This is a genomic window from Sphingomonas colocasiae, from assembly GCF_019880585.1.
Lineage (GTDB): Bacteria > Pseudomonadota > Alphaproteobacteria > Sphingomonadales > Sphingomonadaceae > Sphingobium_A > Sphingobium_A colocasiae.
On record NZ_JAINVV010000018.1, the window covers coordinates 1 to 49,080 of the forward strand.

The 49,080-nt window shown below is 64.6% G+C and carries 46 protein-coding genes and 2 pseudogenes; 22 read left to right on the forward strand and 26 right to left on the reverse strand.

The window, feature by feature from the left end; all coding sequences use genetic code 11:
• Positions 1-287: 287 nt before the first annotated feature.
• From K7G82_RS29215 to K7G82_RS29230, 4 genes are all read right to left on the reverse strand, one after another.
• Positions 288-1,511, reverse strand: a complete 1,224-nt coding sequence (locus K7G82_RS29215; RefSeq protein ID WP_246623543.1) for an NAD(P)/FAD-dependent oxidoreductase — start codon at positions 1,509-1,511, stop codon at positions 288-290.
• A 223-nt stretch (positions 1,512-1,734) separates the two neighbouring features.
• Positions 1,735-1,980, reverse strand: coding sequence for a hypothetical protein (locus tag K7G82_RS29220; RefSeq protein WP_222990407.1), 246 nt, complete (start codon positions 1,978-1,980; stop codon positions 1,735-1,737).
• A 450-nt stretch (positions 1,981-2,430) separates the two neighbouring features.
• A complete protein-coding gene (locus tag K7G82_RS29225; RefSeq protein ID WP_222990408.1) occupies positions 2,431-3,444 on the reverse strand; it encodes a YihY/virulence factor BrkB family protein in 1,014 nt (337 codons plus the stop codon).
• A gap of 446 nt (positions 3,445-3,890) precedes the next feature.
• Positions 3,891-4,082 (reverse strand): hypothetical protein, encoded by a 192-nt coding sequence (locus K7G82_RS29230; protein ID WP_222990409.1) that lies wholly within the window; start codon positions 4,080-4,082, stop codon positions 3,891-3,893.
• 132 nt (positions 4,083-4,214) lie between these two features.
• Here K7G82_RS29230 and K7G82_RS29235 point away from each other — a divergent pair, with 132 nt between their 5' ends.
• Complete coding sequence (locus K7G82_RS29235; RefSeq protein ID WP_222990410.1) at positions 4,215-4,463, forward strand: hypothetical protein; 249 nt, start codon at positions 4,215-4,217, stop codon at positions 4,461-4,463.
• 17 nt (positions 4,464-4,480) lie between these two features.
• On the opposite strand, the gene K7G82_RS29240 is transcribed toward K7G82_RS29235, so the two are convergent.
• On the reverse strand, positions 4,481-4,684 hold the full coding sequence (locus tag K7G82_RS29240) for a hypothetical protein (RefSeq protein ID WP_222990411.1): 204 nt from the start codon (positions 4,682-4,684) through the stop codon (positions 4,481-4,483).
• Positions 4,685-4,876: 192 nt separating this feature from the next.
• Between K7G82_RS29240 and K7G82_RS29245 the strand changes: the two genes are divergently transcribed.
• Complete coding sequence (locus K7G82_RS29245; protein ID WP_222990412.1) at positions 4,877-5,134, forward strand: GlsB/YeaQ/YmgE family stress response membrane protein; 258 nt, start codon at positions 4,877-4,879, stop codon at positions 5,132-5,134.
• A 392-nt stretch (positions 5,135-5,526) separates the two neighbouring features.
• Positions 5,527-7,686 (forward strand): catalase, encoded by a 2,160-nt coding sequence (locus K7G82_RS29250; RefSeq protein WP_246623544.1) that lies wholly within the window; start codon positions 5,527-5,529, stop codon positions 7,684-7,686.
• Between the two features lie 252 nt (positions 7,687-7,938).
• On the opposite strand, the gene K7G82_RS29255 is transcribed toward K7G82_RS29250, so the two are convergent.
• Entirely contained in the window at positions 7,939-8,136 is a 198-nt protein-coding gene (locus K7G82_RS29255) for a hypothetical protein (RefSeq protein ID WP_222990413.1), read from the reverse strand.
• Between the two features lie 49 nt (positions 8,137-8,185).
• The gene (locus K7G82_RS29260) at positions 8,186-8,419 is read right to left on the reverse strand and encodes a hypothetical protein (RefSeq protein ID WP_222990414.1); all 234 of its coding nucleotides are present in this window, start codon (positions 8,417-8,419) and stop codon (positions 8,186-8,188) included.
• Between the two features lie 240 nt (positions 8,420-8,659).
• Here K7G82_RS29260 and K7G82_RS29265 point away from each other — a divergent pair, with 240 nt between their 5' ends.
• The 8 genes from K7G82_RS29265 to K7G82_RS29300 all read left to right on the forward strand — a co-directional run bounded on the left by K7G82_RS29265 (position 8,660) and on the right by K7G82_RS29300 (position 13,501).
• Complete coding sequence (locus K7G82_RS29265; protein WP_222990415.1) at positions 8,660-8,902, forward strand: hypothetical protein; 243 nt, start codon at positions 8,660-8,662, stop codon at positions 8,900-8,902.
• Positions 8,903-9,125: 223 nt separating this feature from the next.
• Positions 9,126-9,599 carry an Hsp20 family protein gene (locus tag K7G82_RS29270; RefSeq protein WP_222990416.1) on the forward strand — a complete coding sequence of 158 codons (474 nt, stop codon included), beginning with the start codon at positions 9,126-9,128 and terminating at the stop codon, positions 9,597-9,599.
• 141 nt (positions 9,600-9,740) lie between these two features.
• Entirely contained in the window at positions 9,741-9,896 is a 156-nt protein-coding gene (locus K7G82_RS29275) for an isopropylmalate isomerase (protein ID WP_222990417.1), read from the forward strand.
• Positions 9,897-10,120: 224 nt separating this feature from the next.
• The gene (locus K7G82_RS29280) at positions 10,121-10,303 is read left to right on the forward strand and encodes an HP1242/YdcH family protein (protein ID WP_222990418.1); all 183 of its coding nucleotides are present in this window, start codon (positions 10,121-10,123) and stop codon (positions 10,301-10,303) included.
• Between the two features lie 219 nt (positions 10,304-10,522).
• Positions 10,523-11,338, forward strand: a complete 816-nt coding sequence (locus K7G82_RS29285; protein ID WP_246623545.1) for a trypsin-like peptidase domain-containing protein — start codon at positions 10,523-10,525, stop codon at positions 11,336-11,338.
• 101 nt (positions 11,339-11,439) lie between these two features.
• Positions 11,440-12,279: a hypothetical protein gene (locus K7G82_RS29290; protein WP_222990419.1), complete on the forward strand. Its 840-nt coding sequence runs from the start codon at positions 11,440-11,442 to the stop codon at positions 12,277-12,279.
• Positions 12,276-13,067 carry a MipA/OmpV family protein gene (locus tag K7G82_RS29295; protein WP_222990420.1) on the forward strand — a complete coding sequence of 264 codons (792 nt, stop codon included), beginning with the start codon at positions 12,276-12,278 and terminating at the stop codon, positions 13,065-13,067. Before K7G82_RS29290 ends, K7G82_RS29295 begins: the two co-directional genes overlap by 4 nt.
• 176 nt (positions 13,068-13,243) lie before the next feature.
• Positions 13,244-13,501 carry a DUF6894 family protein gene (locus tag K7G82_RS29300; RefSeq protein ID WP_222990421.1) on the forward strand — a complete coding sequence of 86 codons (258 nt, stop codon included), beginning with the start codon at positions 13,244-13,246 and terminating at the stop codon, positions 13,499-13,501.
• A gap of 433 nt (positions 13,502-13,934) precedes the next feature.
• Here K7G82_RS29300 and K7G82_RS29305 read toward each other — a convergent pair whose 3' ends face one another.
• From K7G82_RS29305 to K7G82_RS29315, 3 genes are all read right to left on the reverse strand, one after another.
• Complete coding sequence (locus tag K7G82_RS29305; RefSeq protein WP_222990422.1) at positions 13,935-14,345, reverse strand: hypothetical protein; 411 nt, start codon at positions 14,343-14,345, stop codon at positions 13,935-13,937.
• Between the two features lie 726 nt (positions 14,346-15,071).
• The gene (locus K7G82_RS29310; RefSeq protein ID WP_222990423.1) at positions 15,072-15,290 is read right to left on the reverse strand and encodes a hypothetical protein; all 219 of its coding nucleotides are present in this window, start codon (positions 15,288-15,290) and stop codon (positions 15,072-15,074) included.
• Entirely contained in the window at positions 15,287-15,454 is a 168-nt protein-coding gene (locus K7G82_RS29315; RefSeq protein ID WP_222990424.1) for a hypothetical protein, read from the reverse strand. Before K7G82_RS29315 ends, K7G82_RS29310 begins: the two co-directional genes overlap by 4 nt.
• 223 nt (positions 15,455-15,677) lie before the next feature.
• Here K7G82_RS29315 and K7G82_RS29320 point away from each other — a divergent pair, with 223 nt between their 5' ends.
• Positions 15,678-15,995 carry a hypothetical protein gene (locus K7G82_RS29320; protein ID WP_222990425.1) on the forward strand — a complete coding sequence of 106 codons (318 nt, stop codon included), beginning with the start codon at positions 15,678-15,680 and terminating at the stop codon, positions 15,993-15,995.
• 58 nt (positions 15,996-16,053) lie between these two features.
• Here K7G82_RS29320 and K7G82_RS29325 read toward each other — a convergent pair whose 3' ends face one another.
• From K7G82_RS29325 to K7G82_RS29340, 4 genes and pseudogenes are all read right to left on the reverse strand, one after another.
• Positions 16,054-16,317: a DUF6894 family protein gene (locus tag K7G82_RS29325; RefSeq protein ID WP_222990426.1), complete on the reverse strand. Its 264-nt coding sequence runs from the start codon at positions 16,315-16,317 to the stop codon at positions 16,054-16,056.
• Positions 16,318-16,724: 407 nt separating this feature from the next.
• The gene (locus K7G82_RS29330) at positions 16,725-17,312 is read right to left on the reverse strand and encodes an ATPase (protein WP_246623546.1); all 588 of its coding nucleotides are present in this window, start codon (positions 17,310-17,312) and stop codon (positions 16,725-16,727) included.
• Positions 17,309-17,665, reverse strand: coding sequence for a ParD-like family protein (locus K7G82_RS29335; protein ID WP_222990427.1), 357 nt, complete (start codon positions 17,663-17,665; stop codon positions 17,309-17,311). The genes K7G82_RS29330 and K7G82_RS29335 overlap by 4 nt, the downstream gene beginning before the upstream one ends.
• Before the next feature lie 285 nt (positions 17,666-17,950).
• Positions 17,951-18,085: pseudogene (locus K7G82_RS29340) on the reverse strand (IS3 family transposase); the annotation flags it as partial.
• Positions 18,086-18,408: 323 nt separating this feature from the next.
• On the opposite strand from K7G82_RS29340, the gene K7G82_RS30270 reads away from it, so the two are divergent.
• Entirely contained in the window at positions 18,409-18,534 is a 126-nt protein-coding gene (locus K7G82_RS30270; RefSeq protein WP_343228578.1) for a hypothetical protein, read from the forward strand.
• 286 nt (positions 18,535-18,820) lie between these two features.
• On the opposite strand, the gene K7G82_RS29350 is transcribed toward K7G82_RS30270, so the two are convergent.
• Entirely contained in the window at positions 18,821-18,997 is a 177-nt protein-coding gene (locus tag K7G82_RS29350) for a hypothetical protein (protein ID WP_222990428.1), read from the reverse strand.
• A gap of 265 nt (positions 18,998-19,262) precedes the next feature.
• On the opposite strand from K7G82_RS29350, the gene K7G82_RS29355 reads away from it, so the two are divergent.
• From K7G82_RS29355 to K7G82_RS29380, 6 genes are all read left to right on the forward strand, one after another.
• On the forward strand, positions 19,263-19,460 hold the full coding sequence (locus K7G82_RS29355; protein ID WP_222990429.1) for a CsbD family protein: 198 nt from the start codon (positions 19,263-19,265) through the stop codon (positions 19,458-19,460).
• Positions 19,461-19,583: 123 nt separating this feature from the next.
• Positions 19,584-21,485 (forward strand): AsmA family protein, encoded by a 1,902-nt coding sequence (locus K7G82_RS29360; protein ID WP_222990430.1) that lies wholly within the window; start codon positions 19,584-19,586, stop codon positions 21,483-21,485.
• A 348-nt stretch (positions 21,486-21,833) separates the two neighbouring features.
• The gene (locus K7G82_RS29365) at positions 21,834-22,424 is read left to right on the forward strand and encodes an RNA polymerase sigma factor (protein WP_222990431.1); all 591 of its coding nucleotides are present in this window, start codon (positions 21,834-21,836) and stop codon (positions 22,422-22,424) included.
• The gene (locus K7G82_RS29370; protein ID WP_222990432.1) at positions 22,421-23,467 is read left to right on the forward strand and encodes a FecR family protein; all 1,047 of its coding nucleotides are present in this window, start codon (positions 22,421-22,423) and stop codon (positions 23,465-23,467) included. Before K7G82_RS29365 ends, K7G82_RS29370 begins: the two co-directional genes overlap by 4 nt.
• A 77-nt stretch (positions 23,468-23,544) precedes the next feature.
• Positions 23,545-26,166 (forward strand): TonB-dependent receptor domain-containing protein, encoded by a 2,622-nt coding sequence (locus K7G82_RS29375; protein ID WP_222990433.1) that lies wholly within the window; start codon positions 23,545-23,547, stop codon positions 26,164-26,166.
• The gene (locus tag K7G82_RS29380) at positions 26,163-28,403 is read left to right on the forward strand and encodes an Atxe2 family lasso peptide isopeptidase (protein ID WP_222990434.1); all 2,241 of its coding nucleotides are present in this window, start codon (positions 26,163-26,165) and stop codon (positions 28,401-28,403) included. Before K7G82_RS29375 ends, K7G82_RS29380 begins: the two co-directional genes overlap by 4 nt.
• A gap of 142 nt (positions 28,404-28,545) precedes the next feature.
• On the opposite strand, the gene K7G82_RS29385 is transcribed toward K7G82_RS29380, so the two are convergent.
• From K7G82_RS29385 to K7G82_RS29400, 4 genes are all read right to left on the reverse strand, one after another.
• A complete protein-coding gene (locus K7G82_RS29385) occupies positions 28,546-30,267 on the reverse strand; it encodes an asparagine synthase-related protein (RefSeq protein ID WP_222990435.1) in 1,722 nt (573 codons plus the stop codon).
• Positions 30,267-30,938, reverse strand: coding sequence for a lasso peptide biosynthesis B2 protein (locus tag K7G82_RS29390; RefSeq protein ID WP_222990436.1), 672 nt, complete (start codon positions 30,936-30,938; stop codon positions 30,267-30,269). The genes K7G82_RS29385 and K7G82_RS29390 overlap by 1 nt, the downstream gene beginning before the upstream one ends.
• Positions 30,939-30,998: 60 nt before the next feature.
• A complete protein-coding gene (locus K7G82_RS29395; protein ID WP_222990437.1) occupies positions 30,999-31,136 on the reverse strand; it encodes a benenodin family lasso peptide in 138 nt (45 codons plus the stop codon).
• A gap of 509 nt (positions 31,137-31,645) precedes the next feature.
• The gene (locus K7G82_RS29400) at positions 31,646-32,938 is read right to left on the reverse strand and encodes a YdcF family protein (protein ID WP_222990438.1); all 1,293 of its coding nucleotides are present in this window, start codon (positions 32,936-32,938) and stop codon (positions 31,646-31,648) included.
• Between the two features lie 157 nt (positions 32,939-33,095).
• Here K7G82_RS29400 and K7G82_RS29405 point away from each other — a divergent pair, with 157 nt between their 5' ends.
• Positions 33,096-33,383 (forward strand): type II toxin-antitoxin system ParD family antitoxin, encoded by a 288-nt coding sequence (locus tag K7G82_RS29405; RefSeq protein WP_222990439.1) that lies wholly within the window; start codon positions 33,096-33,098, stop codon positions 33,381-33,383.
• A gap of 212 nt (positions 33,384-33,595) precedes the next feature.
• On the opposite strand, the gene K7G82_RS29410 is transcribed toward K7G82_RS29405, so the two are convergent.
• From K7G82_RS29410 to K7G82_RS29430, 5 genes are all read right to left on the reverse strand, one after another.
• Positions 33,596-34,597, reverse strand: a complete 1,002-nt coding sequence (locus K7G82_RS29410) for a GSU2403 family nucleotidyltransferase fold protein (protein WP_222990440.1) — start codon at positions 34,595-34,597, stop codon at positions 33,596-33,598.
• Positions 34,598-34,702: 105 nt separating this feature from the next.
• Complete coding sequence (locus tag K7G82_RS29415; RefSeq protein WP_222990441.1) at positions 34,703-35,635, reverse strand: HEPN domain-containing protein; 933 nt, start codon at positions 35,633-35,635, stop codon at positions 34,703-34,705.
• Positions 35,636-35,834: 199 nt separating this feature from the next.
• Complete coding sequence (locus K7G82_RS29420) at positions 35,835-36,683, reverse strand: tetratricopeptide repeat protein (protein WP_222990442.1); 849 nt, start codon at positions 36,681-36,683, stop codon at positions 35,835-35,837.
• 31 nt (positions 36,684-36,714) lie between these two features.
• The gene (locus K7G82_RS29425; RefSeq protein ID WP_222990443.1) at positions 36,715-39,498 is read right to left on the reverse strand and encodes an insulinase family protein; all 2,784 of its coding nucleotides are present in this window, start codon (positions 39,496-39,498) and stop codon (positions 36,715-36,717) included.
• A 59-nt stretch (positions 39,499-39,557) separates the two neighbouring features.
• Positions 39,558-43,094, reverse strand: coding sequence for a TonB-dependent receptor domain-containing protein (locus K7G82_RS29430; protein ID WP_222990444.1), 3,537 nt, complete (start codon positions 43,092-43,094; stop codon positions 39,558-39,560).
• 338 nt (positions 43,095-43,432) lie between these two features.
• Between K7G82_RS29430 and K7G82_RS29435 the strand changes: the two genes are divergently transcribed.
• Together K7G82_RS29435 and K7G82_RS29440 are read left to right on the forward strand one after the other, a co-directional pair.
• Positions 43,433-44,029 (forward strand): hypothetical protein, encoded by a 597-nt coding sequence (locus tag K7G82_RS29435; RefSeq protein WP_222990445.1) that lies wholly within the window; start codon positions 43,433-43,435, stop codon positions 44,027-44,029.
• Positions 44,004-44,918, forward strand: a pseudogene (locus tag K7G82_RS29440) (nucleotidyl transferase AbiEii/AbiGii toxin family protein). Before K7G82_RS29435 ends, K7G82_RS29440 begins: the two are co-directional and overlap by 26 nt.
• A 108-nt stretch (positions 44,919-45,026) precedes the next feature.
• Here K7G82_RS29440 and K7G82_RS29445 read toward each other — a convergent pair.
• A complete protein-coding gene (locus K7G82_RS29445; protein WP_222990446.1) occupies positions 45,027-45,761 on the reverse strand; it encodes a hypothetical protein in 735 nt (244 codons plus the stop codon).
• 412 nt (positions 45,762-46,173) lie between these two features.
• Complete coding sequence (locus K7G82_RS29450; RefSeq protein WP_222990447.1) at positions 46,174-48,570, reverse strand: peptidase M16 family protein; 2,397 nt, start codon at positions 48,568-48,570, stop codon at positions 46,174-46,176.
• Positions 48,571-49,080: the final 510 nt, after the last annotated feature.

Consider the following 49,080-nt stretch of genomic DNA (forward strand, 5'->3'; position numbering starts at 1 on the left):
GGGCGGCTTGCCGTCCTCGATGCGGCCTTCGTTGCGAAGATCGCGACCTTCCTGCGCCTTGCGCTTCGATTCCGGGCTGTCGCCATTCTCGAAGGCTTCCTCCTTCACATAGCCGGCCGCTTCCTTGATCTGTCCCTTGACGCTCATGATCATCTCCTTTGCAGATGCAGGAGAAAACCGATCAAGGGGGGTGGAAGTTGCCCCGAGCCCCGACAGTTTATTTTTGCAGCCCCATGCAACCTTGGCTCCTCCGCAGAGTTTGGCAGCGCCGCGCACGCGCACCGCATCTAGAATTCGCGACTGAACCCGAACAGGTCGGCGTCCGCATCGCCTGCCCCGCAGATCTCGCTTCGCAATATCTGGGCCGCCATCATCGAGAAGGTGATGCCGTTGCCGCCATAGCCCATCGCGGCGAAGCAGTTCGGCATGCGCGGAACACGGCCGACGGTCGGAATGCCGAGCGGGTTGTTTCCGAAACTGCCGGCCCATGCGAAGGCCGGAGCCGGATCGATCGCAGGAAGCAGTGCGTGCAGCTTGCGCTCGAGGATAGCGGTCTTGGCGGCGATCCTGGCGTCGCGCTGGTCCGGGTCCGCGATATCCTCGTCCTCGCCCCCGCAGATGACCGCGCCGTCCGGCGTCGTGCGGATGTAGAGATAGGGATCCGACGCCTCCCAGATCATCGCGGCGCCCGGCCAGATGCGCCCGGGCTGGGGCCGCGTCGCGATCACCCAGGTCGACATGATGGAGTTGCCCTTGCGCGGCACGCCTTTCAGCATCTCATAGCCCGTCGCGAAAATGACGTTGCCCGCGCGGATCTCGCCGCCACCGCCGAGGCCAAGCGTGACGCCATGTCGCGAGGGCTCGACAGCGACCACGTCGGCAGGCGCGTAGAGGCGCGCGCGCCGCGACTGCGCGATCCGCAGATAGGCGACGGCCATCCGGCGCGGATCGGCGCTATAATTGCCGAAGCCGACAATCGCGTGGCGCCCGCGAATACCGTAATGCCGCTCGAGGTCCGCAGGGCCGAGCAGCTCGATCTCGAAGCCGGCGTCGCGACGCGCATCGGCTTCGGCTGCGAGCGCATCGGGACCGAGGATATTGCCGTCGAGATAAAGCGAAGGCCTGGTCGCCGCATCGACCTTCAGTCCGAGGCGCTGGCTGCGCGAGCGAAGCGCATCCACCGCGAGGCGCGAGCGTCGCCAGATGCGCGTCGCGCGCTCGCGCCCGATCCGGGCCGTCATGTGCGAGAGCGGCATGTCGAGTTCATATTGCAGCAGCGCGGTGGAGGCCGCCGTCGAGCCGACCGCAGGGCCGCGGCGATCGACGATGACGACGTCAAGTCCCGCCTCGCTCAGCATCTCGGCGATGAGAGCGCCCGAAATGCCCGCGCCGACAACGGCAACGTCGCACGTGATGGAGCGTGTGAAGGGACGCACATCGAGAGCGGGTCGCCGCCGCTCCATCCAGATCGGGCGCCCCGTCCTGAGGTCGCGATGGTGCGTTGCCGACATGTCATCTCCATCCATGCAAGTGCGGACGGCCAGGGAAAAGGCCGTTGCCGGGACACAACGCGCCAGCCGCCGATCGCTTCCATGCGATTGGCGCGATCGCGGCTCGGAATTTCCTGCGGCAGGGTCGCTGTCAAATCCCTTGAACCGAACCGGATCCCCCGGTTCCTCATCCGCATGGGCGTGCCCGGTCCCCGGGTGCAGCGTCCGACAGCAACGTCGCCCCTTATGGGACGATACGCCCGCTCATCGCCCTCGCCCGCTCACCGTCGAGCGTCAGCCGGTAGCGCCGTCGCCCCGCGCTGACCTCGCTCTCCACCAGACCTGCCGACAGCAAGGCGGCGGCGGTGCGCGGATTGATGTCGGGATGAACGCCGCGCCATTCACCCGGACGGAAACGCGCGAGCGCAGTTTGCTGCGATGTGGTGAGACGCAGGACGGCTACGGTTTCGTGGCGCAGTTCCGGCGTCATCGGCCGGCATCCGCCCACGGCGCCCGCCGCGCCGGGGGATCACGCATCGTCTCGCATATCATGGTGGCCGCGCTTCTCGGTCAGCAGGCCGGTTTTGACAAGCCTTCCATAAAACCATTCGTCGCGGCACGGCATCGCCCCCGCCAGCCGCCGGGACGCCGGGCGATGGATCGCGCTTGAGGAACGGGCCGGCGCCTTTAGCCTCAAGGACCTGGACATGCGCGCCGACCACCCGGCAGAGAACCGACGGCCCCCTTTTGCCCGTTCAACGAGCGGAAGACGGCTTCCCTCATGCCAGGGAGCGGCACCGAGCCGGTCAATCAGATCCGTTTTGGACGATATCGCCGCCGACGCCAGGACAGCGGCGGGGATCCGGCCAAGCCACCGCCGTGCGCAAGCCGTCATGATCTGCGCGGCCACGCAACGGGCATCATCGGCGGCCCCGGGGTATCAGGGCGCCACGGCGACCAGGTCGGAAACCCTCGCACCGCGGCTGCCGGCGGACCGGTCCGGCCCTATGGTGGTGTCGATCGCGGTCTGCTTCTCCAGTTCGGCGTTCAGCTCGGCGCCCACGCACAGCAGATAAGCAAGCAGATACAGCCAGAGCAGGAAAACCACCACGGCCCCCAGCGCGCCATATGTCGCGTTATAGCTGCCGAAATGGGCGACATAGGCGCTGAACCCCGTGGTCAGCAGCAGGCCGCCCAGGGTCATCAGCAGGGACCCCGGCGTGATCCAGACCCATTTGGCCCGCGCCCTGTCGGGGGCGTATCGAAAGGTGACCGCGACCATGAAGGACATGCCGGCGCCCGCCAGGAGCCAGACGGCGGCGCGGGCGATCCAGACCAGCAGGATCGGTTGCCCTTCGAGCAGCGCCTCCATCGCCACAAGCAGGGCCGAGACACAGATCAGCGCGACGCCCGAGGCGATGAAGCCGATCGTGAAGACCAGCGTGACGAGGTTCAGGTGGAAAAAGCCGCGCGTCTCGCGTTCCTCATAGGCGATGTTGAGCGCCATGATCAGGCCCGAGGACGCCCGCATCGCGCCGTAGACGGACGTGATGATGGCGAAGAGCAGCGCCCAGCCCTTCGTCGAGGAGGCGGTCGCCACCATGTCCTGCAGCTGCCGGGCGACGATGCTCGCGACATCGGCCGGCATCAGCGAGAACAGGTCGCTCATATATCCGGCGATCGATGCGGGATCGGCGGCAATGCCGTATATCAGGACCGCCGCGCCGATCAGCGGCACGAAGGAGAGAAAGGCGAAGAAAGCGACACCTGCGGACACGAGCGAGACATTGTCCTTGCCGGTCTCGAACCACACGCGCTTCAGAATCTGCCACCAGGCCGCCCTCGGCATCGCCCAGGGCGATCGCGCGTCCCGCCCCGGGGCGCCGTCATCGAGCGCCGTCACCATCATGCCGCCTTCGGGAAGGGACGGAGTCCCCGATATCATCTGGTCCATCCGCTCTCAACGAAAGGGCGATGGTCCGGTTCAATGCCGCCCTGCTCGCCCCCGGCCGTTCACGGATCGACCGCCGACATGTCCCCGGAAAAATGTCGCTTTCTAACAATATGTCGACGGCAAGCCCGGTTAGGCGCAATGCGCGACCCGAAGAGTCCTTGTAACAGGGGGTTCTTTTCCTGGCGACCCGGACGGCATGCCGTCCGGGTCTTCCTTTCCGGCGATCCGCCCCAGGATCGCCCCGGGTGGACAATGCCTTCATCATGGCCGGGCCGGACGCGACACCGGGGACGCTTGGCCGCGTTGACAAATTGCTTCCAGCTCCATGGGAACCAATGCTTGTCGCGCGGGTGTCATGGATCGCATCCATGGCCTGATCTTGACGGGCTGGAACGGCTCGCTGCCGATTGAGGGTGACAGGGACGGGTACGAACCTGCAGGCTCCGCTAATCGGGACGGCTCGCCCGTTCCGGATCCTCGTGCTTCAATTCGCGGTCCGCCTCGTCGATCGCGCGAAGCAATTGCGCGAAACACGGGGCGTCATCCACGGCATATGCGCGCCGGAACGCCGGCCCCAGCCGCCCCAGATCATCCGCCGTCAGAAGACCGATCGCTATGATCCGTTCGCCATCCGCCAAGCGCGCCTCCTTGCCTTGTCCAATCGCAAACCAAGCTCGACGCCATTGGTGCCCTTCGGAGCGAGAGCGAAACAATCATCGGCAATGGAACCTTGTGCCTCCACGATCGCTCTGATCTGAAAGGAGATTTCCATGAGCAACTGGATCGGCGCGCTGGTGGGCGCCGCCCTCGACCGCCGCGACGGCGACAGCGGCCTCAAGGGCGCCGCGATCGGCTATGCGGTACAGGGTGTGGCACGCGTCGCGGTTCCCCTGGCGGTGACGTTCGCGATCGGATGGGCGGTGCAGAAGGGCTTCAAGACCACGATCGACCGGTTGCGCAACGGAAAGCCGGAAGCCGGCGGCGGGACGACCGCGACGGCCACGCGGCAGGCCGGATAGAAGACTCGCCCGCGCGCTTATTCCGGTTCATCCGGAAGCTGGAATCCCCTGGCTTCCAGGGCGACCGCGACATCGGCCTTGCCGCTCTCCTGAAGCGTGTTGCAAACCGAGCAGCGCCAGCGAACGGTCTGGGCGACCCGGAATGTGAAGGGTTGCTGGCCACCGCAGCCCGGTGTCGAGCATGCCAGCTTGAGCGTGTTCCTGAGTGATGGATGGACCATGAAGCCATTTAACCGGCGCTCACCCCGGACGCCAATCCATTCCGCATTTCCGGAACGTCATCCGGCCCCGGCCCGTGCGTGAAGACTTCGCCAGACGCGCCTGAACCGGCGTCCCCGGGCGACGGAACAAATCGTCCCGGCCGTCCGTATCATGGCTGTCGAGCAAATTTTCGCACGAACGGGAGGATCATCATGAGTCTGATCATCTGGCTTGTCATCGGCGGCGTGATCGGCTGGCTCGCCAGCATCGTCATGCGTACCGATGCCCAGCAAGGCATTTTCCTCAACATCGTCGTCGGCATCGTCGGCGCCTTCCTTGCCGGCCTCGTCGTCAGCGGAGGGTCGATCAACAATTCGGGTTTCGACGCCCGGTCGCTGATCGCATCGTTCATCGGCGCGGTGGTGCTCCTGGGCATCGTCAACCTGGTCCGCCGCGGATCGGTACGCTGATCGCATGACAGGGCGGCAGGCGGCGGTTTCGGGCGCCCGCCGCGCCTGACACCATCAAGCCCCGCCGATCGCGACGATGCACGAGCATCCTCGCGCGGGCAGCGGTTCGAAACCCGGGAAACCACTTCGTCGGGCTTGCCGGAGCACGCTTGAAATCGGCGAGCTCCCATCGAACCGCCCCAGCCGGCGCACGGATCGGCGGGAGGCGCGATGCACGGGCTCATGCCGAGCGGGCGCCATCGGATCTCGTCGATCCGCGCATCCGGCGCGCCGGAACCCGCGCGGAGGCACCGACGTTCAGGAGGCTCGATCACCGATCGCCGACGAAATTGGTTCGAGGGCCCTCTTCGCCCGCGGACGACGTCCCCGATCGCCTGCAGGGAGGAAATGTCATGTCGAAGCGGCCAAAGAGCACCATGAGCCCGGCGAGCGACAACGCACTCGCGCAAAACCGGCCCGGGCAGGGCGAGACCCCGGTGGAAGACCATGCCGGCAATGGCGGCGAGCTCCACCAGGATATCGCGCCAGACGCCGGGCACGACGATGCGGACGCGTATCTGACCGACAATTTCGGGCACAGGATCGCCGACAACCAGAACAGCCTGCGCGCGGGCGAACGCGGCCCGACCTTGCTCGAGGACTTCGTCCTTCGCGAAAAGATCTTCCACTTCGACCATGAGCGCATACCCGAGCGCATCGTGCATGCACGCGGATCGGGCGCGCACGGCGTCTTCGAATGCACCAGGGCCATACCGGAACTGACCAAGGCGTCGATCTTCCAGAAAAAGGGCAATAGCTGCCCGGCCTTCGTGCGCTTCTCGACCGTGGCCGGCGGCGCGGGATCGATCGACACGCCGCGCGACGTGCGCGGCTTCGCGGTCAAGCTCTATACCGACAGCGGCAACTGGGATCTGGTGGGCAACAACATCCCCGTCTTCTTCATCCAGGACGCGATGAAGTTCCCCGACCTCGTCCACAGCGTGAAGATGGAGGCTGACAGGGGCTATCCGCAGGCGGCGTCGGCGCACGACACGTTCTGGGATTTCATCGGCCTGATGCCTGAAGCCATGCACATGATCATGTGGGCGATGTCGGATCGCGCCATCCCCCGCTCGTTGAGGATGATGGAGGGGTTCGGCGTCCACAGCTTCCGCTTCGTCAACGCGCGCGGCGAGGGGCGCTTCGTCAAGTTCCACTGGAAGCCGGTGCTCGGCATCGAGTCCACGACCTGGGACGAAGCCGTCAAGATCGCCGGCGCCGATCCCGACTTCCACCGCCGCGACCTGTTCGAGGCGATCGCCGCCGGCGACCATCCGCAATGGGACCTGGGCGTGCAAGTCTTCGACGAGGCATGGGCGGCCGAGCAGCCCTATGACATCCTCGATCCGACCAAGCTCATCCCGGAAGAGGATATTCCCGTCGAGATCATCGGCCGCCTCACGCTCGACCGCAATGTCGACAATTTCTTCGCCGAGACCGAACAGGCGGCATTCCTGCCGAGCAACGTCATCCCCGGCATCGACTTCACCAACGACCCGCTCCTCCAGGGACGGCTCTTCTCCTATCTCGACACCCAGAAATCGCGCCTGGGCACCACCAATTTCCACCAGATTCCGATCAACGCGCCGAAATGCCCGTTCCACAATTTCCAGCGCGACGGGATGATGCAGACGCTGGTCCCGACCGGCCGGGCCAATTACGAGCCGAACAGCCTCGCCGAGGCCGGCGAGGCCTCCGGCCCCCGCGCATGCCCGGAGACGGGCTTTGCTTCCTTCACCGCGAACGCCGAACGAAACGACCCCGCTCAGAAGCTGCGCGTGCGCGCCGAGCTGTTCGCGGACCATTACAGCCAGGCACGGCTCTTCTACCGGTCGCAGACCGGGAACGAGCAGGCGCACATCGCCTCGGCGCTCGTGTTCGAACTCTCCAAGGTGCAGCTCGGGCATGTCCGCGCGCGCGTCGTCTCGCGGCTGCGCAATATCGACGAGGATCTCGCCCGGCGCGTCGCGCAGGGGCTCGCCATCGACCTGCCGGACAAGGCCAAAGCGGCGAAGGCGCCGATCGACATGCCCCCCTCCGACGCGCTCTCCATCCAGAAACAGGCCAGGGACACGCTCGAGGGCCGCAAGGTCGGCATCCTCTTTGCCGAAGGCTCCGACAAGGCATCGATCGACACGCTGAAGGCCGCAATCGAGAAGGCCGGCGGCAGCGTCTTCCTCGTCGCGCCCAAAGTGGGCGGCATCAAGGTGAAGGGCGGCACGCTCAAGGCCGACGGCCAGCTCGCCGGATCGCCGTCGGTGCTGTTCGACGCGATCGCCTCGGTGCTCATGCCCGAGGCGGCCGAAGCGCTTTCGAAACAGGGCGCCGCGGTCCAGTGGTTCATGGACGCCTATGGCCATTGCAAGACGATCGCGCATTGCAAGGGCACCCAGGCGCTGCTCGACAAGGCCAATGTCGAACCCGATGACGGGGTCGTGCGGATCGAGGACTTCATCAAGACCGGGGCGAAGCGCCACTGGGCGCGCGAGCCAAGGATACGCGATCTCGCCTGAGCCCGGGCGGAGAAACGCCGGCAAGGATGCCTGGCGCCATGCACGCCGCGTCCATGGCAGCGAAACCGCCGCCGGGCAAAGCGCGTTGTCTCCGGCATGTCACGCACCTGCCCCGGCCGACCGGCCGGGGCTTTTTCCTTCCGGCGGCATGATGCGAAACCGCCGGCCTGCGACGCCCCGGGCGGGACCTGCGCCGCCTTGCACTGGCCCGGCAGCGGCGACACCTCCTCCTCGCCTCTCCGATCGCGAACGCTATTGCGGCCCGGCCCCCTCGCCCGGCCCCATCAGCCGAACCAGTTTCGAGATCACATCGTGCCAGAAGATCAGGCCCTCCTCGTCGTCGCGCTCGATACAGTCGTCGACCTGGCGCTTGACGAAACCGTCGATCGCGTCGCCATGGCGCTCCAGCAGCTCGGCAGCGAAGGTCCAGCGTTGATGCTCAGTGGCCACAAGGCCGCTCCTTTCCGAGGTCCATCCGAAGCCTGCCCGGCCGGCCCTCTCACTGCTTCGTCGCGATCGCCGCGTCGATCTCGGGAGACGTGTCGCCAAGCTCGACGCTTCTGCGCCACAGGCAAGCGCCCAACGCCAGGAGCTCGGCTGCCTGCGCATCGCTCAGCGCGCCATGATGGTCGTTGAGGAAATGCGCGAGCCGCAGCACCGCGTCGGCGACGCGTTCGCAAGGCGCCTCCTCCGACATGATGGCCATGATCGCGACAAGCCCCATCCGAGCCACGGATCAACTCCATACCAATATGCGACCATAGCAGCTTTTTTTTGTGAAGTGGCCGGGGCCGCATGCCTCGATCGGTCCGCGCATCGCGACGCCCGTCAGGCAGCCAGGGCCGCGAGGCGAAGACCGGTTGCGCCTTCTACACCTGAGGCGCCTTCCATTCATTGATCCAGATTGTTGAGCGCCGGATGCCGGTGTCGTAATTTCCGGATCGCTTCGAGCCGGAGCGGCTGGGAGACGGCCATGACCTTCGACACCGAGAAAGCCTATATCGAACGGCGCCTGCGCCAGGAGCGCGACATGGCCGACCGGGCAACCGATCCATGCGCCTTTCGCACTCATATGGAGCTCAAGCGCCGGTACGAGCAGCGGCTGGCCGCCCTTCTTTCGCACCAGGAGGAAATACGCCCGGACGATGGCGCGGATCGCGAGAACAGCGCTTCCCTCCCGCTCAGTTCGGGGCCGGACGATGGAGCAGGCAGGTGAAATCCCGTCGGGGATGTGATCACGATGCCGGCGCGGCCGCGGTCGCTCCGGGATGGTCCACGCCCGGACGAAGCCGCACGACCGGCCTCTTGAAACCCGGTGCGGCCTGACTAGCTAGATCATGCCGGGCGCCGTTTTCAGGGTCCGGCAGGACATGGAGGGCGTCGGCTCTTTGTTTCCGGCGCAGCTCATGCCCCGATCGCTTCAAACGGAGGATTTGGAAATGAGGACCAATTTCGACTTTGCCCCCTATCGCCGCTCCACGGTGGGCTTCGACCGTCTTTTCGATCTGCTGGAAAGCGGGACGAGAGCCGAGGGCAGCGAGGGCTATCCCCCTTTCGACATCGCGCGCGACGGCGAGGACAGCTATCGCATCACGCTCGCGATTGCCGGTTTCCGGCCCGACGACATCGAGATCGTCGCGCACCAGAACCAGCTCATCGTCACCGGCAAGCCGCGCGAGGATGACGAGAAACGCGACTATCTGCACCGGGGCATAGCGATGCGCGCCTTCGAACGGCGCTTCCAGCTCGCCGATTTCATCGAGGTGGGCGACGCGATGTTCGAGGACGGCCTGCTCACGATCGCGCTCAGGCGCGTGGTGCCCGAAGCCATGAAACCGCGACGGATCGCGATCGCAAGCGGCTCCGCCGCGCACAGGCTCGAAGCACCGGCCGGGACGCATCAAGCCGCATGATCGCATGGGCTTGCCGGCGCCGCGCGCACCGGCAAGCCCGCAATCGCCGGCAATCGCCAGCGGCGATGAAACCAGTCCCGCGACACGGGCGTTGCCCCCCGACCTGCGGCCTTGTCCGCGTGGCGATCCGGAGAAATGACGATGTCCGAAGTGGTCAGAAAATCGGCACGGCAAAGAACCCTGCTGGGTATCGGCGGCGCGATCGGCTCGGGCGCCATCGTTGCCGCATTGCTCTATGCGCGGCGTCGCGAACCCAAGGAAGCGGCACCGGCGCCCCGCCCGCCCGACACCGACTGAACACGCCCCGGGCCCCTGACGGCGCCGCCCGGGTCCGCGCCGCCCCCGGGTCTGCGCCCGACCGGCAGCGTCGCCGTGCCTCCCCGTCCCGGGAACCGGGCCCGCACGGCCGCAACGCGTCGCAATCGATGGCCAGAACGGTTGAAATCGGACCGGGGCCGTTCCTATTATCGCCTCCGCACCCCGCGCGGGTGCAACATCCTCAACTTGGCATGGAGATGAAGATGTCCATTCACATGAGTTACCTCAAGCGCGAGCATGCCCGCCTCGACGCCGAGATCGAGCGGGCCTCGCGCGAGCGCCGTCCCGACGAGATCCTGATCGCCCGGCTGAAGACGCTGAAGCTGGCGGTGAAGGATCAGATGGCGGCCTGTCGCGAGAGCAGCGGCGACAGCCGGGCCGCCTGACGCCCCGCAGCGGCGAAGCCGGTCCGGCTTCGCCGCCCTGGCCTGCGCCGGGCCGAATGCACCGACGGCGCGTCGATCGATCGGGCCGACCCGGGCAGATAGACCCCAGGCAGATATCGGCCTCGCCCACGACCCGACGACCGGACCTGGATGACGGACGCAACCCTTGCCGCAGGCGCCTCCAGGGCGGAGGGCGGCGACATTGAAGTGAGAGGTGAGATGACGCGGAAGATGGTTCTCGCAGTGGCGGCGATGCTCGGCGCGACAGCGCTGGTACCCGCCTGCCAGAAGGCCGGCGGCGGCGACCAGTCCGCGAACGGCGCGGCCCTGGCGGCTTCGGGCGAACCGGTGCCGCTCGACCGGCTGAGCGTGGCCCCGCTGGTGCGCCGCGTATCGCCGGCGGTGGTCAACATCGCGGTCGCCCATCCCTCGCCCTATGCGCAGAACCCCCTGCTGCGCGATCCCTTTTTCCGCCGGTTCATGGGCGTGCCGGACAATGCGGTCAAACCGCGCCTTTCGGCGGGGTCGGGAGTGATCATCGATGCGGGGCGCGGACTGGTCCTGACCAACAATCATGTGGTGGGCGAGGGCTCGGCGATCATCGTGATGCTGCAGGACAAGCGCCAGTTCCAGGCCGAGGTGATCGGGATAAGCCCCGGCACCGACCTCGCGGTGCTGCGCATCCCGGCCGAACGACTGACCGCGGCACCGCTCGCGGCCGCCGATACGTCCGAGGTCGGCGACTATGTGGTCGCGATCGGCAATCCGTTCGGCCTCGGGCAGACCGTGACCGCGGGCATCGTGAGCGCGCTCGGCCGGGGCCTGACGCCGGAGAGCGGCATGGGCCTGATCCAGACCGACGCACCGATCAACCCCGGCAATTCGGGCGGCCCCCTGATCAACATGCGCGGCGAGGTGATCGGCATCAACACCGCGATCCTGGCGCCCGGCAGCGAGGGGAACATCGGCATCGGCTTCGCCGTGCCCGCCAGCGTCGTGCGCTCGGTCCTGAGGCAGGCCGACCGGGCGATCTGAACGATCGCGCGCCGGACCGACCGCCCCCTCGCGGCCCGGCAAGGCAGCAGCAGCGCCTGACCGCCCGTGGAACCAGTGCGAACGTGCTTCGTTTGCGGCCGATGACCGGAGACTCTCCCGATTTTCCCGCCGGCGCCGACAGGCGCTCCACGGCGCAACGCCTGGCGATCGCCCTGCTCGCCGTCGCCCAGATCCTCGTCACGCTTCTTCCCGCGGCGGGGCTGGGCGAACCGATCGGGGACCGGTCCGACGGCGCCCGCACGCTGATCACCCCGGCGGGCTGGACATTCTCGATCTGGGGCCTGCTCTATGCGGGCTCGCTCGCCTATGCGGTCTATCAGCTGCTCCCCGCGCAGCGGCGCAACGCCCTGATCGGCCGGATCGGCTGGGCCAGCGCCGGCGCGTTCCTCGGCAATGCGGCCTGGGCGCTCTATGTCCAGTTCGTCGCGCTGGATATCGTGTCGGTCGCCATCATCGTCGCCACGCTCTCTTGCCTGCTCGACATCTATCGCGTCTTCTCCGCTGCGGCGCCCGGCTTCTCCCGCGCCGACCAGATGCTGGTGGTCCTGCCGCTCAGCGCACTGGCCGCATGGCTGACCGCCGCGACGATCGTCAACATCGCCGCGGTCCTCGGCCATTCCGGCCTGGAGGCCGGCGAGGCGGCGCCGATGCTCGGCGGCGCCGTCATCCTCGCGGGCGGACTGATCGCGAGCGCCGCGATCTGGCGGGGACACGGCAATCCCTGGTTCGCGATCGTCTTCCTCTGGGCGCTCGCGGGCATCCACGGCGCCGGTTCGGGCAGACATGACGAGATCATGGTCGCATTGGCGCTGGCCGCGATCGCGGTCACCGTCTCGGCGCTGGGCCAGCTGGCCTCGCGCGAGAACCGGCACCGCTGGCTCACCGCCACGACCTCCGCCCGGGCGGGCGGGCGGCGATGAGGCCCCGCACCCGCCCGATGCCGATGGCGGTCATGGCGCTGGCCGCCATCGCCACCCCGGCTTTCGCCGAGGACGGCGAGCCGGAGAAGCGCCGCACGCGCATCGGCCTGGGCGCCCAGCTCGTGCCGAGCTACCCGGGCGCCGACACGTTCAGCGTGCGGCCGCTCGTCGATATCGCGAGGGCCCGGGGCGACCGGCCGTTCGAGTTCGAGGCCCCCGACGAGAGCTTCGGATTTCCGGTGTTGCGCGAGGGCGGTTTCGCGTTCGGCCCGGCACTGGGCTTCGAAGGCAGCCGCAAGGCGCGCGAGGTCGGCACGGCCCTGCCCCGGGTGGGGTTCACGTTCGAGGCGGGCGCGTTCGTCCAATATGCCCTTTCGGAAAGCCTGAGGCTTCGCGCGGAAGTGCGAAAGGGACTTGGCGGTCACAAGGGCCTGATCGCGAACATCAGCGCCGACCTGGTGAGGCGCAAGGGCGACGACTGGCTCTTCTCGATCGGCCCGCGGATCACGATCGCGGACAAGGCGCATCATCGCGCCTATTTCTCGGTGGCGCCCGCCAATGCCGCGCCCTCCGGCCTGCCCGCCTATTCCGCGCGCGCCGGCGTGCAGGCCGTCGGCCTGACCGCGGGCCATATCGCGCAACTGACGCGGCGATGGGGCCTTTACAGCTACGCCAAATATGACCGGCTCGTCGGCGACGCGGCACGCTCGCCGATCGTGCGGCGGCACGGCGCGCGCGACCAGTGGAGCGGCGGTCTCGCGCTCACCTACAGCTTCGGCGGGCGCTGATCCCCGGCACACGATCGCGCCGCCGGACAGGCAGGGCGATGCGGCAACAGCCCGCCCCGGGCACCAGGCGATGTCACCGCCTCGCGCGGTGACAGGCCGGAGGCGACGCGCGCACGCGCGATCGTTTCGAAGCGCGAAGCGCTGAAACCATTGCGCCGCACGGTCATTGGCCTTTCATGGCCCGCTTCATCCTCAAAGTGACCGAAGGCATCAAAGCGCCGGAGGCGACTTGCCTCGACCTCGAAAATGCCCAGGCGGCGCGCGAGCTGGCGACGCTTCACGCAGCGGAGATCATGCGCGACTGGCCAGATCTCATCTGGGACGGCGAATTGCGGGTGCAGGTGCTGGATGAAGCAGGCTTCGTCCTCTTCTCGCTGTTCGCGATGGGCCGCCCGTCCCGCGGCGACCGGCAACGCTCACCCGAGCGCTATTGACGCCCTGAGCCTGGGAGGAGCCGCCAGCTCTTGCGTCGCGCCCGGGCACGATCGCCGGACGCGCGGAGAGGCTCACTTATGTCCCAGGCGCGGCGTCCGGCTAGCAGACCCACCATGCCCAGAGAAGCGCGGCATTGAGGGCGACGATCAGCGAGACAACCGAGATTTGCTTCATGCCGGATCAACGGCGCGCCGGCCGTACGGTTCCAGGGAGCCCGAAGGAAAACCCGTCAAAACCAGGATGTTCCGGCATATCCCGACCATCATATGCAAGGAGGCGGACGGACTGATCCGTTGCCGCCCGCCAGACCTCGAACGAACCACGCCGCGCCATGTCGGCGGCTTGCCGCGCGCGCTTCGCCCGCCGGAAAGGCCTTGACGGCCCCCGCACCGACGCCCGGCCGGATACTTCCCGGCGCGGGGCACGCCGGCGCTATGCGGCAGCTCCCCTGGACCAGTCGCCCGAGGCGCCCGCCACAGCCGCCCGCCCCGACACGGGAAGGATCCAGGGGTCGAGCATGCCGGCGCGCGGGCCCAGGCTGATCCGCTTGACCCGGGCGTCGCGGGGATCGGCTTCGAAGACGATGACGCCCCGGCTGCCGAGCCTGGCGGCGACGAGATAGAAGCCGCGATAGGAGAGCCCGGAATAGAGCATCGCTTCCTTCACGCTCAGCGTCTTCTTCGCACCGACCACGCAGAAGAGCTTGGCATCGGGCGTCAGGATCTCGAAGCCATGGTCCTTCCGGAAATGGCGATTGAGAGCCAGGAGCATGTCGTATCGCGTATCGGGGGACAGCGCTTCACAGGGATCGGCGGAAGCGAGATGGGAATTGCCTGTCGTCATACGTCTCCACGCTGTTTGCATCGATGCGACCTCGCCGTTCATCGATGCACGGGGCTTGTGAGTGCGACCTCGAGCGATAGAGATCCGGAAACCGGGTGACGGATCTATCCCCGCAGCTACGCGCGAAGATGGTGAAAAGTTTCAGGCGCCCGGTTCGCCGCGATGCGGGATCATGGTCCCGGCCCCTTCAGCGCAGCCAGCCAATATGCGCCCGTCCCACGACCTGCACGACCTTGGAGCCGTCCGCGCCCGCGTGAATCGGAAGCGAGGATCATGTGCGAGGCTCAAGCGCGCGCGGTTGCGATATTCAGGGCGGCGGTGCCGGGTGCGCGGAAATATCGGCCTGCGCGCGGTCGCAAGGGCTGTTCGAGCAGAAGGAAGCGAGACCGGCAGCAGGCGCGAGCGGTCTCCGAAGCCGGCCAGGATCGCGCGACACGCGGACGCCGCGTCCGGCGATCGCGACATGGCCCGGGACGGCGCCGTTGCGGCTTTCCGGTTGCCCGAGGCGCGTCCTCTCTCGTCACCGCCGCCCGGGCGGGCGGGGCATCGGCGATAACGACACGGACGGGACCGACGAGGGTCTCGACCGTCGCCTGTTGGTCGTTCCGGACCAGAAGGACGCGTATATCCGCGACTTCGCTCTTTGCGAGGCGGCGCGGGACACAACGCGCCACACCAGCGCCATGGCTCTCGAAGGGCCCGCCGGCGAATGTCCGGCGATCCGGCTCAGGCCATCGCGCCGGCGCGGGTCGCCTCCGGTTCGACCTGGCTCATGACGGCACGCCTGGGTTTGCATGCGGCAAGCCGCAGCCATCTCTCGGCGGCCGCGAAATGGATGCGCGCACGGTTTGCGAGCGGCTCGGCCTCGGCGAGGCTCATCGCTTCGCGCGCCCGCTCGAGCAGCATCTCGCGGGTCTCGAGCAGATGGTCGGGCGCGACCGTCATCGCGCGCACCCGCTCTCGTCAGGCCGGGGCGCTCCGGCGCGCTTCTCGCATTCGATCGCCATCTGCTCGTGGAGCATGCGCGCGAAGCGGTCGGGTGCCAGCCGCGCGAGTTCCCGTTCCTCGTCCGCGCGGCGGCGGAAATAGATCGGGTGAATGTCCTGCATATGCACGTAACTCCCCTTCAAGGATGGACGCGCGGCCCCTCGGGCACCGCCCAGTCGGAGCAGAAACCCGGCATGTTTTTTTTGGTTCCTTGACGATCTTGCGGTTCGCCGCCGGCCACGCGCACCCCGCTCGCCGCAGACGCGCGCGTGCGGCCGCCTCGCGACCTTGCCAACCCGGCCGCGCGAACATCGCGGCAGGAACGTTCGGCGCGAGCTCGTGTTCTTGAGGCTCGGTTATGCGCGCCCGCTCGCGATCGTCGCCGGCCTTCTCGTGCTTGCCGTCCTCGCGGTCGCGGCGTTTCCGGTCGGGCTGTTGCGCGCGACGGCGGAGCGCCGCCTGTCCTCGCATTTCGGGGCGCCGGTCACGCTCGGCGCGCTGTCGCGCCGCGAGGCCATCTCCTTCACGCCGGAGATCGTCGTCAAGGACGTGCGCATCGGCCAGCCTAGGCTGATTTCAACAGACAGGTCAAGGATTGCTGGCCAGTGGATAATTGCAACTCGCCCGTTTAGCGCACATTGCCTTTCGATTGGAAAGCCGTGAATCTTTGCGGGGAATGGCTGCCTAACAAGGCTCGATATCGAAGGATAGCCATGAGGTGCTAAGACGCTAACGGTGGTTCCGCCCGCATTGAGACGGCCGGTGACTGCACGCCGACGACCATGATCGAGAACAGGATCAACCCGTCCTCCGTCGTGACATCAAGGCGTACGTCGTCATCCCAGACCATATCCGGGCGCTCTCTCAGCATTTCGCTAACAAACAGGACAGCCTTCCGACGAGCGTCCCCCACATTTTCAAATTCGAGAGGGTCGCCGTCCGGTCCTCCGGCATCGCGTGCCGTGCGAAAATGATACTGAGCCATGCGGCCTCAATCGATTGGTTGCTTTTTTGGTTTCCATTGATTTCCAGACGTAACAAACGCCCCTCACCGGCGAGGCCCTCCCGACGCACTTGGCGGCAGGAGGAGCCGGTTAACAACGATCAGCGGGGTATCGGTAATCCAGCGGCCACCGAAGGCAACAGGCTATATCGCCCGTGCTCGCCCCGGCGCCAGAAATGCCGAGCAGGATCGTTTCCGGTACCCGCCGCAGGTGGGATCCACGCGGACCCGAGGAGATTCTGGAAACAACCGCAATTTTTGGCCGTGAAACCCAGAAACTTGAGCCGGCGCGCGTTCCAAACTGGGCACGCTTTCCGGAAGCGCGTTGGAGAGCGAGGATTGCAAATGTCGATGCCAGCGGCTGAAACTGCCATCATCCGCACCCGACCTCAGATCTCGAGGTCTGTTTCATAAACCGATTTAATCCAGGCCGGCAGCCGCGGCTCCGCGAAGACCAATCGGCCGCTCGAGAATGTCAGGCAATGGCTTGGCGGCTTGTTGAGGCTGGAATTGTCAAAGACCATGCCGCGATCCGCCTTCAGGATCCCGGCGCGGATGAAAGGCGCACCGCGCTCATAGCGGGCACGAATCTTATCCTCGGGGACGACATGTCCGCCTTCTGCCACGCGCGCACCGACACGCGCGACAGAGAGTTCTGGCGTATCGACACCGATATGCATGACGATCACGGTGAAGCCCCTGGCCCGTGCCTCCTCGATCAGGTCAAGCTTGGAGGCATGCGAGAAGACGGTCTCGGTCACGAAATCCCGTTCTCGTGCGAGATAGTCGGCCCTGCGCAAGGACGCGATGCGAGCTGCTTCATAGGATGCGGCCGGTGACGGATCGCACAGTTCATCGCGCTGGATGATGTCGGCGTTGATGAAGGGTCCCGCGAAACCGGGGGCGATGCGAGTCTCGTAGAGCGTAGACTTGCCGGCACCGTTCGGCCCGGCAAGCACGATCATCGTCGGCGTCATGACTTCCGGGCAGTCTTCTCACGCGTGAGGTTGCCCGCCACGTCGAGGCCGACACCCAGTCCAAGTTTCCGCCGCCTAGCAAAGAAGGCAGTCTCACCAGACCCAGCCTGCCCCATTTTCTCGACAAAGCCGTCGAGCCAGACGTCCTTCTCCTCATCAGTGAGGTCGGTTGTCTCGATATCGCCGGCCAGCGCAGCGGTAATACGCGCATGATCGAAATTGCCAGATTTCTCGATAGCACGGCCGATGCGTATCCAGTGGGCGATCTGGCCGGAGATCGAGCGGCTCTGCAACTCGGATTCGCGACGTACGATCTTCATGATGTCATCGCCAAGCTTGATAGACTGGGCCAACGGTCACCTCCAGATTACAAGGTAGCATTTTGCCACCTCAACCTCAAGCTTCACCCATTCCTCGAGGGTGTCTGATTGTTCCCAACAGCGACAGCGGGTGTCCACTATCTTCCCTGAGATGTGATCCGCGCTTCATCTGGCTGCTGTAGGCTTCCCGCCGGAGAATCACGCGTGATCCGACTCATGCGGCTATCGGTGATCCGCGGCCTTAAATTGAGGGGATTTGCGGCAGGACCGCAGCGCTCGATGGCGCAATTATCGCGAAGAACTGAGTAGCCCAGATTTCTAGACGCCTTCGGCTTTAAAAATCTGCCGTCGTTCGAACTCGATGGGTGACAGCATGCCGTTCCTGATCTGCTTGCGCACCGGTCTGTAGAACATCTCGACATAGTGGAACACGTCCTGCCGGGCTGCCGAACGGCCAGCTGGACTATATCTCTGTCCAGTCGTCGAACCTTGCCGCGATCAAGGTACGCGGCATCGATGCCCAGGCGGATTATCGCTTCAGCCTTCCTTCCGCGCTGGCGCTTGCCGACGGGACCGCCAATCTCAGCCTGCAGGCGACCGCGAGCTGGCTATTCGAACGCTCGCAGCAAGTTCTCGCGACGCTGCCGGCGGTCGATTGCGCAGGCCTGTTCGGAACCGGCTGCACTGGTACCGGTTCTCAGGGCATTCCGAGTTTCAAGCTCAATCTTGGGGCTACATATGACAGTGGCCCCCTCACCTTCCGTCTCGAAGGACGCATGATCGGCTCATTCGACCTCGTGCCAGGGCAGACCTGGCCGGTGACGCATGTGGGGAACTACTGGTATCTGGACATGACCGCCAAGGTCCGGATCTTCGACAAGGTCGAAGTGTTCGGTGCCTGACCAACGTTTTCGACAAGCAACCGCCTCTGCTGGGCAATGCCATCGCCGGCGAAGCCAATACATCACTCGGCCTCTGGGACGTTGCCGGCAGGCGCTTCTTCATGGGCGGACGGCTGCAGTTCCAGGATAACCGATCAGGGTCCTGTCAAACAAACTGCACCGGCCGTTAACCGATACAAGCGAAACCGATAAAATGCCGGCCCCGGTCAACGGACCGATGCCATCGCCCCTACGAGAAAACGGGCCCGCTGACGCGGGCCCTGATCGGTCACGGTGGCGAGATGTTTCAGTCTTGGGTGCCGGGCACGCCTGTCTCGGGCGGCTTGCCGTCCTCGATGCGGCCTTCGTTGCGAAGATCGCGACCTTCCTGCGCCTTGCGCTTCGATTCCGGGCTGTCGCCATTCTCGAAGGCTTCCTCCTTCACATAGCCGGCCGCTTCCTTGATCTGCCTCCTGACGCTCATGATCATCTCCTTTGGAGATGCACGAGAAAACCGATCAAGGGAGGGGGTGTAAGTTGCCCCGAGCCCCGACAGTTTATTTTTGGAGCCCCACGCAACCCTGGCTCATCCGCAGAATTTGGCAGCGCCCCGCACGCGCACCGCATCTAGAATTCGCGGTCGACCCCGAACAGGTTGGCGCCACCCTGCCCGCCTCGCCTGCATCGCGGCCGGAACGTTCCGTGCGAGCTCGCGTTCTTGAGGCTCAATTATCCAATGGAGACATGTGATGAACAGCGACACGCTCAAGGGCAATTGGGAACAAGTAAAGGGTCACGTTCAGAAGAAATGGGGCGAGCTCACCAACGACGAGATCGACCAGATCAACGGCAGCCGCAAAATTCTCGCCGGAAAGATCCAGGAAAAATACGGACGGGCGCAGGAAGACGCAGAGCGCGAGATCGACGATTTCGAAAAGACCTATTGATCAACCTGAAACCGGCAAGGGCCCGCGCACGCGATTGCGCGGGCCCCGCCGCGCGCATGGCAGCCGCATCCGCCGAAATCGACGCGCCACGGTGACGCCTTTCCCGACATCGCGGGGCGATCGTTGAGAGCGCCGCCGTTCTCCGCCTATGCGCGGCCTCTCGCAATCGTCGCCGGCCTTCTCGTGCTTGCCATCCTCGTGGTCGCAGCCTTTCCGGTCGGGCTGTTGCGCGCAACGGCGGAGCGCCGGCTGTCCTCGCATTTCGGGGCGCCGGTCACGCTCGGCGCGCTGTCGCGCCGCGAGGCCATCTCCTTCACGCCGGAGATCGTCGTCAGGGACGTGCGGATCGGCCAGCCGGCATGGGCGGGCAAGGGCGACTTCCTCCGCGTCTCGGAGGCGCGCGCGCGCATGCCGATCCTGTCGCTCGTGACCGGACGCGCGATGCCCCGCGCGCTGCATGTGAAGGGCCTGGCGATCGCGCTCGTCCGCGACGCGACCGGCCGCAGCAACTGGTCGCCCCAGGCGCGCGCCGGCGAGACGCGCGACGACGGCGGCGCCACAGGCCTCGAAACGCTGGTCATCGAGAATGGCCGTTTCTCGCTGCGCGACGCGAAACGGCGCCTCGAGCTTGCCGGCACGCTGTCGGCCGATCCCCGCACCGGGCTGGCGGCCAGCGCGGCGGGCCGCTTCGACGGCGCGCCCGCGCGGCTCGAGGCGACGGGCGGCGGCACGGCTGTCGCGCCCGGCAAGGCCTGGCCCTTCCATGCACGGCTGACCTCGACGCCGTTCGCGCTCGATGCACGCGGGACCATGGCCGGGGTGCTCGATACCGGCGACATGCGCATGACCATGCGGGCGCAGGGCGACAGCCTGAAGCGGCTCGACCAGGTGATCGAGGCGGGCCTGTTCGGCACCCAGCGGATCGACCTGCGCGCCGAGGTGCGCCGCACGGGACGCGACTGGTCGATCGACCGGCTCGAGGGCGTGATCGGCCGCTCGCGATTGCAGGCATCGGCGACCATCCTCAAGCGCGACGGCCGGACCAGGATCGACGCGCGCATCCGAGCCGTCCAGCTCGATTTCGACGATCTGGCGGATGATGCCGGGCTCGCCGCGGCGCGCGCGAAGGAAGCGCGCATCGGAAAGCGGGTGATCCCCGACACGCGGATCAACCTGAGCAGGATGGGCCCGACCGACGGCGTCATCCGCTTCTCGATCGACCGGCTGCTGGTCAAGGGCGGGTCGGTCTTCCGGAGCCTCAGGGGCGAGCTGAGGCTCGACCGCCGCGTCCTCACGGTCGAGAACGCCGTGGCGGGGCTCGCGACCGGACAGCTCAAGGGCCGGGTCAGGGTCGACAGCACCGGCACCGTCCCGGTGTTCTCGAGCGAGCTCACGCTCGAGGGAACGACGCTCGGCACGCTGATCGGCCAACCCGACAAGATCGAGGGACCGCTGCGCGGCATCGTCCGGATCACGGGACGGGGCGACACGATCCGGCAGGCCTTCGCCAGCGGCGACGGCAAGATCGCCTTCGTCGCGAGCGGGGGCGCGATGAACCGGACGGCAGCCTATGTCCTCGGCCAGGACCTGGGCGGCGCGATCGGGCAGTCGCTCAGCGACAGGGACGCGATGGTGCCGCTGCGCTGCGCGATCCTCGCCTTCGATGCGCGAAAAGGCGTGCTGCATCCCGCACCGCTCGTCGTCGAGACCGACATCTCGCGCGGAACGGGCCGGGGCGAGATCAAGCTCGACGGAGAGACGCTGCAGCTCGCGGTGAACGGCGCCTCACGTGAGAAGGCCGCACTGGCGCTCGTCGATCCGGTGCGCGTCAAGGGCACGCTCTCCAGCCCCGAGATCAGCGTCGCCCCCGCAAGGGCGGGCGGCGGCGAAGCGGGCGTGCTCGGCACGATCGGACGGTCGATCGGATCCGCGCTGGGCCTGCGCAGGAACCCGAACCGGACCACCCCGCCCCCCGCCGCCAGCGGCCCGGACTGCGCGCGGCTGGCAAGCGCCGCGCTCCGCTGAGCCGCACGCAAGGCCGAACCCGCCGTCTCCCCGTCCCCAACGGACGCGGGCCCGGTCCGCCCGCGCCGCATGCGCATCGCGCGGCAGGCACATATGGAACGACCGCCCCGCACCGGCGCGGGCATGGTCCCTGGACTGCCTCCGGCTCCGGCGCTTGCCTCGCGCCCGCCCAGGCGTCATCATGCACGCGAGCGCGCAGCATCAATCCGGCGAGCGCGCTTCGGGACAGACCCGCCAGGCATCATCGACGCCGCTCCATCGCAGGACCGGCGGCCGCTAAGCGGCAACGCCTGGACATGACGGCGCGCGGGGCATCGCCCCGGGCGGTCATGGCCGCGCGGTATTCAGATGACGCAGCATTTCCCGGGGAGCGCGCCGCGCGCGCGCATCCCCGCCGGCCCGACGAACGGGGCCGGCCATGCCGGCACCGCACAAGGTGACGGACGCGCCGAGATCGATCGCCTCTACCGGGAGGCGGCGCCCTCGCTCAGGCGCTTCTTCAAGAACCGGCTGCGCGACGGCGACGCGGCCGACGACATGGTTCAGGAGACCTTCCTGCGGCTGAGCGGGTCGGCGGCGCCCCGCGCCTTGCGCAACCCTGCCGCCTGGCTGCAGCGCGTCGCGCGCAACCTGGTCTTCGACCGCACGCGGCGCGCCCGCGCGCACGGAGCCCCCGTCCACCTCGCGCTCGACGAGGCGGAGCTGCCGCCGGTCGCCCCCGATCAGCTGCTCGCGCTCGAGGCCGAGGACATGCAGAGATGCTATGAGGCGGCGCTCGCCGCGCTCACCGCGCGCACGCGCGAGATCTTCCTGCTCCACCGGATCGACGAGCTGGGCTATCGCGAGATCGCCGGCCGCCTCGGCATCAGTGTCGCGACGGTCGAATATCACATGATGCGCGCGCTCGCGCATTTCGACAGGATGCTCGGGCAAAGATGAGCCGCGACGGGGACGACGCGATCGACGGAAACGAGGAACAGCTGCGCATCGAGGCGGCCGGCTGGTTCGCGCGGATGCGGCGCGACGACCGGCGGACGTTCGAGCGCGACTTCGAGACCTGGCTCGCCACGCCGGCGAACCGCGCCGCCTATAACCGGATCGCGGCACGCTTCGCCGATGCCAAGATCCTGCACCGCAGCCTGCCCGCAAGTCTCGATCCCGATGCCGCCAGCAACACCACAAACTCCCGCCGGACCGGTACCCGCAAGGCCGCCATCGCGCTCGCCGCGGCGTCGCTCGCGGCGCTCTGCCTCTTCTTCCTCTTCAACGCCTGGCCCGACCGACCGCAAGCAGGAACCACGCCGGCCGAACGCAGCGCGCGCATCGAGACCAGGACCGGCCAGATGCTGCGCGTCCGCCTTGTCGACGGCTCGCGCGTCACATTGGACGCAGGCTCGCTGGCAAACATCCGGTTCGACGACGGCGAGCGCGTGATCCGGATCGAGCGCGGCCGCGCCCGCTTCGGGGTCGCGCATGAGAACCGCCCGTTCATCGTCGAGACCCATGAGGGCCGGGTGACCGCGCGCGGCACGCTCTTCGACGTCGCGCTGACGCCTGCCGGGGCCTCGGTCGCGCTCATCGAAGGCGCGGTGGAGGTCGCGGCCGCCACATCGCCCTCCGCCCCCAAAGCGGCCCGGGCAATCCGCCGGCTCGCCGCCGGCCAGGCGGTCACGCTCGCACGCGGCGCGGTGACGCCGCTCCCCGCCCCGGCTCTCGCCGCGACGGACTGGGCGCGCACGCGCGTCGAGCTGCGCGACGTGCCGCTTAACCGGCTGCTCGACCGCGCCAACCGGCTCGGCGCGGTGCGCATCGACGCCGATCCCGCGCTCATGGACCGGCGCATCTCGGGGCGGTTCCGGCTCGACGATCCCCGGCATCTCGCGACGACGCTCGCGCGGCTGCTCGACCTGGAACTCGACGCAAGCCCGGACAATGCGATCACGCTCAGACAGACCATGAAAAAAATTCCACCCGCCCCCTAAGGTCCCCCCGAAGCCCTGCGTCGAACCTCCCATCGAAGCCTCCGCGCGCCAGCGGCGGCCAACAAGGGGGAGGTTTCATGCATATCCATCTCGACGGGCGCACCGCGCTCATGGCGGGCATCGCCGCGACCGCGCTCGCCGCGGCCATGCCGGTACAGGCGGCAGCCAGCGGACAGTCGCAAGAACCCGCAACGGCAAAACAGGCACGTCCGTCACAACCGCCGCTCATCGCCTGGAACCTGCCCGCCCAGCCGCTCGGCGAGGCGCTGCTCGCCATCGGCCGCGCAACGGGACTCGAGATCGTCTTCGCCAGCGAGGATGTCGCGGGCAGAAGCGCGCCCGCGCTCAATGCCCGGCTCGGCGCGGACGCGGCGATCGCGCGACTGATCGCGGGCACCGGGCTTGTCGCCGAGCGCGAGGGCGACACGATCGTCGTGCGCCGCCCTGCAAACGGAACCGCAAGCGGCGACGACATCGTCGTCACCGGCTCGCGCATCCGGGGCGCCCCGCCGGCCTCGCCGGTGATCCGGCTGACGTCCGAGGATATCCGCAATGCCGGGCAGAGCGATCTCGGCCAGACGCTCCGCGCCATTCCCCAGAATTTCAACGGCGGCCAGAATCCGGGCGTCGGCGGCGGCGTGCGCGGCGCCGACAATGTCAACGTGAACTCGGGCTCCAGCCCCAATCTGCGCGGCCTCGGCCCCGATGCGACGCTGACCCTGCTCAACGGCAAGCGCATGGCCTATGGCGGGGTCAGCAATGCGATCGACATTTCGGCGATCCCGGTGGACGCGGTCGACCGGGTCGAGGTGGTCGCCGACGGCGCCTCGGCGCTCTACGGCTCGGACGCGATCGCGGGCGTCGTCAACATCCTGCTCAAGCGCGACTATGAAGGCGTGTCGGCGAACGCACGCTTCGGCGCCGCCACCGACGGCGGCGATGTCGAACAGCAATATGGCCTGCTCGGCGGCGCGAAATGGTCCAGCGGCGGCTTCATGGCAGCGGTCGACCGGAGCCACAGCAGCGCCATCCTCGCGCGCAACAGAAGCTACACCGCCAACCAGGAGGATACGGCGACGCTCTATCCCGAGATGCGCTCGACGAGCGCGCTCGCCAGCCTGCACCAGTCGCTGGGCGGCGGCGTCACCGTCTCGACCGACCTGCTCTATAATGAGCGCACCCATGTCATCCAGGCGCCCTTCTCGGCGACGGCGCCCTATGACTTTTACGGGACGATCAGCCGGGCGCGCTCCGAGCGTTTCTCGATCGCGCCGCAGCTGAACGCGAAGATCGGCGGCTGGGCGGTGAGCGCGGGCCTCGTCCGCGCCGAGGACAAGGCGCATCTCTCGACCATCTACGCGACCGGCGGCGTCGACCAGTATGACACGCGCATCTGCATGTGCAATTCACTGACGTCCATTGACCTCGCCGCCGACGGCAAGCTGTTCGACCTCGCGGCGGGCGGCGTCCGGCTGGCTCTCGGCGGCGGATACCGCGAGAACCGCTTCGACCAGAAGCGCAGGCGGATCAGCTTCGTGGGTGCGGCGACCACGGTCTCCGATTTCAGCGCGGCGCAGGAAAGCTGGTACGGCTATGGCGAGCTGTTCATGCCGCTGGTGTCGCCCGACATGGCGATCCCCATGCTCGACCGGCTCAGCCTCAGCGCGGCCCTCCGCTACGAGAATTACCGCGCCATGGGCGAGGTCGCGACGCCCAAGCTCGGGGTGATCGCGACGATCTCGCCCGACCTCAAGCTCTCCGCCAATTGGGGCAAGTCGTTCAAGGCGCCGACGCTCTACCAGCAATTCCTGAGCCAGGACACGGCGCTGCTCAATGTCGCGGGCGCGCCCGCCGGCAGCACGATGCTCTATCTCTCGGGCGGCAATCCGGACCTCGTCCCCGAACGCTCGACGAGCTGGACCGCGACCGCGAGCCTGACCCCGCGCGCGCTCCCCGGCTTCACGCTCGAGCTCAGCTATTTCGACATCGCCTATTCGAAACGCGTCGTGACCCCGATCGCCTCGACCACGGGCATCCTCTCCAACCCGCTCTACGCCGCGTTCGTGACGCTCGCGCCCAGCCTCGCCCAGCAACAGGCGGCGATCGCGCTGTCGGGCCTCGGGCTCAACAACCTCACGAGCAATGCCTACGACCCGGCGCGCGTGCTCGGCATCGTCGACAACCGCTACACCAATGTCGCGCGACAAAAGGCACGCGGCGCGGATATCTCCGCGCGCTACCGCGCCGAGCTCGACGACGACGCCGCGCTCACGCTCCAGGCCTCGGCAAGCTATATCGAGAGCGAGCGCCAGCTCTTCGACGGCCAGCCGTTTCTCCAGGTCGCGGGCACGATCTTCAACAGCCCGCACTGGCGGCTGCGCTCGGGCGCGGTCTATGAGCAGGGCGGGCTGAGCGTCGCGGCCTGGCTCGGCCATATCGGCAAGGTGACCGACGACCGGACGGCCACCCATGTCCAGGTCGCGGGGCAGACCAGCCTCGACCTGACGGTCCGCTACCGCACCCATGAAGGCACCGGCGCCACCGACAATATGGAGTTCGCGCTCAGCGTCCAGAATCTCCTCAACGACAAGCCCGCGACGATCCGGACCGACCGTGTCCAGTTCGTGCCCTATGATTCGACCAATTATTCGGCGATCGGGCGTTTTGTCGGTTTCTCGATCACCAAGCGCTGGCAATGAGCCCGAAGCTCGCGGCAACGCTCCTCGTCACCGCGGCGAGCCTGGCATCAGCCCAGGCCGCCTGCGGCGACCTGCTGCCACCCACGGCAGAGAGCAAAATCAAACCACGCCCGGTCACGGCGGAAGATCTCGCGACGCTGCGCGATATCGGCCAGCCGGGCGACCGGGTCGACCTGCCGAGCCCGCTCGGCCTTTCGCCCGACGGCAGGCACCTCGCCTTCATCCTCAGGCGCGCCGATCCGCCGACCAACAGCTATTGCCAGGGCCTCGTCCTCATCGATCTCGCAAGCGACACACACGCGCCCAAGCCCCCGCGCCTGCTCGACACGGGCGGCGACCTGATCCGCGAACGCTACAAGCTGTTCGGCCATGCGCTGCCGGAAAGCGGGGTGCCCCGGATCATCACCCCAATCTGGTCACCCGACGGACGCCATATCGCCTGGCTCAAGCGGACGGGCGAAGCCGCGCAGATCTGGCTCGCCCGGATCGACGGCAAAGACCCCAAAGCCCTCACCACCGACACGACCAATCCGGCGGGCGTCGAGCAATTCATCTGGTCGGCCGACGGACAGGCCATCGTCTTCGGTAGCCGCACCGGCGAACTCGCCGCAAAGGCGCAAATCGCCGAGGAAGCGAAAACCGGCCATCTCCTCGACGAACGCTTCCGCCCGCTGACCGGCCGCACGCCCTTCCCGCGCGAGGCGGGCATCACCACCAGTCATTTCGCGATCGACACGACAACGGCCAGGATCCGCCCGGCGACCGACACCGAGACCAAAGGCCTCGACCGCATCCCACCGACACTGCCCAAAACCACCCTCGCCGCCGCGACCGGCCCCGAGGACCGCCTCGCCTGGACGATGCCAGGCTCGGGCTTCCTCGACCGGCGGCTGACCGCCAGAGTGGCGGGCAAGGATCATGGCTGCGACCTGTGCGGCGGCGAGATCGTCGATTTCTGGTGGTCGGATGCGGGCACGCTCTTCTTCCTCAAGCGCCAGGGCAAGGCACGCCAGGCGCTGGCGCTCCATCGCTGGTCCCCGGGCAAGGGCGCACCCAGGACGCTCACCACCACCGAGGACCTGCTGATCGGCTGCCGCCCGGCCGCACAGGACGACGCGATCTGCCTCACCGAAGCCTCACTCAGTCCTCGCCGCATCGTCAAGATCGACGGCAGCACCGGAAAAACCTCTCCGCTCTGGAACCCCAATCCCGGCTTCGACCGGCTCGAAAAACCCGTACTCAAGCGCCACTACTGGACCAACGAGAACGGCATCGAGACGTTCGGCGATATCGTCCTGCCTAAAGGCAACCAGAAGGCTCCCTATCCCCTCGTCATCGTCCAGTACGGTTCGCGGGGGTTCCTGCGCGGCGGGACCGGCGACGAATATCCTATCCTGGCGCTCGCCGCGCACGGCCATGCGGTGCTGAGCTTCCAGCGCCCGCTCCATCTCGCCGTCCTGCCCCCTACCGACCCACACGCGAACATCGCCGACGCCAATCTGACCACCGCCGGCGCCAAAGAGACGGGCAGCAGAGCCACGGACGCCAAAGACGCGACCACAAGCGATACGGGCGAACATGCCGAGCGCCGCAGCGTCCAGTCGTCGCTCGAACGCGGCATCGCGCTGGCGCTCAGGACCTACCCAATCGACCCGGACCGGATCGGCATCACCGGGCTCAGCGATGGAGCGACGACACTCGCCTGGGCGCTGATCGATGGCGGCCGCTTCGCCGCCGCGGCGATGAGCAGCTGCTGCCTCGATCCCGGGCTGGTGCCGCTCTTGGGCGAAGCGCAGATCGACGCCGTCGCCAAGGGCGGCCTCCCCAGACCCGGCGAGCCGTCCAACGGCTTCTGGTCGCCCGTCGCGCTCTCGATCAATGCCGGCAGGATCACGACGCCGATCCTGATGAACCTCGCCGACGACGAATTTCTGGGTGCGCTGTCGAGCTATTGGGCGCTCAGACAAGCAGGCAAGCCGGTCGAGATGCATGTGTTTCCCGACGAGCATCATATCAAATACCAGCCCGCCCACCGGCTCGCCATCTATGAGCGCAATCTCGCCTGGTTCGATTTCTGGCTGAAGGACAAGGAGGATCCCGCGCCCGCCCTCTCCGCGCAATACCGGCGCTGGCGGGCGATGAAGGTGCAGGCCGGGCCGTCGGCGGAACAACCCGGCACGCAGATCGGCGTGATCTCCGTGGCAGGACCCAAGCCCCAGATGCGCAATGATCGATAAAGGGCAATTCTATCGATCATCATTGCCCATGATCGTGATCGATAGGCACGCCGTCCATCGATCACGCCCCTTGCGACAGCCGGCTCTCATTGACCGATCCCGTCGGATCAACACGAACGGATCCGCATCGCCTGCGCGCCTGTCAGCCTGCCCCGCTCCAGTGCCGCGCCCAGGCCTCGGCATCGACCAGCGCGAGGATGCGATGGACGTCGCCGCGCTCCGCCTCTCCGCACGCGATCGACGCCTCGGCCGAAGCCCCGTCGACCAGCCCTTCGCGGACAAGCAGCCCGTCGAGCAGATGCGCACGGATGCCTGCGCGATTGCGCTCGACGATCTCGACGCAAAACGCATCGGGCCCGCCCTTCGAGCGCCTATGGACGATCGCCTCGGGCAGCCGCCCGGCAAAGGCCCGGCGCGCGACCGCCCGGTTCTCGCCGCCTTCGCACCAGCGCCACCTCGGGATGGAGAGACAGGCCTCGACGATCGGCTGGGCAAGCAAGGGCAGCACCGCCTCGGCGGGGCCGCGCGCATAACCCTCCGCGTAACGCTGCGCGCGGACCAGCGAGGCGATATGCGCGCGCTTGCCCGGCGGCAGGCCCCGCGATTCCTCCAGCCAGGGATGAAAGGGCAGTCGCCTCGCCAGCCGCACCGCCCCGGGCGTCAGGAACGCGGCATCCTCGCGCCACATGCCCCGACCACGGCGCAGCATCCGCCCCGCCACGCTTCGCCAGACCGCGGGAATGCCGACCCCTGTCAGGCGCGCGATATCCGCCGCGCTCGCCATCGCCGCCCGCGGCCCCTCGGCCATCAGCCGATCGATGACGGGCGCGGCCGACATGGTGAGCCCGAAGACATTGTCGCCGCCGTCGCCGCTGAAGATCGCATCGGCGCCGAGCGCGCGGGCATGGGCCTGGCGCAGCCGGTCATAGCCTTGCGCGAAGGTCCGCGCCCCCGGCCAGGGCGGATGCTCGACCGAGGGCAAGCGCACATCGATCCCGCCATGATCATACCAGCGCGAAGCAAGCGGCCGGCCGAGCGATCGTGCGAGCATCCCGGCATAGCCGCGCTCGTCACCACGCGGATCGCGACTGGCGACGGTCAACAGGTCGACGGGGCATGGCTGGCCGGCAAGGCTGGAAGCCAGGATGGAGGAATCGAGCCCGCCCGAGACGGTCAGGACAATGCGGTGATGGCGGCCGGCAAGCGCATGGACGGTCCGGTCGATCACCGCCTCGAGCGCCGATGCGTCCATCCCGAGATCGCGCACATGGTCCGAGGGCCGCCACCAGCACGATGCCGACGCACTCCGCCCGATCGTCAGCATTTCGCCGGGAAGCAGTTCGGTAACGCCGGCAAGACAGGTGCGCGCGCCATGATGGCCGGGAAAGAAGAGGCGCGCGGCGAGCGACGTATAATCAATAGCGATGCGGGTCTCGATCACATCGCAGAGGAGCCGCGCATCGCCCGACACGATCCAGAGGCTCGGCAGCTTCGCCCAATAGACCGGAACGGCACCGGAAGGATCGCGCAGCAAGCGCGTCTCGCCCGATGCGGAATCACAGACAGCCGCCACATAGCCGCCCCAGTAACGATCGCGCAGCACCGAGGCCGGATCACCCGCAATCGCCGACGCCGCTTCGTCCCCCAGCCGCCCGACGGCCGAGAAATCCTGGCTCCCGAACAGGCGCCCGACCACCGCCAGCCCGGCAACGCCATCGGCCGGCACCGGCAAGGTCAGATCGGCAAGCAGCGTGAACCCGCGCGTCTCGCAGCGATTGACGAGGCCCCATTGGCCGGCGCGCGTCTCGATCTGGCGCCGCCCGCCCGTGTCGGCGCCGATCGCCAGGATCCAGCGCGGCGACATCAGGCGACCAGGATGGGAGTAAAGAGCCGCGCCTGATCGAGCGGACAGCTCAGCACCCTGTCGCCCAGCTGCACCCAGCAATGCGCGGCGAAGGGCCGCGCCGAGACTCCGAAGACCAGCCGTGCATCGGTGCCGTTGCGGCGCAGCGCCCGGAACAGCGCGACCGACTTGGCGAGACACCGGTCATGGACGGAGAACCATAGATCGGCGCGCCGGTGCGCGGCGACGATATTGCCAAAGGGCACGCGCTCGCCGCCGCCACGCAGCGGCACCCCCCGGACACGCCGGACGAGCGCGCCAAGCGGCCGCCCGCGCACGGCAAGGCCGGCGCGGAGCTGGCAGACCAGCGCAAGCGCGACCGCCCTGCGCGACAGGACGGCATCGTCGCGACCGACAAAGTCCCGGCAAACCGGCTCGGCGATCACAGGCACGATCCCGCCCGCGCCCCCGCCCTCGAGGTCACCCTCGACCAGCAACCCGGCGGAGACCAGCCGCGCCAGCGACGGACATATGTCCGCCCCGTCCGTCGTCCCGCCAGCCATGGCGAAATCCAGAAAGGCGCGCTCCTCGTCCGCCCGCAGCGCGAAATAGCGGTCGCGCGCGAGATCGAGGAAGATCGCGCGATTCTCAGCGACGCAGAAGGACAAACCGGATCGAAGTCGAAGGCCCATGGCGCACCCACATGAAAAAAGTGCGCGGAAGGCCGAAGCCTCCCGCGCACCCGTCACGGATCAGTCGTCGGAAAGACCCGAGGCCGGATCCTGTTCGTCGGGCACATCGCGCTGGCCCTTGCCGAAGCCCCGGGTTTCGAGGCTGGCGACGCCGAGGTCGAGCGTGACGCTGTCGAGCGTTTCGGTCTGACGGTTCATGACTTGCTCCTTTCCGCCGCCGGGATGGCGGCATGGAAAGGCTGGACCCGGACAAGCCTTATACGAACTCTATAGTCCGCCGATGGAGCGAATGTCGGCGGACAGGCCGATCCCGCCGGGCGCCGGATCCGAGCGCCAACGCCAGCCCTCCTCCGGCGCCAGCGAAACGACGCACCCGTTCTCGAAAAAGGGACAATAAAAGGGCGGCGATCCAGAACCGGTCCGACCAGGGCAGGAAAGGGAATAACCGCCCGCCGGATACCGGCAACGCGCGACCGCCGCCCCCCAGTCAGTTGTCCGGCTTGCCGCCGGTATAGTCCAAACGAGCAAGCTACCGATATCCGCAGCAGGCTTGCAACGAGCACGAAAGCGGCACCCGGTGCATCGATTCCGTTCATTCCGTCTCACGATATGTGGGACGCCGGAAGCATCGCCCGCGCGGGGCGCGGTGATCCCTGCGGGAGCAGCGCGGGTTGTGCGGCGACCAGTTGGGCGCGCGCGGTAAAGCTTCAGGGATCGAGGGGTTCGTTGGGGTCGGTGTGAAGTGCGCGGAGATCCGGCATGACGCTGGCTTCCACCGGGGAGATGGTGCGGGGGTCGCTATAGGGCGGGTAGCCGAGTTCGCGGCGGGACCGTTCGGCGAGGCCGTCCTTGCCGGGGTCGGCGATGTATTGCGTCTGCCAGACGCTGGTGGTGACCAGGAGCGGTTTGTCCATGGGGGCTCCGGCGCGGAAGAGGAGCCGCACGGCGTTGCGCAGATTGGTGGTGGTGTGGCGTGCATAGGGATCGGTGAGGATGGCGCGTTCGGGCACGCCGTAGCGCTTCATCAGCACCGCCTTCATCTCGATCGCCTCGGCATGGGGCGAGCGGTTGGGGTGGACGTGGCCGCCGGAGAGGATGATGAGCGGCGCCTGCCCCGCGCGCCAGCGTTCGGCGGCGAGGCGGAGGCGGAGGACCGCGATCGCCGACAGGGATTTCTCGCCGGGCTCGAGACCATTGCCGGGCACGAGGATGGCGCTGTAGCGGTAGCGGCCCCAGCGCAGGCCGCGGGCGAAGTGGTTGGCGGTCCTGTTCAGGCCGGCATCGAGGGGCTCGTAACGCGCGGCCTCGTCGCGCTGGGCGAGGATCAGCAGGTCGACGGCATAGACGGACCAGACCGAGCCGAAATATCCGCTCCCACTACCAAGCGCGGCACGCATGGCCAGCGCATCGCCCAATCGCCCCTGGAAACGCGGCAAAGCGGCTTCGCGGTCGAGACCGTCGATCGCGGGGTAAGCGGGTTTTTCGCCCAGCGCGTAGAGGCGGTAGACGCGATTGATCGCGCGCGCGGCATCGCGCCAGGCGGCGGCAAGCAATTCGGGATCGGAAAGATGGGCATGGAGCTGATAGCGGCCGGAGGGACGGACATGCCCGGACACAAGAGACGCAACAGCGGGATCGGAAACAGCCAGCCGGACCAGCACCGAGGCGACAGTCTCGATCTCCCCCTCGCCCAGCATCAGTCGCTCGACGGGACATGATGTCGCATCGGCCGCCGCGCACGCGGCCTGCACCGCCGAGCGCGTCTCGACCAGTCGGTCGCGGACCGCGCGCAGCGCTGGATCGCGGAATAAGACGTGTTGAACTTCGGGAGATTTTTCGAACAGAGTCAGCAGATAGGCGATGCGGTCCTGCAATGGCTCGGCGGAGACGAGCGGCCGATAGGATGCGGACTGTGCATGGGCGGCGGGCAAGGCGGCGATCGCGACAGGCGCGAACGCCAGGGTCAGCGCGGCTCTCGCCGTGATCAAGGGTCGGGTCATATCCACCGGGTTGTTCGTGTTCGCACTTCAAACGAACCAGGCGGCGGTCCCCGCAGTGCTGCGATACGATCTCCTTTCGCTAACCTCGAATGCGCGACGGGCATGTGTTGGCAGATGCCAAATGCGCTATGGTGCCTCGGCTATTGGAGATGCAGCCATGCCACCCCGCAACGTCGTCCTGACCGATCGCCAGTCACAGTCGATCGATAGGCTGGTGAAATCCGGGCATTATCAAAATGCCAGCGAGGTGCTGCGGGACGGATTAAGGCTGGTCGAGCATGACGCGGCCGAGAATGCCGCGCGGCTCGAAGCGCTGCGGACAGCAGCGCAAGCCGGCTGGAACGATGTCGAAGCCGGACGCTTCGTGGATGTCGCGGAGGACGCGCTCGACGGGTTTATCAGCGGTTTGGGCCGACAGGCCGGGGATCGTGCGACCGTGCGCTGATGGCCTGATTCCGGAGTGCTTCAGGCAGAGGGTTCCGCAGCGGCGGCAAGTACCGCGATCCACGCTTTGCAAGATGGTGATTTTCGAGCCAGAACTCGGGTCAGCCGCCAAGGGCGGACAAAATGCCGAATGGCAGGCCGCGTCCCCGCGGCCTCACGCTCAAATTTCCTGCGTTCCCGACATTCTCACTCCTTACGCCGGGACTGTCAGCTTTACCAGTCGGGTCGTTCGGGTTGCTTCCACTGCGCGCGCCATTGGTCGAAATAAGGGAGGAGTTCGGCGGGGAGACCGGCGGTGAATTCATTGTCGAGTTTGAAGCGGGGCATGGCGCGGGCGACGGCGTCGAGGAGAGCCATTCCTTGCTTACGGTCCTTGGGACGCTTTTGCGGATGGCGTTTGACCTGATCGGACATCCACAGTTTCTGCAGCGCGAAATAGCGGGGATCGGGAACAACCAGTCGGGCCGGGGTTCCGTCGCGGCAGATGAGTATCTGATCGACCTGTTCGCCGAGCAACAGCCATTCCTGCTCGGGCAGCGGGACGGGGATCGGCTGGTCGGTGCGGAACATGCCGCCGGCGCGCGACGGCGCGACGAGGATCTCGACCTCATAGGCATCGCGGTTGCGGGCCTGGAACGGGCGTTCGGTGTTGACGGTGTAGGAGCTGTCCGCCGCTTTAAGCATGTCCCACAAAGGCCGTGCGCCTTCCTCCGCTTCCATGCCGATCCACGCAAGATCGAAATCCTCGGTTTCCTCGGGCGCATCGCGGATGAAGCCGTTGGCCTCCAGCGCATAGGCGCCGACGGCATTGGTGCCGACGACGAGAATGTCGCGGCCGAGCAGCCCGCGGCGGTCGGCTTCGCGCAAGATGCGGCCCGCCTGACTGGGCAACATCGGCAGGCGCAGCGCGCGGTAGAGGCTGGTTTTTTCTTCGAGGCCCGCCCGGGCACCGTCGCGCTTGTCCTTGGCGTCGGCCTTTTCCTCGCGGTAGTGATCGAAATCGCGCTGTTTGTCGGCATCGAGAGGGCCACGGCTTTTGCCGTTGCCGCTCCGATCCCTCGTTTCATACAGGTAGCGCGTGCCGTTGATCTCGCGAATTTTCAGGTCGTAAGGAAGCGCGCCCAGACGCCGTTCGGCGTCCATCCAGGCCGCATAGGATTGCGCCAGGTTGACGATGGTCCGCGCCTGCTCATCAGAAAAATTCTCAAAGGCCATGGCGCGTTTTAACCCGCAAATCCAGAAATTTCAAAATTGCGGGTTAAATTTGCATTTTCAGCTATTTACAGTCCCATCTCGTGCCGGAAGAAGGCGCAAAGGGGTTCAGGAGGTTTGCTCGGTGGTAGCGGCGGCGAGCGCCGCGATCCGTTCGCCGCAGATGGTGTGGACGATCGCGCCAAGCGCCTCGACGCGTTCGCCGAGCCAGACAAGCTCTTCCTGAGTGATGCGATAATGTTTCGAGTATCGCGCCTTCACATAGGCGTCCTTGAGTTTCTCGAACATCGCACGCTCCCGCCGCTGCTCGCGGGGCCAAGCATCGACGAGGCGGATATCGAGCCGCTCGGCCTGCGTCCGGAGAAACCCCAGATTGTGGACGTGCGGCGTGTAGAATGTGCTGACCAGCAGCACGCAGTGGTAAAGGTTCTCAGTGGCCTGATGGAATAGGAAAGCCGCGCGCTTATAGCGGCCCTTCTCGGCCAGAAACTCGCCGCTTTCCTTGAAGTCGGCTGCGGCCGGAAACCACTCCTCAAAATATTCCTTGGCCATGGCCAGCGCCTGCTCAGGCGTCTTAGGCTTCGGGCTATGAAGCTCACTCCCTTCGCTCTCGTACAGAGCGATGCCATCGCGGGCGATATCCATGAAGAAATACCGCCCATGCGCCAGCCCGTCATTCACCTCCTGGAGGGTATGGACGATGAAATTGACCGGCGTCCTGATCGTCCTGGTGATGCCGAACTCACGAGTCAGCCGCTCCTCGGCCTTTTCCCAGAATTTGACCGGATCGGTCAGCCTTGGATCGGACACGATGATGAGGAGATCGAAATCGGACTGATAGCCTTTGGCTGTATGCGGCTCATCCACCCAGCCGCCGCGCGCATAGCTGCCGTAGAGGATGATCTTGAGAATCCGCCCCTTCTTCTTCCATTCCCCCGAGGCAAGCGCGGTGGCGTCGCCGAATTCCTCGAAGAGGATCGCGATAACGCGTTCGAGATCACGCTGCTTGGCGGCCGGAAGATGGGAAAGGTCGGTACGCATCGAAGCAAGGATTCTCGCGGAAGGCTGCGGGTTTGGCAAGGGAGGCGGCAGGCGTGAGAGGGAGACTGGTCAAGAACGGATGAGGTTAAGGGGACAAGGACGGCGGCGCCATCCCTCGCATGAGGGAGGAGGAAGACAGGCTATTTCTTCAGGAGCATGCGCATCAACCACGGGCTGACGCCTGATGCACCGTGCGTGGTCAGCGGAGCGGATGCTCAGCCATGATCTTGCGGGCGGCAGCATCGACCGTGGTCTCGCTGAGTCCAAATCGCTCAAACGAGGCCCGCGCTTCGCGCTGTTCTTTTTCGCTGAATTTCAAGAAGGCGCTCTCGGCCACCTTCAGATGTCCGCCAAAGAGTTGGCGCAAGCCCGCCGGATCGTTCAACTCTTCGACTTTCCCGATACCGTCGGCTTGCAGACTCCTCTTGCCGAGCGCGATCTGCTCATCGGAGAGCGCCAGATACGCTTTGATAGAGAGAAGCTTGCCATATACGGCCGGGGTCCAAGTCCCGTTAAAGCTGGCGATATCATAATAGGTGAAGGCCTTCTGGAACTCGCCTTTGCGGAAAGAAATGAGGCCCAGGCTGTCGAAGAGGCGATAGTTGGGCGAACCAAGCTCCAGGGATTTCAGGCAACTGAGTTTGGCGCGATCGAGATTTTCGTCGAGCCCAGCAAGAATCCAGCATTGCTGCGCTTCCTGGCCTGCAACGCCGGGAAGCAGTTTGATGGCCTTTTCGATATCGCGCAGCGCTCCGCGGAAATCATTTACTCCAACCTTGGCGTATGATCTGGCGTGCAGCAGCCTGGCGCGATCATGGCGCTTCAGGTCGCGACGAGCCAGAGCAACATCGCATGCCTTGATGTTGATGCTCAGATCATCCTGAAACATCGCGCAGGCATTGAGCTCAGCTTCGAGATTTGTACCGCTATCTCCTGAGAGAAGCATGTTGGCCGGCATCACCGTTTCAGCGGCGGCGGGCATCGCCATGAGGGTCGCAAGCGCCAAAGCCATCGCACCGGATCGATGCAGAATTGGAAAATGTAACATCAGTAAATCCTTGGGAAAAATCGGACTGCCCTCAGGGGCGTAGTTCGAAAACAATCATGTCCTCGCGCCTTGTCGCCCGGATCGCTTTCGTTAGCTCGTCAACGCTTGCCGGAACGATAGTCCGACTCCCGGCGGCTTCTTCTGAGGTCAAAGCGTAACGCTCCGGAGCACCCAGTTCATCGATCAGGCGAACGACGGTGGGCCTCAGCGCTTGAACACGGGCGGCCGCATCGGCGTCCAAACCGTCGCGCTGGATCGCGGCAAACTCGTCCCATGTGGCCGCAATGAGCCGCTCCGAGTCAGCAGGATCGCAAACGAAGCTGATCTGAATAAGAGCGTGATCTCGCCTCCCACGGCGCGTGCTCACATATTCCATCGGCGCGTAAGCACCTGCCTCAACCACACGGATACGCTTCCAAAATCTACCCATAAGGGGAAAGGCGGCTTCCAAACTCCGGATCATCCCGTCCCGATCAGCGTTTTCCGCGAAGTTGACCGGAATGTAGATGGACAGCGCAGTGTCGGGACCTTCACCACGGGTGACGACATAATGATTGTCGGCTTGTGGCGACATTTGAGCTTGGGGTACAAGATCACTTGAAAGCCGGTGCCGAGGCTGACCAAATTTGTCGGCAAGAGTCCGAAGCCCTTCGACAACCTCGTCTTCCTGCGATCCGTGCGCGACGATCACCCATCGCTTCGCGTCACCGAAAAGCTGTGCCCAAGTTTCGGCTAACGCAGCATCATTGGGCAAGGCCGCAGCGGCATTGCATATTTCCGCAAATGACGATGGGGGGGGAAGCCCGGACTGCAGCGCCGCGTTGATAGCCCGGCCCATGTCGTTAAAGCCGCATTGTCGGACGGGAAGTCGACGCAGATAATGCCGTCGTACATTTGTATCCACGTTGGGACCGTTCAGCACGGCGACAAGCAAATTCATGCCCTCCTCCATTTTCCCGGAGGGCCCACTGACGGTCAATCGGCTGCTGGATCCGACGACAATATCGAGCCGAAGCCCGGCACTCGCGAGATAAGTCTGGAACTGCCCGGCATCATATGGACCAAATCCGCTCAGCCGTGCCAGGCCCATGATCTTGTCGGCGAGGCCAGGCAACGTCTGCCCCAAACTCTCCAGTTTCGCTCCATAGAGATCGATCCTGAACGTGTTTCCCGGCGCGCCTCGCTCGACAAAAATCGGTGTTTCGCTGTTTGAAACGCGAAAGATCCCGTCGCGCACCGCTTTCAACGAAAGGGCGTAAGGGGCTTTCGCCAATCGGATATTCCGGGGCAGTTCGGGCAGAGTAATGGCAGGCGTCAGCTTGTGAGCAGGCGCTGCTTTTGTGGCGAACGCCTTTCGCACCGCAGCCATGCTGACCTGTTGGTCGCCAGTGCGGGTCACAGCCCGGAAGCCAATCGAACGCGGATCGAGTAACTGCTGCAACTCCGATTTTACATCTGCAAATGCTACCGCCGCGATCTCCGACGATGTCAGGCTCCTTCCGCAACCCGCATTCGAAGGCATTTTGACGGGCAGCTGCCCCCCGCCATCCGAGGCCCCCGGAATGTCGTCCTGACATCCTCCCTCGCCGCCCGGAACAGATGTTTGGACTTCGGCCTTCACGCGCTCGAATTCAGCCGAATTGCCTCCCGCAACGACGGATTTCAATGTTCGGACCAATTCCTCTAGCGCATCCGGAAACTCTCCAACGAGCGCCGAAAACTCGACATCGATCCCACCAGCGCCCCCACCCTTCCGGGCTTCACGCGGCAAAAGCAGAATGTTTCCCGCAGGAAATGCATTGCGCGCGCTACTTTTCTCCAACGCACGGCGCCATAGGCTTTGAATGATGAGTTGAACTGCAGTCTTGTGTCGTAGATTTACGGCATCTCGATCATTGTAACCTAGGTGCAGCCCCGCGAGACATGCATCGAGACCAGGGAGATACGCAATCACTCCCTCGGCCAAATCGGGCAGAGAACGACCTGGAGGCGAAAGCCGAGCGCCGCCCGGAATATCCGAGAAGCGTTCATGCACCGCCTGCTCCATCGCTGCAGCGTCGAGATCGCCTTCGATATAAATTGTCTGATTGTTCGCTCGAAAACGCTCCTCATAATATCTTTCGACATCGTGCGGGCGAGTTTTTACGATGCTGTCAATTTGTCGCTCTTCTAGCGCCAAAGCATCGCCTACCTGGAAAGACGTCAAACGGGAAAAAACCTTCCTCGCATGGAATTCTCGATCCCAAGCTATGGATTTAAGAGCCTCGGCCTTCACGATTGATGCTTCGACAAGAATGTCGTCGCGGCTGAGCAACGTCTTCCTCGCGATGCCCCTCAGGTAACCGAGAGCTTCAAGCTCTCTTCCCTTGGGAACATCGAGCCGGAAATCGATATTACCTTCCTCATCCGTGTTGGCGATATTGGTCGCCTCGAGGCCCCAATATCTGAATAGATCTACCGGGGATTTCAGAGTGTCACCTTCCGGCGTCTTGAACTCTCGAACCAAAACATGCTCAAGAAGATGCGGGACTTGAATCAGATCAGCCTCACCGCCATTCACATGGAGTCTCATCGAGATAGTAGTTCTACGTTTATCAGCTGGCAGCGAACTGTCAGAAGTAATGACATAACGAAATCCGTTCGATAGAACTCCGGCGCGGCTGCTTTCCCGATGCCGGTCGAGCAATGTAACAAAATCGCTACTGCTTTCCCGCGCGCTAACAGAAGAAGATATTATTCCCCCTAAGAAAAAAATACCTGAAATCGACCATACGATGAAAGGCAGATGAGACTGAAGACGAAACGCCATTAACATCACAAATTCCGCGACGAGGTGTTCGCCGAGCGAAGGGGCGCCCTCCGCTCGGCACCCATTCATTTCTTTTTGCTACCAAAGGCCCACCGAAGTCCCATGGTGATCAAATGGCTATCATAGTCGCCCTTGAAGGTGCCCACGCGTGGAGTGAGCGGCAGATAAGTGCGATACCGAGTGTCAAGGTTGAAGGTATCCCATTTCAGACCAGGAATGCTGGTGTAACGCCATGTCCCGTCAAGGCGCAGACGATCAGTCAGGGCCAACGACGCACCAGCTAGCACCTGCCATGTCAGATCATAGCCGACATCGACCCCACTAATTGGTTCTTGCGCTTGCCGATCAAACCTAGCGCGCCAATTATCGGGACTATCGGGACCAATTCCGGCCATCTTTCCAAAAAGCTGCACGTTATGACGTGCAATTCCCGCTCCAGCACCAACAAACGGCTTGAAGACGGCATCCCGTGCACCAAACTCGTAGATCAGATTGGCCATCAGCGCGATGCTCTCAATCTTCCCAGGCACCTTGTTGCAATCGAATGGCTGTCCAGCAGCAGCGTTGACCGCGCCGCAAACCCCATAAGGCGCGACGTCCGCCCCACCGATCCGCCCCCAGCCCGAGTTGCGATACTGCCCCTCAAGCTCACCGCGCAGATTGCCCGTTAGATAAGTTCCAAGCTGAAACACATAAGCTGGCTTGTTCTTGGTTTCAAAATTCCAAGCAACTGGAGTCATCCCATCTTGGGCTTTTCCATCAGCAACAGCATGGATGCTTCCAGCCAGCGAGGTCCCTACACCAAATCCGGCGTACCAGTCAGACGGCTCGCCAAAAGGTGCGAGGCCCGTTGTGGGGCTACGACCATCTTGCCGAGCCAGACCACGCCGCTGCCACTTCACCGAAGCCATGAAGCTTCGCGGAGCCCCATAATATCCGCCGGATGGAGAAGGAGACGTGAAATACTTCTTATCCGCTATGTTCTGGATAAACACATTCGCCGATATATTATTGGTCAATTGATACCCGAGCCCAACATCGAATACCATCCAGGGCTTCTGATTGACTATATAATCTTCCGATCCAAGCACCTCTCCATATGTAGGACTACCCGGATCTCTATCCGTAATAAATACAGATCCCGTGCTATAGTACTTTGATTTATACCTCGCCCCAAGCTGGACATCGACCCCACGCAAGAACGACGGACTCCAGTCGATGAATATATTCCCTGAACTTTGCGGCGATATTTCGCTAAAATTCCTACCAGATATTGGGCTTGATGAAGAAAACTTGGACTTGTTGTACGCATAGTTTACAAGGAATGACAATTCAGCCGAAATCCTTCCGCTCGCCTCGAAGTCAAACCCTTTAGATTTCATATTTTCGCCCCCAACCGCATAACACGTAGAAGCGAAGTTGCTTCCCGATATCCCTGGCGGGCACGCCAGAATCGGATTTCCTTCAATTCTTCCAATACCATGCTGACTTTGCTTGTACACCGAAGCGCTCAGCGACATATTTTTGTCGGAGTACCTCAGGCCAGCTTCTTTATTTTTATAAGAAACCGGATCTAACTGCTGATAAGAATAATTGCCAGCCTCCCCTGACCTAGAATACAAGCCATCCTGCCTGTAGAACCCGTCCGCGTAGCTACCGTACAGCGTAAAGCCTCGAACGGGCTTAAGAGATAGATTGTAGCCAAAACGCCAGTCAGAAGTTTCGTTGCGATATGATGTATTTATCTGATAGATAACACTTCCACGAGGAAGCAATGGGTCGTCGGAGATCCTGATGTTTCCGTAGCTGGAAGAATCTCGCCTGGCAGTTATTCCGGCCTCGACGATATCCCCGACATTAACCGTATCACCTATGACAAGCCCCAATCCAGAGCTCTGCGTGTCCTTGATATAATAACTACTCAAAACATTTACGCCGGTGTAGTATGTAAATTCTGGATTCCTCAAAGCATCGATGGATGGGATCGGGGCAAATGCTGTAGTATAAGCCTCGCCAGACGAAAGTCCGCCGTTTGTGTTCGAGTAGTAGCTGATCATAGAGAATACGTTATGACTAATACCGAACGTATCGAATTTTCCCGTTATCTTCGACATTACCGAAAGATTGCTACCGGAACTTGGAACTCTTTCGACCATGAGCAGCTGGCTATACGGTTTATAAGCGTCTGGAACCGTCCCATCTTCGCGGAACGATAGCGCTGGAGAGACGGACACTCCACGGCCACGCTCACCTCGGTAGTCCGCTCCAATCTCTATGTTCCAATCATCCGCCACTTCGACAAATAGCTTTCCGAAGATATTCCAGCTTCTATCCCGGGAGTAGATATTTTCTATGTTCGGTGCGAATGTACGTGGCAAATCGAGGAGCGATCCATTCAGCGCCCGGAATGCACCTGGGCTATACCCATCGGTATTCGCTATCGTGTAGCTACCGCCCCACTCCAATCGACCGTCGTCACCCAAAGGCGCATCAAAAATCCCATAAAACGAAGCGTTCTTCGCCTGATAATCATCGTAAGGCGTTGTTTCGTTGCGACCACTCACGACTGCGCGAAATGCGATCGGCGAACCGAACAGGCTCGGCGTCGAGACATCTGCAACAGCACCGTACCTACCAAAACTCCCACCCTCCACAGTGAGCGATTGCATTGGGACAGCGCCAGGGCGCTTGCGAACCAAATTGATCGAGCCGCCAGGTGAGCCGGCCCCGGCAAACAACGCATTCGGACCACGCACAATCTCGACCCGCTCATATTGATCCAGGCTCAATCGGCCGCCGAATATATTCATTGAGTTGGTATCGGCCGCCCCAGTGCGGGCTGGGCCGGTGCTAACACCGTCGACTGCGAAGCTGGTAACCGGAAGACCGCGGACGAGTATTTGATTCTTGCCCTCGTTGGTCGGCTCATCGGTGAGGATCACACCCGGCGACCGCCGCAACGCATCCCCCAGCGTCGTAATATCCTGCTTCTCGATCTGCTCCTGCGTCACCACCGAGATCGAACGCGGAATATCTTCTATCGCTACGGGAGCGCCCGTCGTAATGCTCGCCACCTTCGCCCGATACCCATCGGCCTCCTGATCCTGCCCACCGCGAACACCGCCGAGCTGCGCGATGCCCTCACCGCGCACCGGCGCCTGATACACACCGCTCCCCTGATCCCCCTCGACGCGCACCGGCCCGAGCACGCGCTCGCCGTCCTGCGCCGCGACCTCGCCGGCGGCCCCGGCCTGGACGATGGTCGCATTGTTGCCCGACATCTGCGCCGACAGGCCGGTGCCGGCGAGCAGCCGCGACAGGGCCTGGCGCGCGCTCATCTCCCCCGAGACGCCGCCGCTGCGCTTGCCGGCGGTGAGGCCGCTGGGATAGCCGAGCTGGATGCCGGTGCGGGCGGAGAAGGCCTGGAGTGCCGCGGTCAGATCACCGGCGGGAATATCGAAGCGCTGGGCGGCGTCGGCGGCCTGCTGGGCATGGGCCGCGGGCGCCAGGGCGATGAGGGCCGGCGTGGCGAGCGCCACCGCGAGCGCGGCGCGCGAGGCATGGGAAAAGGTCGCGCGCATGAAGGCTGAACGAACAGTCATTGGATCCCCCTGATAAACCGCGGGTCGTTCCGCGGTTACTTCTCCAACGCGCAAGGGTGGGGTTACCCCAATGGGGGGAGAGCGCAGAAGGGTGAAAAAATGGGGGTGGTTTCGAAGAAAGGTTCAGGAAGGAGGCAGGAAGGTGGATTCAAGAAGAAGCGCGCGCGCCAGATGCGCGCGGGCCGGCTTGGGGCCGGCGGGTTCGGGCGGATATGATGGTAGCGGTGACGGGATTTCCGCCGGCGCAGCCCCTACGCAGCAGCAGCCTCCCCCCTCGCTTGAGTTTCAAGCCCACCGCGCCTATATCGATGTCGTAAACGTCGTATTTTGGCAGACAGATGGCCCGGCTCACCGACCAGATCCTGGACCGCTTCACCGAGGGTGAAACGCTCGGGCGCACCGACCTGGCGCTGCCCGCCGATTATGATTCGGTCGGCCGGGCGCTCAACCAGCTCGTCCGCGAGAAGCGGCTCGTCCGGGTCGCGCGCGGCCGGTATCGAAAGGCGGACGAGGTGCCTGCCGGTGTGGCAGCCGGCTCGATCGCGGATGCGCTGGATCGCAAGGTTCGGCAATCGAAGCGCAATGTCTTCCTGCGCGGCGACTTCGCCACGCTTGGAAGCTATGACGCGGTGGGGCGCGCCCTGCGGCGCAAGGTCGAGCAAGGCTCGCTGGTCCAGATCGGCTATGGCCTCTACGCCAAGGCCGAACGCTCACCGTTCACGGGCAAGCCCGCCCCGTTGGTCGGCATCAAGAAGCTCGCCACCGAGGCTCTGCGGCGGCTCGGCAAGACGATCGCCGCCTCCTCGTTCGAGGACGCCTATAATCGCGGGCGCTCGACACAGGTCCCGACCGGCCGCACGATCGCTGTCCGCGATCGTATCCGGCGCCGCATCGGATATGATGGACATTATGTCGTTCTCGAACGCACCCGCTGAAAAGATTCTCGGGCGGGTCGCGGGTGCGCTCGCGGTCGACGAAGCCTTTGTGGAAAAGGACTGGTTCGTCGTCAGGGCGATCGAGGATCTGGTCGCGCTAGGCGATGCCGACATCCAGCCCGCCTTTTCGGGCGGGACCGCCTTGCTCAAGGGCCATGGCCTGATCAAGCGCTTCTCCGAAGACGTTGATTTCAAGCTGATGCTCTCGGACGCCTTCCTCGCCAGGAGTGCGAGCCAGCAACGCAGGGCTTTGGGCGATTTCCGGGACGCACTCGTGGCGCGCTGGATCGAAGCCGGCTTCGTCGAAAAAACCGTCGTGTCTCGCAACGCCAATGGGTTCATCCAGATCAAGATGACCTATCCATCGCGCCTGCCACCGCATGAGTCCCTGCGGACGCACGTCCTGGCCGAACTGTCGGCGAAGCCGCCGAGCCTGCCGACGTCCCGCCTCCCATTGTCGTCGTTCGTCACTGACTATCACCGTCGCTAACCCGAGATCGGGGAAATCCCGTGCGTCGATCCGGTCGAGACGGCGGCGGACAAGCTGAGCGCCTTCACCTGGCGCATGCTCGGGCGCGATCGGGCGGCCAAGGGCGACGATCCGACGATCGTCCGGCATATCCATGACCTGGCGATGCTCGAGGCGCGGGCGACCGCGCATGGCGGTTTTCCGGAGCTGGTCCGCGAAACGATCGAGGCCGATCGCCATCGCGGCGGTGATGCCATCGCGCAGCTGGCGGCGATGCGCGAGCAACTGGACGCCGACCCACTGTACGAAGAGGAATATCGGCGGTTCGTGGGCGGCATGGCCTTTGCCGGCGAAAGCGAGGTGCCGGACTTCAAGGAGGCATCCGCCGCTGTGCAGCGATTGGCTCGCTGCCTCGACTGAGGGTTGCGTTTGGGGGCCACGGCGCAAGCGGACGGTCGGCTCAGCCCACCAAGACCACTCCAGGCAGACTGAGCCGGCAAGGATCGCGGCTATTTCAAGCCGGTCACATCACGGCATCTTGAACCCGAGATCCGCGAAATACTTCTTCGCCTCGGCCAATCCGGCGCCGTCCTTATAAGCCGTGCTGATATGTTTTTCGAGATTGGCGTCCGTGATTTTCGCAATTTCCAGCGACTCGGCGCTACCCGATTTCCTGTACTCGGCCGACAAATTCGCGGCAGCTATCGCCGACCCATAGGCCGCCTCGGAAAACTTCTTGGCGTTCTGCTCATAAAGGCCATCAAGCAACGTGGCGGCCCTGCGCCAATTCCCCGTGCGCATGCTGTAGATCGCATCACTGTGCCGCGCATCGGTCCTCGCACCGCTGAGCCCCACCGCCTGGGCACACGCATTTTTCGCACCCGGCACGTCGGTTCCCGACACAGCCGATGCCCAGCAAAGCTGGTTGAGTGATTCCCACCGCTCCGGCGCCAGCCGCGCCGCCTCTTGCGCGTCCGACAGCGCTTGCCTGTAATCCTTGCTCAGCACATTCGACTGCGATCGCAATACAAGCAGGATGGAACGCTTCAGCGGATCCTTCTCGACCTCCAGCGCCTTGCCGCACGCTTCGATCAACGCGGCGAGTTGCTCGCGCGGCGGCGCCTGGCAAGCAGAATATGCTTTGCGAACTTCGGCTGGCTTGTCCAGCGGCAGGAGATAGTTGCCGCTGAGATAAGGCGTCGCAAAGGCCGGGGTCGCGGCCGCAACACACCCTGCCGCGATCGCGGCATGCAGCAGTTTCATCCTGAACCTCATTCAATCCTCCCGAAGCATCACCCCGACTACGCCCGGGGACCATCTCCTCAACGAGCTCGGTCAGGAAAGCCGCATGGCAGGACGAGTGCTTCGGACCGCAAAGTGATACGCGTTCGATGCGCGACCACCGGAACCAGAGAATGAGAACCGCCGCGCCCTGACGCAGCCGGCCGGCTCAACCGACCAGGATCGCCCCCGGCAGACGGCGCACCCTGATCTTCTGGGATTTCGCGATCGTCATCACCCAGTCGTCGATCCGGTCGAGATTGATTGTGGCGTTGATGCGCTGGCGCCCGGCCCGATAATAGCGATCGATCTCGCCGACCGAGCAATTGACGAAGACGAGCTACCAGCGCGACCAGGCGAGCCCGGCCGCGGCAGGGGAGTAATTTACAGCATATCAGCCCACAAACGAATACAACCTCACATCTTTGTTCATATTTTTAACATTGCCCTCGACCCATTCAATTGCACTTTGAGCATCTTCTCGCAATGTTACAAATTGAATAAGCTGATACTTGACCCCTCCCAAAACCTTAACGTCGCCTGCAACAACGGTATAGGCAAAGCCAGCCTTGTCCCTGACGATTCTGATCGCATCCCTTGTGGTCAAATTTTTCCAAGTGCCATCCTCAGGAAGCCGCAAAAACATCATTATCTGCGCAAATCGGCTTTTGGATGTACCGATGTAATGCGTACCAGGGGAGAGGTCACTCTCCACCAGCGAGGCCGGCTGAGCCAGAGACGTGAGTTCAAGCAGCGATTCTTTTGAAACCGGCTGAAAGACCGCCGGGATTTTACGCTTCTCGACGATTGCCACGGCAAGGCCACCCAGCCATTCCAGAGATTGATTGTCCGCGACTGCCGCAACGTCGTCAGCGCTGTAATTCCCGGCGAAAAGCGCTTTGCGGTCCTCGTAGATTTCCTGCATCAGCGGCTCTGCGGATGCCCGTCCGCTTAACGTCCAGCGCATTCCCGCGGCAGATTCAGTTATAGATTCGACAACTCCCTTTCGCGATTTCTCCTGCGTATATTCCTCCTTGCCCATGGCCGCCGCCGGGACGCTGTCGGGCAGCGAGAGCAACGCATCCGCCACCATTCGCTGCGCGGCGCTCACCGGCCCTCTCGCAAGCTGGATTTCATATTTGAGTTCACGGTCGGGGAGTCCGGCATCCGACACCCGCGCAGCATCCGAACTTGACGGCAATTCCCGCAACGTGTCTGCGGGCAAAATGCGCCTAACGGCTTCTTCGCCCTGGCCAGCGTCGCTCGATACTATGTACTGCAATTTGCCGTCGAGCGCGGCGGTCGCGAACGCCTTCAGATATTCGGCTTTCTCGTCATTATCGAGGTCTCGGATATCCCGCTGGAAAGGATTATCACAATCGCGCGCGATCGCTTGATCGATATAATTTTCGGCTGAGTTGGGCCGCTCGTTTCTCTTTTCCCGGCGCGGAATATTGGACGCCACGACAGACGAATTTTTCTCGATTTCCAGCAAAAGACCCTTCAATTCAGCCAAGTCCGAACCGACGAGAGATGCAATCCGGCCGGCTTGCGCGACACGATAGATCTGAAGTGGCGCTCCCATCCGCCACACCACCCCCTGTCGGAACATTGCAAGTTGCCGACCATATCCCATTTTTTCCAAAGCACCCATGACCATGCTCCAAGCCGACTCGGGCGCAATCTCCACTCCGGATTTCAGCTTGATGTTTCCACTGTCGCCCACGCCGACGACCATGCGAACGTCTTTTCCTTCGGGAGCGACGAACAGCCGCACCGGCCGGCGATCCCTGGAGATTTGAGGGTCCGGTCGGATGATACAGGCACCGGACAATGCCGCCACGTTCGTGCGCCCCCTCTTCATGTTCCCGAATTTTTTCTCGATCATCGCCTTGATCAGCAAAGGGTCCAAAGACGTGGCGACGTAGAGCATCTCGCGTTCAGGAACATAATATTCGTCAGCGAATGCGCGCACTTGATCGAAGGGAAATTTTTCCGACGCCTTTTTCCAGCGATTGACGGAATGATCCGCCATGCCGGCCATAGCGTTAAGCATCCGCCATGACCGGTGTTGAAAGCCATCCAGATACGGACTTGCCGAAAATTCGAGTTCGACCGGCCGCCGCTGTATTTTCACCTCATCGGCCGTGAAGCGCGATCCCTGTGCGATTTCCCTGACCCGCTCAAAAAGAGCGTCAACTTCGCCGTTGGGCGCTTCCAGATGGTATCGGGTATCGGTCCAATTCACACCGCCCGCGCTGACCGCATAGGCTCGCGGCATCCAGCTTTCGCGCAGGTCGCCCAACAGCTTACGCTTGCCTTTCCCATCGGTATAATAGGTCAGCACCAGATGCTCGATGAGATGGCCGATCTGCTGTTGGCCCTCCTTCTCGTCAACCATGCCTACGCGAAGCATCAGCCTTGCCGACGTCATCTCGAACGTGTCCGGCAATCCTATGATATGATATCGGAATCCATTCGGAAGCGTGCCCGATACTGTCGTTCGCGCGTCGACAGCAGCCCGCGCAACCTTACCAGTCGATTGCGCCGCGACCGGCGACCGGCCGCTCAACGACCGAGGTCCGCGAACCGATGGTGACGTCGCCAAGGCTGCGGGCGTCGCATGGCCACCACCACCATGTGCGGACGCCGAGACATGGTCTTGCGGAACCCTGGCATAGCCAAATGCCGCAAGACCACCCAGGGCTCCCGCCACCCCGACGACCAGAAGGGGGCGCGCTTTCGAATATATCATGGCCGTTACCTTTTTCGAATATGTTCTGAATTTCATCGAGCAACGCAGGCGCGTCCCGGCTGAGAGCCCCAGACCATCGCGCGCATGGAAAAACCTCGCCTTTGCCCGAAGACAAAGCGGACGCGTTCAAGCTCGAGCGAACCGCACAGCGTCAGGGCAGGCCAGCCAGCTCTGGTCCTGGCAGCCACGCACGGCCTCCGACATAGGCCGGAGCACTACCCGCATCTCTCGCGGAGACCGGTCTCCAAGCATCGAGGCGTCAATCAGCAGCCTGCAAGTGCCCGATCAGCGCAGTGCACTGCAAACTTCAGCGAGCTTGCCGATCGGCAAAATATATATCTGCCCGAAAGGCGGTGCTGCGAAGGCCCGGGCACCGGCTGCGCCGCGTACCTGCGTGTTTTGTTCGGGGCGATCCACAAGGATCGCCCCGACGCAACAGACGCTAACAGCCTACCATTTGGCGCGGAGAGACGCGGTTACCGATCGGGGCGCACCATACCAGTGCCCACTGCTGGGCGAGTTGGAGACAGTCTGATAATAGGTCTT

Bases quoted from the DNA above. Each gene is read 5' to 3' on its own strand.
- K7G82_RS29215 (WP_246623543.1), bottom strand. From the start codon at position 1,511: ATGTCGGCAACGCACCATCGCGACCTCAGGACGGGGCGCCCGATCTGG.
- K7G82_RS29390 (WP_222990436.1), bottom strand. From the start codon at position 30,938: ATGGGCCTTCGACTTCGATCCGGTTTGTCCTTCTGCGTCGCTGAGAAT.
- K7G82_RS29350 (WP_222990428.1), bottom strand. From the start codon at position 18,997: ATGAGCGTCAGGAGGCAGATCAAGGAAGCGGCCGGCTATGTGAAGGAG.
- K7G82_RS29295 (WP_222990420.1), top strand. From the start codon at position 12,276: ATGAGGCCCCGCACCCGCCCGATGCCGATGGCGGTCATGGCGCTGGCC.
- K7G82_RS29355 (WP_222990429.1), top strand. From the start codon at position 19,263: ATGAACAGCGACACGCTCAAGGGCAATTGGGAACAAGTAAAGGGTCAC.
- K7G82_RS29450 (WP_222990447.1), bottom strand. From the start codon at position 48,570: ATGAAATTCAGAACATATTCGAAAAAGGTAACGGCCATGATATATTCG.
- K7G82_RS29310 (WP_222990423.1), bottom strand. From the start codon at position 15,290: ATGACGGTCGCGCCCGACCATCTGCTCGAGACCCGCGAGATGCTGCTC.
- K7G82_RS29245 (WP_222990412.1), top strand. From the start codon at position 4,877: ATGAGTCTGATCATCTGGCTTGTCATCGGCGGCGTGATCGGCTGGCTC.
- K7G82_RS29445 (WP_222990446.1), bottom strand. From the start codon at position 45,761: ATGAAACTGCTGCATGCCGCGATCGCGGCAGGGTGTGTTGCGGCCGCG.
- K7G82_RS29265 (WP_222990415.1), top strand. From the start codon at position 8,660: ATGACCTTCGACACCGAGAAAGCCTATATCGAACGGCGCCTGCGCCAG.
- K7G82_RS29325 (WP_222990426.1), bottom strand. From the start codon at position 16,317: ATGGCTCAGTATCATTTTCGCACGGCACGCGATGCCGGAGGACCGGAC.
- K7G82_RS29405 (WP_222990439.1), top strand. From the start codon at position 33,096: ATGCCACCCCGCAACGTCGTCCTGACCGATCGCCAGTCACAGTCGATC.
- K7G82_RS29235 (WP_222990410.1), top strand. From the start codon at position 4,215: ATGAGCAACTGGATCGGCGCGCTGGTGGGCGCCGCCCTCGACCGCCGC.
- K7G82_RS29435 (WP_222990445.1), top strand. From the start codon at position 43,433: ATGGCCCGGCTCACCGACCAGATCCTGGACCGCTTCACCGAGGGTGAA.
- K7G82_RS29280 (WP_222990418.1), top strand. From the start codon at position 10,121: ATGTCCATTCACATGAGTTACCTCAAGCGCGAGCATGCCCGCCTCGAC.
- K7G82_RS29270 (WP_222990416.1), top strand. From the start codon at position 9,126: ATGAGGACCAATTTCGACTTTGCCCCCTATCGCCGCTCCACGGTGGGC.
- K7G82_RS29225 (WP_222990408.1), bottom strand. From the start codon at position 3,444: ATGGACCAGATGATATCGGGGACTCCGTCCCTTCCCGAAGGCGGCATG.
- K7G82_RS29250 (WP_246623544.1), top strand. From the start codon at position 5,527: ATGTCGAAGCGGCCAAAGAGCACCATGAGCCCGGCGAGCGACAACGCA.
- K7G82_RS29300 (WP_222990421.1), top strand. From the start codon at position 13,244: ATGGCCCGCTTCATCCTCAAAGTGACCGAAGGCATCAAAGCGCCGGAG.
- K7G82_RS29385 (WP_222990435.1), bottom strand. From the start codon at position 30,267: ATGTCGCCGCGCTGGATCCTGGCGATCGGCGCCGACACGGGCGGGCGG.
- K7G82_RS29400 (WP_222990438.1), bottom strand. From the start codon at position 32,938: ATGACCCGACCCTTGATCACGGCGAGAGCCGCGCTGACCCTGGCGTTC.
- K7G82_RS29305 (WP_222990422.1), bottom strand. From the start codon at position 14,345: ATGACGACAGGCAATTCCCATCTCGCTTCCGCCGATCCCTGTGAAGCG.
- K7G82_RS29315 (WP_222990424.1), bottom strand. From the start codon at position 15,454: ATGCAGGACATTCACCCGATCTATTTCCGCCGCCGCGCGGACGAGGAA.
- K7G82_RS29375 (WP_222990433.1), top strand. From the start codon at position 23,545: ATGCATATCCATCTCGACGGGCGCACCGCGCTCATGGCGGGCATCGCC.
- K7G82_RS29365 (WP_222990431.1), top strand. From the start codon at position 21,834: ATGACGCAGCATTTCCCGGGGAGCGCGCCGCGCGCGCGCATCCCCGCC.
- K7G82_RS29220 (WP_222990407.1), bottom strand. From the start codon at position 1,980: ATGACGCCGGAACTGCGCCACGAAACCGTAGCCGTCCTGCGTCTCACC.
- K7G82_RS29240 (WP_222990411.1), bottom strand. From the start codon at position 4,684: ATGGTCCATCCATCACTCAGGAACACGCTCAAGCTGGCATGCTCGACA.
- K7G82_RS29425 (WP_222990443.1), bottom strand. From the start codon at position 39,498: ATGTTAATGGCGTTTCGTCTTCAGTCTCATCTGCCTTTCATCGTATGG.
- K7G82_RS29370 (WP_222990432.1), top strand. From the start codon at position 22,421: ATGAGCCGCGACGGGGACGACGCGATCGACGGAAACGAGGAACAGCTG.
- K7G82_RS29285 (WP_246623545.1), top strand. From the start codon at position 10,523: ATGACGCGGAAGATGGTTCTCGCAGTGGCGGCGATGCTCGGCGCGACA.
- K7G82_RS29290 (WP_222990419.1), top strand. From the start codon at position 11,440: ATGACCGGAGACTCTCCCGATTTTCCCGCCGGCGCCGACAGGCGCTCC.
- K7G82_RS29380 (WP_222990434.1), top strand. From the start codon at position 26,163: ATGAGCCCGAAGCTCGCGGCAACGCTCCTCGTCACCGCGGCGAGCCTG.
- K7G82_RS29410 (WP_222990440.1), bottom strand. From the start codon at position 34,597: ATGGCCTTTGAGAATTTTTCTGATGAGCAGGCGCGGACCATCGTCAAC.
- K7G82_RS29395 (WP_222990437.1), bottom strand. From the start codon at position 31,136: ATGAACCGTCAGACCGAAACGCTCGACAGCGTCACGCTCGACCTCGGC.
- K7G82_RS29330 (WP_246623546.1), bottom strand. From the start codon at position 17,312: ATGACGCCGACGATGATCGTGCTTGCCGGGCCGAACGGTGCCGGCAAG.
- K7G82_RS29430 (WP_222990444.1), bottom strand. From the start codon at position 43,094: ATGACTGTTCGTTCAGCCTTCATGCGCGCGACCTTTTCCCATGCCTCG.
- K7G82_RS30270 (WP_343228578.1), top strand. From the start codon at position 18,409: ATGATCGGCTCATTCGACCTCGTGCCAGGGCAGACCTGGCCGGTGACG.
- K7G82_RS29415 (WP_222990441.1), bottom strand. From the start codon at position 35,635: ATGCGTACCGACCTTTCCCATCTTCCGGCCGCCAAGCAGCGTGATCTC.
- K7G82_RS29420 (WP_222990442.1), bottom strand. From the start codon at position 36,683: ATGTTACATTTTCCAATTCTGCATCGATCCGGTGCGATGGCTTTGGCG.
- K7G82_RS29275 (WP_222990417.1), top strand. From the start codon at position 9,741: ATGTCCGAAGTGGTCAGAAAATCGGCACGGCAAAGAACCCTGCTGGGT.